The following is a 53,852-nucleotide window of genomic DNA, read 5'->3' as shown; positions in this document are numbered from 1 at the left end:
TACGACGTGCACACAGTCCGCAAACCAGACACCGCGAAACAGCGAACGAAGAAGTCAACAACCCCACGACCCCGCCGCACAGGTTAAAGATCAAGTTAGTACTCCGGTGGGGCGTCCCCATTCCCGCTGGCCGCTCTTGCGGGCTGTCTCCACCAACAGCACGGCCCCGGCCTGCGGGACCGCTCCACGACCGTCGCCCTCGACACGACCACACGGGTAGGACCCGATACGCCTGGTCGCCCGAGAAGTGCTTCTTTCCTCGCAGCTGGCAGGGCTCTCGGCAAGCCCTATCGTTGCACCCATGAGGGCCGGGGTTGTCAAGGCGCGTGTGCTCCCGTCCCGGTGAGGTTGTGGCCCTGTTCGCCGGGCTGTTGTGTGACTGGTGGGCGGGGATGTCCAGGCCGTGGTCCCCTGGCATGCGGTCCTGCGGAGGGAAGCTGTCGGCGTACACCCGTATCTGGCTCTGGCAAGGCCCACACGCATTCGTTCGTCATCGGCGTCGACACCCACGCCAAAACGCATACCTACGCCGTGCTCGCCGCCAACGGTGAGCACCTGGGCACCCAGGCATTCCCCAACACTCACGCCGGCAGGGCCCGAGCCATCAACTGGGCCGGACGTCGCACCGGTGGGGATCTCGGTGTTCTGTGGGTGATCGAGGGTGCAGGCCGAAGCAGGGCGGCAGTTGGCGCCAGGCGCAGCCGCTGACCAGGACGTAGACGATGGCCGCGAACAACGTCTCATCAGGTGTGTCCTGCGTTCCGCCGCCCTGTGGCCGCACTCTCGATGGCGGGATCAGTGGCTTCGCGATCTCCCACAGCCCGTCAGGAACACTGTGAAAATACCTCAAGATATCTTCTGATCTACGGAAACACATGGACCGTGGAACCCGCGTGCACACCAGCCGGGCACCCGTGGACCTCAGCGGTGGGAGAGCGCACCTCCGTGATCACTGTTCCTGGCCCTTCCACGACCTCGTAACGGGGAGTACGCCGCGCCGCGGTGGGCCGCCCGGGCAACGCCTCTTCGATGCGCCAGCACAACGTACAGCGGACGACGAGGACAAAGTCACGTATTTTCACGGCGCAGCCTCCGCTCGGCCGCAGGTACTGGTCTCGCCGTTTCGGTCGGGGTGACGGGGCGTCGCCAGGGTCCTCGTCCCGGTCGGAGTGCACAAGCACCTTGGTCGTCGGCGACCACGACGCGTACTTGCCGTGCGCCGGGTTCGTCACCGTGATCGACAACCTCGCTCCGGTCCGGCATGAGGGCTCACCTCGGTGTCTGGGGTCTCACAAGTCCGCATTGGTAGGCCATGGCGACCAGTTGGGCCCGGTCACGGGCGTCGGTCTTCGTCAGGATGCGTTGGACGTGGCTGCGTACGGTCAGCGGGCTCACGCACAACTTGGCGGCGATCTCGTTGTTCGAGAGGCCGACCGCGATCTCTGCCACGACCTCGCGTTCCCGGGGCGTCAGCGCGGCCAGGGCAGCCGGCGTGGCGAGCGGGCCGGGTTCGGGGTGCGCGAGGAAGCGGGCGATGAGGGTGCGGGCCGCGGTCGGGGACAGCAGTGCCTCGCCGGCGTTGATCGTACGGATGGCCGCAAGGAACTCCTCGGGGCCGACGCCCTTGCCGAGGAATCCACTTGCCCCCGCTCGGAGCGCCTGTGCGACGTACTCGTCGGTTTCGAAGGTGGTGAGCACCAGGACGCGCGTGTCCCGGAGACTGTCGTCCGCGCAGATTTCGACCGTTGCCGCCACGCCGTCGAGACCGGGCATGCGGATGTCCATCACGATCACGTCCGGTCGCGTGGCACGGGCGGTGTCCACCGCCTCCCGGCCGTCGGCCGCGACGCCGACGACCTCCATGTCCTCGGCCAGGTCGATCAGCACTTTGAACGTGCCCACCAGCAAGGCCTGGTCGTCGGCCAACACAACTCGGATGGTCATGAACTCGTACGCTCCATGTCGTGCTCATGGGACTTCAACGGTAGTTCGGCAGTGACCAGGAAGCCGCCCTTCGGTGTGTGCCCGGCGGTCAGACTGCCGCCGACGGACAGGGCTCGCTCCCGCATGCCGATCAGGCCGAAGCCCGCGGCGCCGGGCTTCGGTGGTGACGGTGTTCCGTCATCGACGACGGAGACCGTCAGTTGTGCGTGTCCGAAGCGCAGGTGTACGAACGCGGTGGTGGTGTTGGCGTGCTTGGTGACGTTGGTGAGGGCTTCCTGGATGATCCGGTACGCCGTGAGTTCCACGACCGGTGACACGGGTTGCCGCGCGCCCTCGACGGCAACGGACGCGTTGAGCCCGGCGGTTTCGAAACTGGTGAACAGGGCGGGAAGCTGGGCGAGGCCCGGTGTCGGTTCCAAGGGAGAGTCCGAGTCTTCCCCCTGGCGCAGCAGGCCCACGGCAGCCTTCAGTTCCTGCAGCGCGGATGCCGTCGTTCCGCAGAGGTGTTCCATCATGTTCAGTGCGTACTCGGGTTGGGTGCGCATCAGGTAAGTGGCGGTGCGCGCCTGCGTACTGGCGAGAGCGATGTGGTGCGCGACGACGTCGTGCAGTTCGCGGGCGATGCGGATGCGTTCCTCCTCCACACGGCGCAGGGCTTCTTCTTCCCGGCTGCGCTCGGCCAGTTCGGCACGTGCCTCGACCTCGGCCACGTAGGCGCGTCGGCTGCGGATGGATTCGCCCGCGGCTGTGGGCAGCAGTGACCAGGCGATCAGTCCGACACTGTCGGTGTGCCGGAGCGTGCCGTGCACGAAGAGGACCGAGATCGTCAGAAGGACGAGAATCGCTCCACCCGTGTAGGCACGGGCCGCACGGCGGTCGGCGTGCACAGCCAGGGAACACAACGCGACGATGAGGGGGCACAGGAACGCGGGATTGAGAACGTTCACCTGTGCGCCTATCGCTGCGCAGCACGCCAGGACCGTCGCTGTCACCGCCTTCGGCCGGTCGCGGTGCCACAGCAGGGCCGCACAGGGCACCACGCCGCCCAGCAGGACGAAGGACGGCGCCGAGGCGATCCGGTTCGCCGTCCCCCAGTCATTGCTGCCGAGGAGCAACGCAACGTACGAGGTCACGGCCAGAAGGACATCCACCGTCCGTGGGTGGTGTCTGACGCGCTCTCGCCAGTCGCTCATCATTTGTCCCTTGTCAGGCGCTTCGTTGCGGGCTCCGTCGGTTTCACATGCGGCTGGGCTCAGGTTCCGTGTCGACGCTCTCGCCGACAGACGGAGTACGGGTGAGACGCTCGCCCTCGATATCGACCTCCGGCAGGATCTTCGCCAGCCGACGGGGCAGAGACCACGCTTTCTCATCCAGCAGGGCGAGGACGGCCGGGACGATGGTCATCCGTACGACGAACGCGTCGAAGAAGACCGCGGAGGCCAGGCCGAGTCCCATCATCTTGACCATCGGTTCGCTCATGCCGATGAACCCGGAGAACACCGCGATCATGATGATCGCCGCGGCCACGACAACACCGGCGCTGTGCCCGAACCCGGTCACGATGGCCTGCTTCGGGCGCTCCCCACGCACGTACGCCTCGCGTATACGCGTGACGAGGAAGACCTCGTAGTCCATGGCGAGGCCGAACACCACACCGATCAGGAAGATCGGCGTCATGCTCATGATCGGGCCCGTCGTCTCGACACCGAGGACGTCCACGAGCCAACCCCACTGGAACACCGCGACGATCACGCCCAAGGACGCGGCGACGGACAGGAGGAAGCCGAGGGCGGCCTTGAGCGGCACAAGGACCGAGCGGAACACGAGCATGAGGAGCAGGAAGGCCAATCCGACCACGAGCGCCAGATACGGGAACAGCGCGTCGTTGACCTTCTGCGAGGTGTCGATGTTCACCGCGGTGGTACCGGTGACGAGCATCGAGGCCCCGGTCTCGGACGTGAGCCGGTCGCCCTCGTCACGGATGGTGTGCACGAGATCCTCGGTCGTCGTGCTGGTAGGGGCTGTGCTCGGGGTCACGGTGATGATCGCCGTGTCGTCGGCCTCATTGAAGACGCCGGGGGTCACCGAAGCGACGCCGCTGGTCTCCCGCAGCGCCGTCGCGGCCTGAGTCACGGCCTCCCTGGGGTTGTCGGCGCTCTTCGCGTCGACGACGACGGTGAGCGGGCCGTTGAAGCCGGGGCCAAAAGCTTCGGCCAACTCGTCGTAGGCGCGGCGCTGGGTGGTGGATGTGGGCTTCGACTCGTCGCCCTGCAAGCCGAGTTGAAGATCGAGGGCGGGCACCGCGATGAAGCCGAGGCCGACCACACCGAGCAGCAGCACGGGCAGCGGGCGACGCGTTACGAAGCGGGCCCAGCGCATGCCCAGCGCCCCCTTTCCCGCGGTCGAGTGGGTACCCTGCGCCTTCTTCTTCCGCGCACCTCGCGGCAGCACCGCCCGGTGAAAGGAACCGAGCAGGGCCGGGACCAGGGTGACTGCGATCAACACCGCGATGACAACCGTGCCCGCGGAGGCCAACCCCATCTTCGCGAGGCTCGGAATGCCGACGACGGACAGGCCCGCAAGCGCGATGATCACAGTGAGACCGGCGAAGACCACGGCGCTGCCGGACGTGCCGACAGCGCGCCCCACGGCCTCCTCGGGGGCATGCCCCTCGGCTCGCTCGGTCCGATAGCGCGAGACGATGAACATGGCGTAGTCGATACCGACGGCGAGCCCGATCATCATGGCGAGCGTACTGACCATGGAGGAAAGACCGAAGGTGCTGCTCAAGGCGGCGATCGAGGCGATACCGACACCCACCCCGACCAGCGCGGTGACCAGGGGAAGCCCGGCCGCCACAAGGGAACCGAACGTGAGAAGCAGGACCAGCGCCGCCACCGCCACACCAATGAGCTCAGTCGTGGCCTCGATCTCGGGCGAAGCATTAAGGGCCGAACCGCCGATCTCCACGGTCAGTCCCGCATCGCGCCCGCCCTGGGCGGCATCGGTCAGCGCCACGGTCGTGGCATCGCTCAGGTCGTCGGCCTTCGCCTCGTACATCACCGTCGTGTAGGCCGTGGAACCGTCCTTGCTGACAGCCTGCGTCCGGAACGGGTCGGGGACACTCTTGACCTGTGAGCCGCCGGCCAGTTCGCCGACGACCTGCTCGACGGCCGCCTTGTTGTCACTCGCGGTGATCTTCTGCCCGTCCGGCGCGACGAACACGAGGCGGGCCTGGGCTCCGTCGGCACTTCCCTCCCCCGGGAATCGCTCGTCCATCAGGTCGAACGCCTTCTGCGATTCCGTACCCGGAACCACGAAGGCGTCATCCGGCGCGGCCGGCGCCTTGACCGCGGCGAAAACGCAGGCCAAGAGCACCACAAGCCAGCCGAGTACGAACAGTTTTCGTTTCCGGAAAGCGAGACGGCCCAGTCGATAAAGATAGGAAGCCATGCTTGAGACACTCCAAGTTGAGGGGGGGTATCGCCTCAATCCTTCGTCCGCGCACCTGCCGGCGTCATCGTCGAACGTCACGCATTGGGTCGTACTGCGAAACGAGTAGACGCGTACGGTCCTACGGCCGCGAGGATGACTTCGGGTGAGCGGTCACGACGTATCCACACACCTGACGCCAGCCCCTGCCGGGGTGGAGCGGAGAACTTCGGACCCGGCCAGGAAGTGGACGCCCGGCCATAAGGGTTGGAGGCCGGTGTCTTCGTCATCGGGGAGGCCCCTCGTCGACATGCGTCTTCGCGGCAGGCCGCACCGGGTTCGTCCGGGCACGCAGGTCCGGCCGTCGACGGCCGCTTCGCCCGGGAGTCGCACCGGCGGCGTCCAGGAGCGCGGCGGGAGGATCGACCGTCCACCGGTACGTGTGCTCACCGGCGTCCGCGATCTCGACACAGCCGGAGCCGAGGTGCACCTCGGCTGTCGTCCCGCGGGGCACGCACACCCGGAGCGTGACGACACCGTCCTCGAGCACCCAGGAGCTCACCGCCCGCCCGTAGGGGGTGTCGACGGCGGCGCGGGCCGAGGTGATCCCACCGCCGATCGCCGGAACGACACGGATGCGGCGGTACGCGGGCGCGGCGGGGGCGAGGCCGGCCAGCCCGTCGACCAGCCAGGCGGCCACGGCGCCGGGGGCGAAGTGGTTGTGGGAGTCCTTCCCCCGGCCGTCCTCGTCATAGCCCTCCCAGCTCTCCCAGGTCGTCGTGGCGCCGCGGGAGATCTGGTGCAGCCAGGACGGGACGGTGTCGCGGAGCAGCAGCTCGACCGCCACGTCCGTCCGGCCGTGGCAGGCGAGGGTGGGCAGCAGCATCGCCGTGCTGAGGAAGCCGGTGCCCAGGTGCGTGTCCGCGGCGCGGATCAGCTCGACCAGGCGATCCAGCGCCGCCGGGCGCTGGGCGGGGTCGAGGAGGTCGAACGCCAGCGCGCGCACGTAGTCGTCCTGGCGGTCCGCGCCGATCCGAGCGCCGCCCTTGCGCACGAACGCCGCCCGCCACGCCGCCCCGACGCGGTCCGCGAGCGCGTGGTACCGCCGGGCGTCCGCGTCCCGGCCGAGCACCTGCGCGATGCGCCCGAGGGTACGGGCGGAGTGGGCGAAGTAGGCGGTCGCGACGGCGGCGGGCGGGCACACGAGCGTCCTCAGCACGGAGGGCACGGCGTTCTCACCGGGGCGGAGCCACTCGCCGAAGTGGAAGCCGCCGCCCAGGATGTACCGGTCGTGCTCGCCGAGCCGCCTGGCGAACCAGCGGGCCCGGCCCCGCCCGGCCGCCGCCGTGCGTTCGAGCAGGCCGACCCACCGCCGCATCGTCGGCCACTGCTCCTGGAGCACGCCCACGTCGCCGTAGGCCTCGTGCAGCGCCCACGGGATGAGGACGCACGCGTCACCCCAGCCGGCGACGGTCCAGCCGTGCCGCTGGAAGAAGCCCGTGACGCCGCCGCGGTCGTCATCGCGCGGATCGTCGTCGGGGACGAAGACCGGGATGCGGCCGTCGGGTCGTTGTTCCGCGGCGAGCACGCGCAGGTAGCGGCGGTAGAAGGCCTGCACGTCCATCAGCCGGGTCGCGGTCGGGGCGAAGACCTGGGCGTCACCTGTCCATCCCGACCGTTCCCGGGTGGGGCAGTCCATCGGCACTTCGAGGAAGTTTCCACGCATGCTCCACACGACGTTGCGGTACAGCTGCTCGACGCAGGGATCGGAGCAGGCGAACTCACCGGTCGTGCGCATGTCGCTGGAGATGACCACGGCCTCGACATCGGCCGGGCCGAGCCGGTGGGGGAGCCCGTCGACCTCGGCGTACCGGAACCCCCGGAAGGCGAACCGCGGCTGGTGCCAGTGCTCGTCGCCGTCCAAGGTCACCACGTCACGCTGATGGAGCCGCGTCCCCATCAGCGCGAGGTTGCCGTCGTCGAGCTCGCCGTCCGGTCCGAGCAGCTCGGCGTGGGTGATCCGGACGACCGTGCCGGCGGGGCCGCGCAGTCTCAGCCGGAGGTGGCCGGTGATGTTCTGCCCGACGTCGAGGAGCTGCCTGCCGGACGGGGCGACGGACACGGTGGCACCCAGGCGAATGACGTCGCGGACCCGGTCGGCCTGCTCGGCGACGAGCACGCGGTTGGTGGGCAGCGGCTCGGCGGAGGAGAACCGCTGCGGCCGCAGGCCGGTCAGCCAGTCCTCGTCCGGGATGCGCAGGTCGACCACCTCGCCGGTCTTGTGGTCGGCGGCGAGGATGCTGCCGGGGCCCGCTGCCCACGAGGTGTCGGTGCCGACGGTGACCGTGCTGCCGTCGGCGAGCCGCAGCTCGAACTGGGCGAGCGCGGCGAGCCGGCCGCCGAAATGGTTGCGTGTGCCCCGCACCCCGAGCCGGCCGCGGTACCGCCCGTCGCCGACGGCGATCGCGATCGCGTTGTGGCCGGACGTGAACGCCGCGGTGAGGTCGTAGACCTGGTACTCGACGAATTCAGCAGGCGGCGACCACCGTGGCACGATCGTGTCCGCCGTGAGGTGGATGCCGTTGACGAACAGGTGGTACCAGCCGAGCGAGGTCACGTAGGCGCGGGCGCGCGTCACCGCGTCGGGGAGCGTGACGACCCGGTTGAGATAGAGCACGGAGGAGTCGTCGGGGCCGGCCGGTGCGGAGCCGGTGATCCAGCGAGCGATCCAGTCCGCCGGATCGAGGAGCCCGGTCTCGAACCAGGCCGGGTCGCTCCACGCACTCGCCGAGCCGTCGGCCAGCCAGACGCGGGCCCGCCACGTATACCGGGTGCGCGAGCGCAGACCGGCCTGGGGCCAGGGCACGCCGAACGGCTGCGCGCCCTCGACCCGGCCGCTGTCCCACACAGCCGTCGCATCGTCGAGGTCGGCATCGGCGAAGACCTGGACCTGGTGGTGGCTCTGCGCTGCGGTCGTCGCCGCCTCGATGCTCCAGCTGAAGCGGGGGAGCGGGTCGTCGAATCCGAGTGGTTCGGTGCGGCCGTTCACGCGCAGGTCGTGGACGACGACGGGAGGGACGGCCACCTTACGAGCCGGACGTGTCGGGCGACGTGTCGGACGACGGATCTTCCGCGGGGTAGGGCAGCAGGCCCGCGGCGATCCGCTCCCAGGAGGCGACGAGATCGGCCATCAGCTCCGGTTCGTGCCGCGACCGGTCGGCGCATTCCGCCGGGTCGGTGCTCAGGTCGTAGAGCAGGTCCCCATCGGTGTGCAGCGGGGACTCGGCGTTCAGGCGGTCCATGAGCCGGTTCGACGGCCCGTCGGTGCGGTAGTACTTCCATTTTCCGCGCCGCAGCGCCCGCTCGTGCCGGGATCGCCAGAACAGGTCGCGCGCGGGCGCCGGTTCACCGCGCAGCAGGTAGCCCGCGAGACCCGTTCCGTCGAGCGGGACGGCGGGATCGGCTGTCACCTCGCCCACCTCGAGCATGGTGGCGGTCCAGTCGGGTGTCATCACCGGGAGGTCGCTGACCTGCCCGGGGTCGAGCCGGGCGGGCCAGCGCGCGATCGTCGGGACCCGGATCCCGCCCTCGAGCAGCGTGTGCTTCGCGCCGGTGAACGGCCAGGAGTAGGAGAAGCGCTCGCCGCCGTTGTCACTGCTGAAGATCACCAGCGTGTTCTCGGTGCCACCCGACCGGCGGAGGGCGGCCATGACCTTGCCGATCGACCGGTCCAGGTCCTCCACCATCTGCCGGTACTTCTCAGTGGACCCGCCGTCCAAGTGGATCAGCATCATCGAGCCCTCCTCGGGAGGGAGTTCCCGGATGCCCCGCTCCAACCGGGCGGCCTCCTTGATGTCGCCGTCCGCGATCCACGGCGAGTGCGGCGTCGTGAAGTTGAGGTTGAGCAGCCAGGGGCCCTCGTGGTCGCGTTCGACGAACTCCACGGCCCGCTCGGTGATGATCCGCGTGTAATAGCGGAGGTCCTGGTACGGCGTCTCGCCCTCGTACAGGTCGTAGCGGCCGAACGGGTCCAGCTTCGAGTAGTACTCGAGGACACCCTCGAAGCTGCCGAAGAACTCGGTCCACCCGGACCGGGTCGGGGAGAACCGGGGCAGCCTGCCGCAGTGCCACTTGCCGATCATCGAGGTGGTGTAGCCACCCGAGCGCAGCAGCGATGCCGGCGTGGGGTGTGACGGGTCGAGCCCGACGTCCGCCGCCGTCAACGGCTCGTGGAGGCCCGCCTCGATCCGTCCGGGATAGCGGCCGGTGTAGAGGCTGATGCGGGTGGGCGAGCAGGTCGACGAGCCGGAGTAGGCTTCGGTGAACCGGATTCCCTGCGCCGCCAGCCGGTCGAGGTTCGGGGTCGAGATGTGCGGCGACCCGTAGCAGGACAGGTCGGCCCAGCCCAGATCGTCGGCGAAGACGAACAGGATATTCGGCCGGTCGGACTGCCGGTCGGTGGCCGCCCGGAACGGACGGGCCTGCGCCGTCCACGGGGCCGCGGCGCTCAGGCCGGTCGCGACGGCGCCTGCTCCCAGGAGCCCGCCGAAGTCACGGCGGGACCAGGTGGGGCGAGAGGGGGGCATAAGGTCTCCTCGTTCTCTCGTTCGCTCGTTGTCCGCGGTCAGCGTGTGACCGGCGGGGCCGAACTCCCGGGCGCGGCGGCCTCGCAGACGACTGCTTCCACGGCAGGCGCGGTCGGCCCCGAGTCGGTGAACTCCGCCCAGCGGGTGTAGACGGCCCGGGGGTCCGACGAGAAGCGCCCTCCGTCGGCGGTCTCGACGTCCACGACTCCCGCCTCCGTCACCAGCATCAGGTGCCCGGCCGGGTTCGCGACCCTCATCCCACCTTCCGAGCAAAATAACCATGATGAATATGATGTATCTTGAGCTGGCAGTATGGCGGTGTCAAGCGATTCGTCATGACCGTCGTACTGGACCGGTGACATCCGAGGGGGAGCCCAGATGGCCACTGACACGAGCGCGACCACCCGAGCGGCGCGGGTCGCCGAGGTGATCGCCGACCTCGTCCGCGACGCAGGACCCGGCGCGCGGCTGGGCACCAAGAAGGAGCTGCAGTCGCGGTGCGGGGTCTCGGTCGGGACCTTCAACGAGGGGCTGCGCCTGGCCCAGTCGCGTGGGCTCGTCCGGGTGCGGCCGGGCCCCGGCGGCGGGCTCTTCGCGGGCGAGGAGTCGCCGATGGTCCGGCTCGGGCATGCGATGCTCGCGCTCGACTCCGACGAGACCTCGGTCGCGGACGCGATCCGGATTCGCGACGCGCTCGATCCGCTGCTGTTCCACGACGCCGCGTGGCACTCCTCGCCTCATGAGATCGCCAGGTACCACGAGCAGCTCACCGCCATGGACGCGGCGCGCGCCGACGGCGACGTGCGGGCCTTCATGGCCGCGAACTGGCAGCTGCACGAACTCCTGGCCCAGGTCAACCCGAGCCCCATGCTGCGGACGCTCTACCTGTCGCTGCTCGACGTGATCCGCGGGCGGACCGTCGACGTCCACGGCGCCGGGAACGGGACGCCGGACGAGGCCATGCGCGAGCGGCACCGCATCCACGTCGACCTCGTGGAGGCCATCGCCGCCCAGGACGCCGCGGCAATCTCACGGGCGACCCGGGACCATGCGCTCACGCCTGTGCGGCGCGGTTCCTGATGTCGGGTCACGGCGGCGCACGGCTCGGCAGCAGCGGCGCCCGAATGGCGTACCGGAGGTCCGTGGGCGGCGTCCGCTTCGGCCTGGCGGACCCGGCCCCGCAGGGCTTCGCTTCCTTGTCTGATGGATGTTCGTAGTGCGTTGAGCGTTTCAAGGACCAGGTCGGACAGCGTTTGATCATCTTCGCGGTCGAGCCAATGGTCGACTGCCGTGTGGAGCACGGTGATGCCGGTCTCGGCCAGTAGACGTGCAGGCAGCGCGTCGATGCCTCGCTGGATGAATCCCTTCCGGATCGCTTCGCACAGTGCGGCGCGTTTGCGGAGGTCGCGCTCGCGGAGGGCCACACGACGGCAGTTCCCCTGGGTGCCTGACCCGCGAGATCTTCACGCGGGTCGGCGACAGGTGGAGCCTGTACGTCATCGTCAGCCTCGGCCCGGGGACACGGCGCTTCGGGGAACTGCACCGAGTGGTGGACGGCATCAGCGAGCGGATGCTCGCCGTGACGCCGCGTTCCCTGGAGCGCGACGGGCTTGTTCGCCGCGAATCGCACCCGGAGGTTCCGCCCCGCGTCGAGTACTCGCTCACGGCGACGGGCCGGTCCTTGCTTGGTGTGCTCACCCCGCTGTTCGGATGGTGCCGGGACAACTCGGCGCATATCAAGACGTCGCGATCCGCCTACGACGCACGAACCCAGTGAATGCTCAGTGAATGCCGGGGCAGCCGTGATGTCCAGGGAAGTTGTGCGAGTCGATGACGTCTCCACGGCGGCAAGGGCTACGCCTACGACCGCCTGGACCACGACCACCTGCGCCGGTGGTTACGACAGCGCAGGATCGCCCACCGCGTCGCTCGCGAAGGCATCGAGTCCTCCGAACCGCCCGCTCCCACCGGCTCCCGGCGACGGCCGCACCCGTACCGTCGAGGCAACCGCGGACCGAGCCCGTCGCCGCTTCGGCTCAAAAGCCGTGCTTCCCGCTGCTTTTGGCAAACGTCCGGCCGCCAGGAGCCAGTGAGGTTCTGGGAACTTTCTGAGAAGCAGTGCCATGCGTGGGTGGCGCCCGGCTCGTGACCTGCGGCGCCCGGTCGTCGGCTCTCAGGAATCTCCCAGAACCTCTCCGGAACGTGGTACCCGAGACCGCCAGTCTGTGCGGGTCCCCGTGGCACGCGGCGTCATTCCTCCCCCGAACGGCGCCGCGTGCTTCCCCGCAAGCGAAGCGGAGAGTTCCCGACATGGCTGTCACCACGCCCCGTCTCCAGACCCGGCCAGGGTCCAGTCCGCGGCCCGGTGCCGGGCCGCGGCCCCAACACCGCCCCGTGCCCGTGCAGTTGATCGGCCCGTGGCAGAACGCTCTGGAAGGGGCGGCGGCCGCGCTGTGCGCGGTGCTCGCCATGGCGGCCGTGTCCGTGCTGGCGCTGGCACTGCTGGACGCGGGGTCGGTCGGATCGCTGTGGTCGCTGACGATGGCCCTGACGGCCATGGCCGTCGGCGGCTCGGTGAGCGCGGGTTCGGACGTGTCGGGAGACACGGGGTCGATGGGCGGACTGGCCGGTCTGTTCGGCGGTGGTGGTGGCATGGGCCCGTCGATGAGCGGAGCGGCCGATGCGGTACCGCTCGGCGTGACGCTGGTCGGCACCGTCGTCCTGTGGGTCGCGTTCTCCCGGCGGCTGAGGTCGGGACAGCGGCAGCGGCGGTTCACCGCCGGTGAACTGGCCGTGCGGGCGGCCGGAGCGGGGACTGCGGCATGGGCCGCACTCATGGTGGTGGCCGGCCTCGGGCAGGGATCGGCCACCTTGCCCGAGTCGGCCATGGCAGCGATGGGCGGCACCGGTGGCGGGTCTGCCGGGGGTTTCGGCGGCGGTGGCGACAATCCGATGGGCGAGTTGTTCGGTGGCGGCGGCAGTGGCGGTATGTCGGCCCCGATGGCGATGACGTACCAGGTGGGTGTGGGATCGGCCGGCTTCGGCGCGGTGCTGTGGGTGGCCGTCGTCCTTGGCGTGGGATGTCTGATCAGCCGGCGGGTGCGGTTGCCGCTGAGCGGTGCGCTGGACCGGTTGCGGCCCACCTGGGCCCCGAGCCTCTCGGCCGTCGTCCGTACGATCCTCGTCCTGGCGGCCGTCATGCTGGTGCCGTTGGTGTTCGTCGGGGCGGCGGTGGGCGGCCGGGCCGGGACGCTGGCGGGCAGTGCCCTGTTGTTGGCCCCGAACGCGCTGGCGGTCTTCCTGACACTGGGCGTCGGTTCCTCATGGACGCTCGGAGCGCACCCGGTGCGGAGCGACAGCAGCAGCAACCCGCTTGCCGGGCTGATGGGAGGAATGGGCGGGACGGGCGGCATGCCCGGCATGAGTGGCGGATCTCAGACCGACCGCACCGAACACCTCAGGTCCCTGTCGGCAGGCGGATGGCCGCTGTGGCTCGGGGCCCTCGCGGTGACCGGCATCATCCTGCTCGGCTGCGCCTACCGGGCGGCCCGCACCACGAATCCGGCGCACCTGCGTCCTCTGCACCCCTACCGCGGTCCGCTGGCCCGGCACCTCGGCATGGCCGAGCGGTTCGGTGTCGTCACGGCCGTTGTCCTGGGCGGCGCGGCCTGGCTGGCCGGGGCTTCCGGGAACATCGGCATCAGCATGTTCGGCAGCGAGATGGGGGGAATGCGGGCCGAGCTCAGCGGCAGTGTGCCGTGGACGGTCGTACTCGCTCTGCTCGTCGGGGCCCTGGCTGGGTTCACCGGAAGTCTGTTGTCCACGGCGCGCGGTGACCACGGGTCACGGTGAGCCCGTGGTCACGGTGGCCACGGGCTTTACGCATGAACACAGCTCGCTTTCGTATCCTGCCGAGCAGGATCCCGGCCGCAGTGGGCGGCGCGCCTTCCGATGCCTCCCTGTGTCCGGCGGAGCCGGGAGCGGATTCCCGGTCGCCTGGAGGCCCCTTTGACTGCCCTTGAGCGCTCTGCCCTGCGCGGCGCCGCCGCAGGAAACGATCCCGGTGCGGCGGCCACCACGGGCGTGAACCTGCTGGTCGTGGACGACGAGCCCACCGTGCGGGAGCTGCTGTGCGCGGCGCTCAGGCACTCCGGGTTCACCGTCGCCGCGGCCGGCACCGGGCAGGAAGCCCTGGACCAGGCAGGAGAGACCTCGCCAGATCTCGTCCTACTGGACGTCATGCTTCCCGACCTGGACGGCTTCGAGGTGATCCGGCGACTGCGCGAGCAGCACCGGCCCGCCGCGGCGCCCCATGCCGGACACATCCCCGTCGTGTTCCTCACCGCCCGTGACGCCACCCAGGACAAGATCGAGGGCCTGGTCCTGGGCGGCGACGACTACGTGACCAAGCCGTTCGACCTCCAGGAGCTGATCGCCCGCATCCGTGCCGTGCTGCGCCGCACCAGCGGCGACCCCACCGCACTGCTGCGCGTGGCCGACCTGGAACTCGATCCCGACGGCGTCCAGGCGGCCCGCGCCGGCGAGCCGATACGCCTGTCACCCACCGAGTTCCGGCTGCTGCACTACCTGATGGCCAACGCCGGGCGCACGGTGTCGAAAGCGCAGATCCTCCAGCGAGTGTGGGACTACGACTTCAACGGTGACACCGGCATCGTCGACACGTACATCAGCTACCTGCGGCGCAAGATCGACAACGGCGGCCCGAAGCTCATACACACCGTGCACGGTGTCGGCTACGTACTGCGCGGACCCAAGTCATGACCGCGCCCCGCATGCGTGCCGTGTGGGCGCGGGCGTCACTGCGCAGCCGTGTGCTGCTGTTGGCCGTCGCTCTCCTGACGGCCGGTTTCACGGCGTTCAGCGTGGTCACCGGCAACGCCCTGCGCGGCTACATGGAAGACCGCGTGGATGCCCAACTCCGCGCCACCGCCCAGGTGTTCACCCTGCTGCCGCCCACGGTGGCCGAGAACGGAGCCGACCGGCAGCCGCCGGCGGGCCTCGCCGACTTCAGTACCGACGTCCTGGGCAACCCCGTCATCACGTACGTCACCGAGGACGGCACGGTCGAGAGCAGCATCGACTCCCTCGCCGCGGCGAACCGGACGGGGGACGCACGGGGCCCGGCCCTTCCCCGGTTCGACACGGCCGCGGTGGCCGCCCGCGAGGCGCGCCCGTTCACCGTCGGCAGCACGAAGGGCGACACGCGCTGGCGGGTGATCGCCGTGCCCAGGACCACCCGAGCCCGGCTGCCGGGGATCACGGTGGCGAGGACGCCGGCCGTCTCCGGCAGCGTGATCGTGGCGACGCAGATGACTCAGGTGGACGACACGGTGGGCCGCATGTGGCGGAACTACCAGAGCACCGGACTCGGTCTGCTCGCGTTCCTTGCCGTGGCCGGTTGGTTCGCGGTCCGGTCCGGGCTGCGCCCCCTGTCCCGCATCGAGCAGACCGCCGCCGAGATCGCGGGCGGCGACCTTTCCCGCCGGGTTCCCGAACTAGCCGGCCCTAACACAGAGTTGGGACGTCTTGCCGCAGCGCTGAACGGCATGCTCGGCCAGGTGGAGACCGCCTTCGCCGCGCGCTCCGAGTCCGAGGCGAGGATGAGCCGGTTCGTCGCCGACGCCAGCCACGAGTTGCGTACTCCGCTCGCCGGCATCAAGGGACTGACCGACCTGCACCGCATGGGTGCCCTCGCGGACCGCGAGGACATCGACGCCACGATGTCCCGCATCGCCCGCGAGTCCGACCGCCTCACCCGGCTCGTGGGCGACATGCTTCTGCTGGCCCGCCTCGACGAACACTCGCTGAAGGCCACGGGAGGGCCCGCCGGTCACCGTGCGCCGGACTCCCCACCTGGCCTCGACCTCGCCCCGACCGACCTGCGCACACTCGCCGCGGACGCCCTTCACGACGTACGCGCCCTGGATCCGGCCAGGGCCGTCACCCTCACCGGCCCGGCCGGCGACGGCCCACCCGCCTCCGCGCCGGCCCTCGCCGATGAGGCCCGCCTGCGTCAGGTCGTCACCAACCTGGTCGGCAACGCCGTCACCCACACACCAGCCGGTACGCCCATCCGCATCGGCGTCGGCACGGTCGGCGACCACGCCGTTCTGGAGGTCGCCGACCAGGGCCCGGGACTCGGCCCGGAGCAGACCAGCCGCATCTTCGAACGCTTCTACCGTGCCGACACCTCCCGCAACCGCGCCACCGGCGGCGCCGGCCTCGGTCTCGCCATCGTCCGCTCCCTCGTCACCGCCCACGCGGGACGCGTCGAGGTCGACTCGGCCCCGAGCCGGGGCACGGCCTTCCGGGTTCTCCTCCCTCGGCTGAGCCTGAAGAGTTCAGCCTGACCACGGACGGCCCACGCCGTCACCTGGCTCGTGGCCGCGGCGCCCCCGCAAGGCCGGAAACGCCGACCGGAATACGCGGAGGGAACATGGAGCGGAACGGGACAGGTGCGCCAGGTGTGGCGAGGGTGGCGCCGGGCTCCTGACGAAGAGCGGGGACGGTCCGGGGGTCACTGCCGGGGTTTTCCGACGCCTATCTGCATGAGGTCCTCGCCGATGCGAAAGCGTCCGGAAAAGCCCCTTCTCGCGCCGAGCCAGCGTTCTCGCGGATTGTTGGCGGGGCCGAAGTGGGACAGTACGAGTGCCTTGGCCGCAGCACGTTCGCACAAGTCGTCGGTGTCGAAGCGGAACGCGAAGGACGGGAATACCTGTCCGTGATCGACCAGTGCCGCGGTGACCTTGACCCGATCGTCTTGGTACACCTCGATGGGATGAGCGAGCCGGGGTGCGGGGACCTGGTTGGGATCGGCACCGGCTCCGGGCGGCAGCGCGATGTCGTGGGCGGTGAGGCCGGCGCGGATATCGGATGCGGCCATGTCCCGGATCCGGTCGTTGAAGTCGGTGGCGAACGCCTGCAAGATCAGGTCCGTCATGTCCTCGGTGCCGGGCCACGGGTTGCCAGGGCTCACCGGTTCCGCCACGGAACGTCCCGGTGGGTAGACCTCCGGAAGCACGCCGCGGCGTCCCGGGCCGAATACCCGCACCGGCCGATCCTCGGTACCGAGTCCGTTTCCCGGAAAGCCGAAGAGCGTCAGCGCGGGGTAGCCGGCAACGTGGTCGGAGTGCAGGTGCGTGAGAAAGACGGCGCGCAGCTTCGTGAAGTCGGTCGCCGTCGATTGCCCGGCGAACAGTCCGGCCTGTCGGTAGCGCTGCCCCATGCCGTCACCGCAGTCGACCAGGTAGACGGCGTCACCGACTACGACGGCGGAGGAGATGCCGACCTGATAGCTGCTGCCGGACCACCAGTTGGGACCGCCGGCCGTGCCGAGCAGTATCAGACGGGTGTGGTAGCGGTGCGCGTCGCTTGTTCCCCGGGTGGCGGCGGCAACCGCGGTCGAAGCGGTCGCCGGGGCGGCGACCACCGCGCCGGCTGTGGCACCGGCCGCGGCCGCGGCGCCTCTGAGCAGGTTTCGCCGTGACATCGACTCGACCCTGCCGAACAGTTCGCACATGTTCGTATTCCCTTCCGGGGCGTCGGCACCGGCGCCTCCGGAACAGTTCTAGGGCCCCGGGGTGATGTGGGTCCAATACCGAGATCGCGAAACACCTATAGACATTCTCTATCGGCAAGCTATTGTGCGATCATGGAATTGCATCAGCTGCGCGGTGTGGTCGCAGTGGCGGATCACGGCAGTTTCACCCGTGCTGCCGAGGTTTTGCACATTTCCCAGCCGTCGCTGTCATATTCGATCTCTCGCCTGGAGACCGAGCTGCGGACAAAACTGTTCGAGCGGCTGCCAAGGCAAGTCGTTTCGACCGCGGCCGGTCAGGCTTTCCTGGCTCATGCGCGTGCGGTCCTGGAGCAGGCCGATCGCGCACGGGCCGCGGTCAGAGATGCCGAGCACCCGGTGAGTGGTCGTGTTCACCTGGCCCACATCCGCACGGCCGCAGCGGAAGTGGCACGGATGGTCCGGGATTTCCGCGAGCAGCATCCCCGTGCGATATGCGTGATCCACGATCCCGTCGACGACGCGCAGATCGTTCGCGACCTGCGTTCGGGAGCACGCGATGTGGGGATCATGAGATCGTCCTACGTGCCACGGGATCTGCTGGCCGTCGATGCCGGCACGGAGCGTTGGGTCGCCGCGTTCGCCGACGGACAGGCCCCGGGGCAGGCCACGATCGGTCTGGAGGATCTCGCGGAGCACCCGCTCGTCGCGCCTATCGCCGGCACCGGTATGCGGGCGCGGTTCGACGAGTTGTTCGCAAGCGCCCGGCTCGTTCCCGAGGTGGTGGCCGAGTGTATGGACATCCACATGTCTCTCGGTCTGGCGGCCTGTGGGGTCGGTGCCGCCCTTGTCCCTGACTCACTGGCCCGCACACGGCCAGAGGTCAACTGCGTGACGGTGACGCCGCGGGTCAAACACGAGCTGTCGGTCGTACGCAAAGCCGGTGCGACGACATCGTCGATCGGCTCGTTCTGGGCTGTGTCCGCCACGCCGGAACGATCACGCCGACGTGGTCCATCGGATTCATGGCACTCCCCTCCCTGATCAGGTCGCGGCCTCCAGATCCGCGAGGGGCTTCGAGGTCGGCGAGGCGCCGGTCCTGGAAGCGGAGGTCGGAGCGGGCGGCCGTGAGCCGCTCGGCGAGGGCGGCGAATGCGGCCTCGTCACGGACCCGTCCCGGGTGGGACCAGGCGACCAGGACGGTGGCGGCGGTGACAGGGCCGATCCCTGTTTCCTCGGGGAGGCCGGCCGCAGGGCTGGCGTCGACGAGCTCGCCCATCCGGTTCATGTTGTCTGCGATTTCGGTGTCAAGGGCGAGGATCCTCTTGGCCAGACGGACGGCCTCGGTGCGGGCTGTCGTGGCGGCGAGGTGATCCTCCCGGGGGCGCCAGCGGGCGATTTCGCCGATCTGCCTGGCGCCGGGGGGACGACGGGCGTCTATGCCGAGGTCGGCGGTGCGCACGAGGGCAGTCAAGGCGTTCACGGCCCTGGTCCGTTCGCTGGTGAGCTCGTCCCGGGAGGTGAGGAGGATCTGTGCTGCCGCCCGCACCCCCTTGTCCATCTGCGGAGTGCGCAGCTGTTCTTCGGGGAGCGGAAGCACGGCAGCGGCTATCCGCCGGGCGTCGATCGGGTCGGATTTGCCGATGCCGCGGCGGCCGGCGCGGCCCATTCTGGCGGCTTCAACCACCTGATAGCCGGCACGTGCCGTCTGGCGTGCGATCTGGGCTCCGTAGCTGCCTGCACCCTCGATCACCCACAGACCGGTTTTTGACCATGGTGCGCACGGTCAGGTCCTCGATCACGAGCGTTTGGTTTTCGCGCACGAGCCGGGTGGTCAGTTTGTGCAGGCCGTCCCGTCTGCGGTCGGCGATCCGGGCATGGATCCTGGCGACCTTGAGCCGGGCCTTGTTCCGGTTCGCCGAACCCCTGGTCTTTTTTGCGGGGTTGCGCTGAGCCTTCGCCAGGCGAACGCGGTCCTTGCGCTCGTGGCGCGGGTTGGTGACCTTCTCCCCGGTGGACAGGGTCAGCAGGTGGTCCAGGCCCACGTCGATACCGACCGCGTTGCCGCTGGCCCGCTGCGGCTTGACGGACGGGTCGTCACACAGCATCGAGACGAACCAGCGGCCCCCTGCGTCCTGCGACACCGTCACCGTCGAGGGCTTCGCCTGCTCGGGCAGGGGCCGGGGCCACACGATGTCCAGCGGTTCAGGCATCTTCGCCAGTGTCAGTTTCCCGTCTCGGAACCGGAAGCCGGACGTGGTGTACTCCGCCGACTTCCGGGACTTCCGCCTGGACTTGAAGTGCGGGTACCTGGCCCGCTTGCCGAAGAAGTTGGTGAACGCCGTCTGCAAGTGCCGCAGCGTCTGCTGCAACGGCACCGACGACACGTCGTTGAGGTAGGCCAGTTTTTCGGTCCTCTTTCACACCGTCAGCATCGCGGAGGTAGCGTTGTAGTTGACCCGTTCCTGACGCGTCCACGCCTCGGTACGGGCGGCGAGCGCCAGGTTGTAGACCTTGCGAACGCATCCGAAGGTGCGCGACAGCTCGGCTGCCTGCGCATCACTCGGACAGAAGCGGTACTTGAACGCCCGCTTCACGTTGCGCGTGGCCACTCTCACAAACTAGCGGGTCCACACGAAAGAACGAAACTGCCGGTCAGGGCACTGCGATCCGCCCTGGCGGCGAATCCCAGCTCATTGCCCTGCTCCGCAGGAGTCCGTTTCCTCTCCACCCTGAAGGCGGAGTATCCACGGAGGAACCGATGAAGGCCGCGGACGGGGCCGCAGCGCTACCCATGGCGATGGCCGACACCTCTTGTCGATCGCCGAACCACCCGGCGTCGGGGAGATGCCCGTAGGGGGAGCACCTGGCGAGATTCGGGCATCCCGCGGGGCCTTCCGTGCCTGGGACAGCGGTGAACGGCCCTGTCGCCGTCCTGCATGCTCGACGCCCGATGGTCAGGCATTCAACTTCGGCCCAGACTGGACTGTTTGAGCCATCGAAAGATCAATAACCTGTCCCTCGACGGCACGCATCTACTTACGAGGAGTACCGTGTCCACTGCACAGCAGGTGCCCGACATCCTCTCGCCCGAGTTCGCTGCGGATCCCTATCCCGCGTACGTGGCGATGCGGGAGAAAAAACCCCTGATCTGGCACGAGGCCACCCAGAGTTACATCATCTCCCGCTACGACGACGTCGAGCGGGTCTTCAAGGACAAGAAGTCCGAGTTCACGACCGACAACTACAACTGGCAGCTGGAGCCGGTCCACGGCAAGACAATTCTCCAGCTCAGCGGTCGGGAGCACGCGGTGCGGCGCGCACTCGTCGCCCCCGCGTTCCGCGGCAGCGATCTGCAGGAGAGATTCCTGCCGGTCATCGAGCGCAACTCGCGCGAACTCATCGACGCCTTCCGGCACTCCGGCTCGGCTGACATCGTCAGCGACTACGCGACCCGGTTCCCGGTCAACGTCATCGCGGACATGCTGGGCCTGGACAGAGCCGACCACGCCCGCTTCCACGGTTGGTACACCGCCGTCATCGCATTCCTCGGCAACCTCTCCGGTGATCCCGAGGTGACCGCCGCCGGCGAGCGCACCCGTGTGGAGTTCGCCGAGTACATGATTCCGATCATCCGCGAGCGGCGCGACCACCTCGGCGACGACCTGCTGTCCACGCTCTGTGCCGCCGAGGTCGACGGTGTCCGGATGAGCGACGAGGACATCAAGGCGTTCTGCAGCCTGCTGCTCGCTGCCGGCGGGGAGACCACTGACAAGGCGATCGCCAGCATCCTCGCCAACCTGCTCCTGCACCCCGAGCAGTTGGCGGCGGTCCGCGAGGAACGGAGTCTGATCTCCGCGGCCTTCGCCGAGACGCTGCGCTACACCCCTCCGGTCCACATGATCATGCGACAGTCGGCCACCGAGGTCGAGGTCTCCGGCGGCACTATCCCGCAGGGAGCCACGGTGACGTGTCTCATCGGAGCTGCCAACCGGGACGAGCGCCGCTACCGCGACCCCGACCGGTTCGACATCTTCCGAGACGACCTCGCCACGACCTCTGCGTTCTCGGCTGCTGCCGACCATCTCGCTTTCGCGCTGGGCCGACACTTCTGCGTCGGCGCGCTGCTCGCCAAGGCAGAGGTCGAAGTGGGTGTGAACCAACTGCTCGACGCGATGCCCGATGTGCGTTTCGCCGACGGCTACGAGCCCGTCGAGCAGGGCGTTTTCACCCGCGGCCCGCAGTCACTGCCGGTGCGCTTCACCCCGGTCACCACCTGAGCGATGGCCCGGTGGCGATCCACGTTCTCCGCGTGCCAGGGGCCCCCGCGGGTCCCTGCCCGGCCCGCGGAGGACGTGGACGTGGCTACTGCGCCGCCGGAGTGAACTGCACCGGCAGGGACGTCAGTCCGCGCATCCAGATGGACGGACGCCAGGTCAGCTCCGCCATTTCGATGCCCAGCACCAGGTCGGGCAGCCGCTCCAGAAGAGTCTCCACCGCCGTGCGTGCCATCACGTCGGCGAGCAGCGGCGCCGGATAGGGGCAGCAGTGCTCGCCGTTGCTGAAGGACAGGTGCGCGGAGTTCTCGGCGCCGACATGTGCGTCGGGCCAGATCTGAGGGTCCGTGTTGGCCGCCGCGAGGCCGAGGACGAGGCAGTCGCCCTCGCGGATGAGCCGCCCGCCGAGCTGTGTGTCGCGCACGGCCCAGCGGCCGATGAAGTTCTGGGTCGGCGTGTCCAGCCACAGCACTTCGTTCAGCGCGTCGCCGACACTGACCCGGCCGCCGGAGACGTTGATCGCGAAGCGCTCATCGGTCAGCAGCAGACGCAGGGTGTTGCAGATCCAGTTGGCGGTCGGCTGCTGTGCCGCGGCGATGACGGAGATCAGGTCCTGCACGATCTCCTCGTCGCTGAGGCCTGCCGGATCCAGCAGCATCCGGGAGGTGACGTCGGGACCGGGGCGCTCCCGCTTCTCCTTCACCAGCTGCATGATGCGTTCCCCGACGCGCATGTACGCTGCCACCGGATCGTCGCCCTCACCGGCGTCCAGCGAGATCCGCAGATCGTCGACGAGCTGCTCTGTATCCGCGCTGCCCTGCGGCATCCCGCACATCCACAGCACCGCATGGGCCGGCAGGGCATGCGCGTACGCGCTCATCAGCTCGGCCTGACCGCTGCCGGCGAACGAGGTGATCAGTTGCTCGGCGATCGACTGGCATTCGCGGGCCAGTTCGAACTGGTCGACCCCCTCCAGCGCCTGGGTGATGACGCCCGCCCGGCGCTGATGCTCCTGGCCCTCGGTGAACAGCACGGACGGCTGATAGCCGACGAACGGCAGCAGGGGCCAGTCCTCCGGGATGTTCGGCCACTGGTTCCACCGCCGGGAGTCCCGCGCGAACAGCTCGTCATGGCTGGTCACAAAGCTGACCTCGGGATAGCCGAGCACGAGCCAGGCCGGGATGTCGCCGTCGAGCAGGACCGGCGCCACCGCCCCGTGTTCCCGGCGCATGGTGCGGTACAGGTGCGAGGGCGTCTGCTGGTACTCCAGACCGCCCAGGGGTACGGCGGAGGCATGTGCCGGGCAGCCCGGCGGAGGCGTGCCCGTGGACGGGGAGCCGGTGGAGTCGCTCACGAGGTCCCCTCCTGGGACAGTGCCAATGCGTGGAGATGGTCCACGAGAGTGATCAGGACCTCTTTGCCCGACGACCTGACCCGTGCATCACAGTCGACCATGGGTACGTGTTCGCCCAGTGCGAGTGCCTGTCGGATCTCGTCGAGCGAGAGCCGGCGCTTGTCGTCGTCGAAACGATTGACGGCCACCACGAACGGCGTCTCGTGGTGTTCGAGCCTGTCGATCGCGTACCAGGAGTCCTCCATACGCCGGGTGTCGACAAGGACGATCGCGCCCAGAGTGCCGGAGAACAGACGGTCCCACAGGAACCAGAAGCGTTCCTGACCCGGTGCGCCGAACAGGTAGAGCACCATGCGCCGGCTGAGGCTGATACGTCCGAAGTCGAAAGCGACGGTCGTCGTGGTCTTTCGCTCCACACCCGTCGTCTCGTCGACGCCCTGCCCCGCCTGCGTCATCACCTCTTCGGTGTTCAGCGGCCGGATCTCGCTGACCGAGCGGACCAGGGTGGTCTTGCCGACACCGAAACCGCCCACGACGACGATCTTCAGGCCGGTTTCGGCGGCATCGGCCAGCGGTGTGCGCTGGGCGGGCAGCTCAGAGGTTGCGGAGCCCATGGAGCACCTCCTGCAGCAGGGCGGTTTCGGGGAGGGTCGCGACGGACTCGGCCGCGCGGGGGTGACGGGCGCTCACCTTGCCCATGGCATGGAGGTCGCCGAGGAGGATCCGTACGACGGTGATGGGCAGCTTGAGCTCGGCCGAGATCTCGACCAGTGCCGTCGGGTGCCGGCACATCCCAAGGATCCGGGTGTGTTCGGACTGCATCCCGGCGGTGGGCTCGCACTCACTGACGATCAGTGTGACCAGGTCGAAGGCGTCGTCGGCTTCACTGCGTCCACCCGTGACCATGTAGAGCCGGTCGGGGTCGCCGACGTCCACGGGTTTGTGGATCACGCCGAGGCACCCCCGGTGACGGAGGCGCGGGGCTCGGCCCGCAGATGGTCACCGATCTGCTCCACCAGCTCGGTCATCTGATGGCCGACGACACCCGGGTCGGCGCTCTCCTCGGCGACGACCGCGAGATGCGCGCCCTGTCCGGCGTCCACGATGAACAGGAGACCTCCGTGGAACTCGGTCATGGAGTGCCGCACGCCGCCCGTTCCGTCGCCGAACTCCACGGACGCGCCCTGCGCGAGAGCCTGGATGCCGGAGCAGATCGCCGCCAGCTGATCGGCCTGGTCGAGGGTGAGGTGGTCCGTCCAGCACAGCTTCAGGCCGTCCCGTGACAGGACGAGTGCGTGGCGGGTGCCCGGGGTGCGCTCCATGAGGTTCATCAAGAGCCAGGTGAGGCTGTTGTCAGTGGTCTCCATGATGGGCGGGACGGGTCATGACCTCTTGGTGGTCACCCGGCCCGTTCCTCCAATCCAACGGGATGCGGCGAATCAATGCGGAGGGGGCTTGCGGTGCCCCTGAGGTGTGCGAAGAACCCGGGGATCTAGTCGTCCGCCTCGGGCCCGGTCTCGTGCCCGGCGTCATCGCCGGGACCGGCGAGGGAGTCGGCGGAGGGCCCTCCGGCCTGTCGGCCGCGGTGGAAGGCACCGAACTGGCTTCCGGCGTCGCGCGCCGGACCGGTTCCGCTGGGCTCCGCCCAGGATGGCTCGGCCGTCGTCTTCGGCCGTCCTCGTTCTGCCTCGGCCATGGTGCGGCCGGGGGCCCGGACCGGCAGCCCGTTGGGAGTGGCCGCGGTGGGCCTGCCGGGAACGTCGGCTCGGGGCGCCTCACCCGCGGGCGCGACCGCCTGAGGTCGCAGCGGGAGTGCTTCCTCGACCGCGGGAGCCGACGCGGCGGTCGGAACTTCCGCGCCACGACGCGGAGGCTCGGGAGCGACCGGCTCGCGCTGCTGCGCCACGAGTTGGGGCGGCAGCAGTACGACGACGCCGGTGCCGCCGCGCGAGGAGGGACGGTAGTTGACGCTGATGCCGTGCTTGGCGGCGAGCCGCCCCACCACGCTCAGACCGAGCCGGGTGCCCTGCAGCGAGGCGAGGTCGGTGACCTGGCCCGACACCGACTCCGCCGCCCGGCGCATGGAGGCGTCGGACATCTTCAGGCCGCTGTCCTCGATGGTGATGACGAGACCGGCGCTGCGCTCTTCCACGTATACGTGGACCTCGTCGATCGGCGGCGAGAAGTTGGCGGCGTTGTCCATGAGTTCGGCCAGCAGGTGCATCACACCCTCTGCCGCGAAGCCCGCGATGGCGACCTTGCTGGAGTTGTGCAGACGGACGCGCCGGTACGCGGCGATCCGGCCGACGGAGCCGCGCAGAATGCTCTCCATGACGATCGGCTTGTTCCAGACGCGGCTGGAGCGGCCGCCCATCAGCAGGGCGAGCCGGTCGGTCATGAGGCCCAGCTGGGAGGTGCTGTGATCCAGGCGCAGCAGATCGCCGAAGATCTCCCCGGCGTGGCGGTCCTGCATGTCCCGCAGGTCGGCGAGCATGCCCACGGTCTTGGCCTGGACCCGGCTCAGCGCCTTCGCGGAGGCGGCCTGGGCGGCGGCGGAACGGCGCTCTGCGTACGCGAGTTCACGGATGAACGACTCCGCGGGGGAGCGCAACAGGGGGATGCTCGGCCAGTCCAGCTTGGCGAGTACGGTGTCGGCCGAGCTGCCCTCGCGCAGCAGGGCCACCGCGGCCGGCAGGGTGTCGTTGGTGAGGCGTTCGAGTTCCTCTGTCCCCCGGGCCAGTTCACGACGCATCATGTCGAGGTCCGACTGAGCCTCGGCGGTTCGCCGGACCGACGCGGCGACCTCGGTGGTGAAGACGTGCAGCATCCGGCGCAGGTACGGGTCGGAGGGGGTGGGCAGCCCGGCCAGGACCTCGTCGGTGCCGATGCCCTCGTTGAGCTGCTTGGCTATCGTCGGCAGGGTCACATTGACCAGCTGATCCGTCTCGGCGCCGTGCTGCATCCAGTTGTTCTTGGTCATCTCCAGCTCACCGGTGCGTGACACCGTCTCACGGTGGGCCTGACGCAACCGGGCGGAGGCGAAGGCGACGACGGCCGCGATGCAGCCCCAGGCTGCGATCGCAGTGCCCGCCACCCACGGGCGGGCTCCCTCGGGGGCGAGGCCGACGGCCGCTCCGGCTCCCGCGGCCGTGACGACCAGGAGTGCGGAGAACACGGCTGGGGAGGAACCCGTCGTCTGCGCGGATCGGCGCTGGCGGGGGCGAGCAGGCACTGGCATTCCGCGGTCCCTCGGTCCGTGTGAGCAGGGGGTGCGCCCATGGCTGAAACATCGCCGAGTATCCGGAAGACGGTAGGGCATCTTCCGGATCAAGCACGTCGCTCATGCTAGTCACCACACCAGGCACACGGGCCCCGGCGAAGGGCCGACTTCACTTCGTCGAAAAATGGCTACCGCGGCACAACTGTGTGGTATCCGAACTGACTTGCCACCACTGATCCATGGCATGCGGCATGCGGCATCTGGCGTTTTCCGGCGATTTACCGTCCCCTCGCCGCGTTCGATATTTCGTGACACTCGGCTTGGAGTGCGTATTTTCAGCCAATTGAGCACCGGTGATGGCCGATGAATCAGACAGTCATGAACAAGGATGGCGCGGACATTGTGAGGATCCACCGATGGCCGGTGGCCTGCGAGTTGCGGCGGGGGTCGGCGGCGGACGGGCTTGGTATGCCTGCATCGTTGAGCGCGCGGGTGATGCGGGCGATGCTGTGCCGTCCTCCTGGCCGACAGTCTGCGGGGCGACGATTCCGCCCAGTTCGGCACGCACATCTCATCCCCGTAGTGCTCGCAGAGCGGGGCCATGGTGGCGAACTGATCGTGTGGGTCAATGAGCGGGTGCGTTGCCCCGGCCTCGCTGCCCGGGGGTGTACGAGGCGGGAGTGAGGGCCGTCAGTTGTGTCCGGCCCGGCGGCAGGGACTCCTCACTCATCGCTCGTACGCACGGGCTGCCCGCTTGCTGCTCCAGCTCCTCCACGGTCGCCGGCGCGAGAACGGCGCACACCCGGTCGTACGCACCTTCACCGAGGGCCCGCTCGAACACGGCCGTCGTGTCGCGTACATCGTCCCGTCGTTCCGCCACCGTTCCGCGCCCGCTGACGCCGCAGGCATCCAGGAGAACGGCAACAGCCACCCCGCACGCTCGCCTGGCTCCGGCGGATCTTTCCGGGCCCGGCGTTCCTGGCACGGCTGCGTTACTGGGCTGCACCAAGGTTGGCCGGACAGTCACGCGAGCGATGGCCACCGATCGGCGGCCCACTCCAGCCATCCTGACCGCCCAGGAGGCGGACCTCCAATCTCATGTCCATCGAGTTCCGTGGCGTCGGGCTCCTCGAACAGCGTCCTCCAGTGCACGAGGTCCGTCTCGCTCATCGCGAAGGTCTGATCAGGGGTGGTCGACTGACGACGGGCGATCCGAGCACGTTGGGTCTCATGGTCCACCGGCACGTACACAAGGTGACAGGACGCGCCCACAGACATCACCAACCAGCGGATCGCGGACCTCTCGTCACGAGACCAGCATCCGAAATCCAGGACCACGTTCGTGTGAGGTCTCATCGATGTTGCGGTAGCCGGACGGCTGTGACCTGCGGTCCCGCAGATGTGCTGAGACAGCCTTGAGGGGCGGTTCGGGGGAGGGGAGCACGCCTGAACTGCGATCCTGCAAGTCGATTGAGACTGCCGCAGATGTTGTGGAGAACGCCTATGGGCCTCCACGGATGGCCGTCGAGATGGGAACCAGGTGGCACTGAAGCAGGTGGTCTTGCCGTCGTTGGGATCGAATGCGGTCCGGCCGGTGCTGTTCGGCGCGGGGTGCAGGGGCTCAAGGGTCTGGGATCGGGGAAAACGGGCCGGGGCGCCCCAGCAGTCCAGCACCTGCAGTGTGGTTCTCCTTGATGTGGGGCTGTCCCGGTCTACGGTGTCCCACGGGTCTGGCCATGGCGCAGCGTGGCCAGACCACACGACGTCTTCCGGGCGACCGTGGACCTACGGGTGTCTGGTGCGAGACAGGTGCAGCAAACCGGCGTTCGCTGTACCGCCACGATGTACTCCACCTTGCCGCCTCGGCAGACGAGCTGCCGCCGGTGTCAACGGCTCGTCCGGCAGTGTCTTCAGGAGGGGCTGTTCGACCAATGCCCCATCGCAGAGCGGAACATGTCCACGCCCCCTACTGCAAGCCCGGTGGTGCTGTGTTGGCGAACGCACCGACACCCGTATGCCTCAACGTTCCGCTCTCTGCAACTTCATGTTGAATCGGCTGTGGCCTGACGCCATGGGGGGCGAACACACCACACACGTCGAGCCAGAGCGACAAAACCATGCCGTGCTGATGCGGCGGGTTGGCAGTCAGATTTCCGACAGGAAGTTGTCGTCGGTCAGCCGCCATGTCACGCCGGACGCGTCGGTGAAGACGGTGGTGACGGCGATCTCCTCGACGCGGTCCATCGAGGAGTCCTTGGAGGCGAACTGGTAGGCCTGCCGCGGGCCGATGCCACACGGTGCATCGACGATTCGGTGATCCGGTACACGGGTCGCCTGAACCTGATCCGTAGTGAGATCACCGAACTCGACGTCGACATCGGTGATGGGGCGGTCGCTGCTGTTGCTCACGATGGCCTGGAGATAGCAGCCGTCGGCTGCGTCCGGCCCGTCGGGGCCGATCACCAGCCGGGTGCGCAGCGTGACCTGGCGGGCCTGAGCGGAGCGCCGGTCTTGTGCCGCAACTACGAGCGCATTACGCTCCGCCTGCAGATTCACCAACTGATCGCCGATGAAAACGCGCTGCTCGTCCAGCTGTTGGCGCTGGCTGCGCAGTGTGATGAAGGTGAAGGCCGCCGCGGCTGCAGCGAATATGGCGCCGGCCCAGGTGGGCGCGTCACCCCAGTTGATCGATTCCAAGCTCATGGAAGGGGACTGTAGAGGCGGCGATCACGCGGTGTCTGCGCGTCCGGGTGCTTCCTCAGCCAGCCTGGTCGCGGTGGAGCCGTCGGTGAGCTGGTTCAGTATGTCGGCCAGGGTCGGCAGGACTTCGTCGTAGAGGGTTTCATGCTCGCAGCCGTCGCCGCCGTTGCGGGCGATCTCGGCGGCCAGGTCGCGCAAGGAGGGCGGACCGCTGACGGCGAGCCGGTGGGCGAGCTTGAGGTTCTCCTCCTGCTTTCCAGGTTTCTGGCGGTACTTCGTACCGTCCTTGTACAGGCTGACGTCCATACCGACAGGGGTGATGGTGCGGCCGATGCGTTCGGTGAGGTTGGCGATGATCTGGATGCCGTGGGCGTCCAAGTCCTGCCAGGCGGCCACCGGCAGCGGTGCCATGGCCTTGAGGAACGCGGCCAGCCCGTGCGTGGCGTAGCCGGCACCCCACATGCACAGCCACCGGTCGGCGATCTTCGGATGCTTGCACACCTCAGTGAAGGTGTCCTCGTTCTCGATGAGGAGCACACCCACAGCTGAGCAGTCGATCAGGCCGAGACTGAGCAAGCCGCGGGCGGGCAGGCCCAGCCAGGGGTGGCATGCCGCGGCGTCGGCGATGACGGTGTCGACCCGCCAGCGCAGTGGGCCGCGCATCCGCAGCTCGGTCTCGCTCTCTTCCACGGCTTGGTCGAAGGGCATACCGACGAGGTTGGCGAACGCCTGTCGACGTGGCGGGGTCCAGGGGACCTTGGTGTCACGCATGCTCTTGCCGACCAGGGCTTTGGCAGTCAGTTGCCGAGATCTGGGCTGGGCGGACCACCACACCGCGGCGGATCTGACTGCCACCTCGTACACCCGCCAGTCCTCGGTGCCGGTGGCGCTGCCTGCCGGGACTTTGACGGTACGGCCCGGGGGAGTGGCGGCCAACAGGGCTTGTTCATTGGCGAGTTGGGGGACTCCTGTCATGGCGTGCAGCAGCTCGGCATGCAACTGCAGCGGGTCCGGGTGCCCCCGTAATTGCGTGAGCTTGTCCTCACGCAAGTGGGCCCAGGACTGTGTCAGTCGCCAGGAGTCGGGGACGAATCCGGTGGTCTGCACGACCTTGCAGCGCAGGACGACAGCCCCGCTCCGGATCAGGGACACTGTGGTGCGCCATGCCTCCTGCGGACCGAACTCGGCCTCGATGGTCGCCCACCGCTTGTAGGTCCGGGTCGACAGGACCTTGATCAATTCGCCGCTCGACATGCCGGGCGGTGGGTCGTAGGCTTGGACAGGGTCGGAGGCGATGAGGTCAACGATGGTGGGTTTGACGCGTCGTTTGCGGTCGAGGGGCACGCGCAGGAGTACCTCGTCGCCGTGCTTGCTGGTGCGGGGCACGGTGACCGCGACAACCCCGGCCGGAAGGCCGGTGAGCGGCACCTCTCGTCGGCCGTAGGCTTCGCCGATCAGCAACGGAGGACGGGGGAGGGGCGCGGGGGTGTCAGGCATGGGAGCGTCCTGCGGTGATCCAATCGGCGGTCAGTTCCACGCGCTGGGCGTTCGGGTCGTATCCCCAGGCGCGGGTGGGCTGGTTGTAGGCGTCGGAGGAGGCGGCGTGGGTGAACCACAGCAGCTCGTCGCAGACGTCCGCGGCATCCACCAGAACGCTGTCCTGGCAGGTGCCCAGAATGGTCAGTTGCTGTCGGCGGGCCACGTCGCGCAGGGCGGCGAGCATGTCCTTGCGGTTGACCTCGCCCAGGCTGTTGCCGAGCTCGTCCAGGATCAGGACGCGGCCGCGGGTCTCGGCGTCGGCGAGGAGGGCAGCCAGGACCAGCTGGATGGCATACACCTTCACCTGGGCGCCGTTTGCGTTCTCCCGGTAATGCACGTAGCCGCCGCGAGCTGAGCGTTTCCAGTGGGGGGTGACCTCCCAGCGCCAGGGCATGGCGCCCTCGGGCCGCACGCTCGCCTTCTCCAAGCGGGCCCCATCGCCGCCGCGCTGGCGGTCCAGGGCGTCGAAGGCGTCGTTGATCTGGGTGAGCAGCCCGTCGATATGCCGCTCGATCATGTCCTGCAGCGTCTCAAGGGTGCGGGCACTGTTCTCCGCCCCCTCGGTGAGCTCGGCCAGGGCCTGCTCGCCCAGGGCACGGTCGGCGGCGATCTGGGCGGCCACGACGGTATCCCGTTCGGCGTATCCGTCCAGCCGGATCTGCAAAGGCAAGGCCATGTTGTCAAAGCTGGTTCCTGGCAGCGCCGACGTGTCCTCTTCGGCGAAACGGGCCCGCGCCTGCCCTGCGAGACGCAAGTCGCCCTCGGCGGCAGCCAGCGCACCGTCCGGCAGACCGTAGTGTCCGTAGGCGATGCGCAGTTAGTCCTCGACCTCGCGCCGCAGCCGGCCGGGCCGGGGTACCGGCGTGCCGACGTCACCCATCCCCAGCAGCTCAGCAGCCTCCTCGACTGAGGCCCCCCACAACTGCAGCCACGCCGGACAGGCGATCTCGGCCCGGGTCTTCTCCAGCGCGTCGTTCTCCCTGAGCCGCTCTTTGTGAGCCTTGACGGCCGTATCCAGAGTCAGCTGCGCGGCCAATACTCTCTCCTGGTGGGCTGACAGGGCGGCCTGGGCCCGTTCCCACGCCTCTTGCAGTTTCTCCTCAGTGCCACGGACGGCGGTGACATCCACGTCCGCAGCCGCCACCGCGGCGGTCAGTTCAGCGTCCTGCACCTGCAGGGCGGCCAGCCGCTCTGCTGCCACAGCAGCGTCGTACTCGATCTGAGCGATCTCCAGCTGCGCCTCGGCGGTCTCCACGCCCGCGTCCGCCGTACCCGCCTTGCTCCTGCACTGCTCCAGGTGCGCCCTGGCCTGGACGAGCCGGGCAGCCCGACCTGCGACCGGGACGTCGAATCCTCCCAGGACCGTCAGGGACAGGCCGGGATCGCACACGGCCAGCGGCTCGTCGACCGTGCTCATGCGCTCCTGGAGCGTATTCAGGAACCCGGTGAGCGGCATCCGGCTGCGCACTCCCTGGGGCCACACCCCCACCGCGTCGTCAGCATCCGCGGCGATGACCTGTGCACCGGGCAGGCTGCGCAGCGTCTCCCGCGCGCGTTCGGCCCGCTCGCGCGGCACCACCACGGCATCGCGCCAGGCCCACAGACGCGGCTCCCACGCCGCACGGGCCGACTCTTCCAGCTGCAGCTGGTCCATTAACCCGAGAGCGGTGATGCGTTCTGCGGCGAGATCTCAAGCGCCTGGCCAGCTGCGCCGCTGCGCCCTTGCTCCACCGCCGTCATCAGCTCACGGGCCTCTCCGACGGCGCGGTGTGCATCCTCCGCCTGCCGCTGTGCGCCGTACAGGCCGCCACGGGCCTCCTCCAGGCCGGCACGCGCGTCGGCGGCGCTCGCCCCCCCCGCCACAGGGAGGCCTGCGGCCTCAGACTGGCCATCTCCTGGCGCACCAGGCCTTGCCTGGTAGCCGCCGAGGTCCGTACCGCACTGGCCTCCTCGGTGATCTGTTTGGCGTCCGACCACGCCTGGCGGGCTGTGTCGGCGAGGCCGGCCAGATCGGTGGCTGCCCGCAGCTCGTCGAAGCGGCTGCGGGCCTGCTCGACCAGATCCTGCGCCTGGCGCACCTGTTCGTTCTTGTCGTCCAGCTCCGCCCCCAGTTTCTGGTCGGCCTGGACGGACTGGAGACAGGAGGATGCCACGAAGCGCTGCCATGCGCGGCGCCCCTCTTCGAGAGCGGCACGTGCCAGGGCCCGGGCCCGCACACCCTCCAGCACGGACTCGCCTTCCGCCATGGTCTGTGCGTGATCGGCCTGAACCTTCTCCAGCTCCCGGGCATGCTCCAGAGCCTTGCCGCGGCGGGCCGCCTCCTGCTCCAGCAGATGGGTCATGCCGGACAGGGCGATCAGGGCCTCCCCGATCTCGTGCGGTTCCATCGCGGTCAGCTGCTGGCTCAGCAGCGAGGGCACTGCTGGCCGCAGCGAGGTGTCGAGGTAGGTCAGGCATCGCGGCGCGTTGCCGTAGAGCTCTTCGGCCATCCGGCGCACCGACAGGATGCGGGCGGTGCCCAGCTCCTGCCACCGGTCGTCCGCCAGCACCGCACGCTCGGCATCGGTTGAGGCGTCGGCCACATGGATGCCCTCAGTCCAGTTGGCCTGGACGTAGGGGGCGGACGCGGCGAGGCGTACCCACACCGTCAGCGCATCCGCGGCAGGATCGCTTTCAGCGCCGGTGAAAACACCTACCACGTAGCCGTGGGTGGCCGCCGGCATCTGCTGGGCCCGGTCCACCCCTGCCGCATCCGGCTTGAACAGGATGCCGCTGGCGTACAACCCGTGGTTGGACTCGAACCGCCACTGAGGATCGGCCAGCAGCAGGGAGACCGCGATGAGGAACGAGGTCTTGCCGGAACCGTTGGAGTCTTCCTTGGGGCCCATCCCGGATACGGCGGCCATGGCGGGCCAGCTGCCGGGGCTCGGCGCCGCTGGGGCGACCATCCTCGGCCTGCACCAGCTCATGGCGTAGCGCTGGCCGTCGGAGGGCGCTCACGGCGCGCCCTCCGACGGGACCGGCCGGGGTGTCGGGCAGCTCGGACAAGTCCGAGGTGGACGTCAAATGACTGTCTGCATTCGGTCGTGGTCGGCCCACGGCACAGGTCATCGGGCCGGGCAGGTGCCGCTCGCTCCGGCTCTGCTTCATGGTCGTGGTGTTCAGCGCGGGGCTCGCTGATCGTAGTCGCGCTGGCGTGCTTGGATCTCGGAGGCGTTCGCGACGGTCCAGTCGTAGAGGTGAGCGAACGGCTCGCGCAGGGATTCGCCGAGGGAGGTCAGCGAGTATTCGACGCCGACCGGCGAGGTCGGCAGCACGCGGCGCTCGACCATCCCGTTGCGTTCGAGTCGGCGCAAGGTCTGTGTGAGGACGCGTTGCGTGACGCCGCCGAGGCGGCGCTTGATCTCGTTGAACCGGCGTGGTTCGACCAAGACCGCCATCACCATCATCGACCACTTGTCGGCGATCTGATCGAGGATCGGCCGGCTCGGACAGTCGGATCCAAACACCACGTCGTGCTCGGCGATGGCCCGGTAGACGGCCTCAGAAGTGGCCATGGCGGTATCCTCCACGATCCCTAGGATGCCTGAAGTGCGTTATTGACGCAGGTCAAGGACGGTTTCACCCTAGGTATACAACAGGAACCAGAGTCCTGTCAGATACCTAGGAGAAAAGTCATGGGCCACGACGCCTACCGGACCTTGCGGGTCAGCCAGAAGGACGGAGCCGCGTACGTCACGATCGACAACCCGCCGGTCAACGTCCTCAGCGTCGCGGTCATGACCGATGTGCGGCGCCTGCTCACCACGCTGGCTGGCGACGACACCGTACGCGTGATCGTGTTCGATAGCGCGGACCCGGACTTCTTCCTCGCCCACGTCGACATGACCGCCACCCCGGACGCCCTCGCCGGACTCATGGCCGACCTGCCGGACGGCGTCAACGTCTTCCAGGCCGTCGGGGAGCAGCTGCGCCGCCAGCCTCAGGTGACCATCGTCAAGCTCGCAGGCAAGGCGCGCGGCGGCGGAGCCGAGTTCGTCGTGGCCGCGGACATGGCGTTCGCGGCGATCGGCAAGGCCGGGCTCGGTCAGGTCGAAGCCCTCATGGGCATCGTCCCCGGCGGCGGCGCCACGCAGTACCTCACCGAGCGCGTCGGCCGTAACCGTGCCTTGGAGATCGTGCTCGGCGCCGACCTGATGGACGCCGAGACCGCCGAGCGGTACGGCTGGGTCAACCGAGCCGTACCCGCCGACCAGCTCGACGAGTTCGTCGACCGCCTCGCCGGTAACATCGCCGCGTTGCCCGGCGGCGTCATCGCGGCAGCCAAGCGCGCCATCGACCTCCGCGATCATTCTGATGGCCTGGCGCGGGAGAACGACGCCTGGGCCGGGCTCGTATTCCGCCGCGCCACAGCACAGCTCATGGGTGCCGGGCTGGCCAACGGCGCCCAGACCCGGGACGGCGAACAGGACCTCGAGGATCTGTTCCGCAGTCTCGCCGGGTAGCTGAATGAGCGCCTGTGACTAAGGACTTGCAGATCATTAACACGTCGTCTTGATCTTGTTGTGGGGCTCGCCGGTTTGGGCGAGGATCCGAGCGTGAAGGGCTGCGAGGAGGAGGGGTGGCGTCGGCGCGGGTGGGATGACGACGCTGTGTGACTCGAGCAGCTTCCTGTTCTTCAGAAGGGTGCGGTGCATCGCGGTCCGGCTGCTGCCGAACAGTACGGCGAGGGGTTCCGCGGCCAGGGCGACCCGCAGATGGAGCACAGTGGCCAGGACCTGTTCGGGGAAGGCGAGCCTGGGCGGACGACCGCGCCGGACCTCGCCGTCGAGGGCCAAAGTCTCTGTGAGCGCGTCAAGTTTTTGCCGGGGCATCCCGGTCAGGGCGGGGTCGAACAGCAGGGCCTGGTCCCACTGCGGCGCCGGGGCCTGCGGAACCCGGGCCGTCGGAGCGCAGGACGCCATCTGCCGTCATCGGGCCCCCGGCATGAATTCGACGCGTATGTCGTCGGTTTCCCGGATTACATAAGTCGAGTCAGTGTCATGCTGCCAGCCCACAGCGACGGCGTGATAGCGCCCGCCGCGCTCGATGATGAGCCTCAGCCCGGTGTACCGATAGCGGTAGTGGACCTGCTCTCCGAGATCTTTCACCTGCAGTCCACGGCCGGTCATGCTCAGTCGGTCGGTACTGAAGATGACGATCGCCGTCCTACCGACCAGATGATCTGCGCTGCGCTCAGCGTTGCGCAGACCCGACTGCTGCGCCGCCAGCGCGACAGCCCAGAGCAGGCACAGGCATGCTGCCGTGAGCGGTGCGCCCCTTGCACGAATGCCGCTTGGGCAGCGGCTGTTGTTCGCAGCGGACGACTGCCCCAAAGGATGCCGATGGCCAAGAGAACGGGCACCAGCCATTGGTACGGCTGAATTCGGCCCCAGCTGAACAACATGATGACGGCCACGCACAGCACGAGCAGATGGAAGCGGGCCGCCCGCCGCACGACTCGTCGGCACTGGCCAATCACGGTGGGTGGCAGGAGAGGCAGGACTGACCGGCTGAGCAATTGCGGGTCACGCAGCACAACCACAGCCACCACAGCGGTCAACACCACGGGAGCAGTCACCAGCCGCAGGCTGCGCATGACGAACTCCGGGAAGCTCAGGCCCAGAGCCAGCACGTCGATGTGGAAGTACTCGAAGAACGCCCGGGTATGCACAGCGCCGGCATAGAACAACAGCGCCGCAGCGAGCGACAAGAGCGTCGCCAAATCGGCGGTGTAACCGGTCGCCGGATGCTGGGCATTGGGGGATTCTGCGCGACGAGGGCCGGAATCGCGCCGCAAGATCCGCCTGCGACGTCGCCGGGCACCGGCACGCCGCGGACGCCGTTCGCCCTCCGGCGTGGACGCTCGGGCGCGGGGAACGGGAAGGGAGCGAGCGTTGTTCATGATGTCGGCGTCGGCTCTGTCTCGGGTGGTGCCGTGGATGTGGAGCTGCACGGATGCGGGCGGCTGCTGGATGAAGGGCCGGGGGACGCGGATGCGTTGGAGGATGGATCGCCGGAACAGCCATCGGTGGAACACGGCTTGGTTTGACAGTTGGATTCCGGGCCCGGCATCGACCCTGATGGCGTTGGGCCTGGGTCTGGGTCTGGCACCAGCACGGGGGTGGGTTCCGGGTCCGGAACCCACGTGGGCTCCGGTACGGGGTCAACGGGGTCTCCGCCGAGAGGCGGTGGCGTGCTCGACTCACCTGTCGGCTTCGAAGGAGTGCCCGCCGGAGCGGCGCTGTTCAGGGGCGTGCTCGACGCGCTGTTCCTGCCGTGCCTGGCACGTCCGCCCGGCGGGGCATTGGGATCCGTGGTGGGTGAGTCAGCCGACGGTGCACCCAGAGGAGCACGCTGCGCGTCCGGACGTTCATGACCGAGTATGGAAGAGCAGCCGACAGAGGAGCCGACCGAGGCAGCCACCACAAACACAAGACACTGCAGCCTCAGATGCCGAGCACGCATGCGCCCCATCTACCGTTGCACCGGCCCTCTCAGACGTTACTTGTGGGCCCGCCACTACGGAACGTGGCCAAACCCAGGTTCCAGGAGCCTGCCGCAGACACTGACACCCGCAAAGACATCGATCGTTAATGGCGATCTCTGGCACTGACTGTTCTTGCGCGAGCGATCCAGGGCAAGTTCCCTGTACGCCTGGTTCAGTCCACCCAGCTTGCGGACCGGTTGCCGACCCGATCGGCCCCTGCTGTTGACGCTTGCCGGAGGAACCGCAGGTGCGGCAGGGCAGCAGATCTGTGAGTCCCTGCGTGATCTGCGAACCGACGATGATCCGGTCACGTCCCGTGAAGCGGTGTAGTCACTGGCCGAGCTGATTCGGTTCCGGTGGGGGAAGCTGGCGGTCGTCGCCAGTCGGTTGGGTGGTGAAGAGTTCGGCCATGGAGCCTTCGGAGAGGTAGCGGCGGTCGAAGACCTGCCACTCGTCGTGGAGTTCGGCCAGGACCGCGGCTGCGAGGCGGTCCAGGGCCGCGGGGTTGCGAAAGACCTGCACGACGTCGGCCCTTCGTTTGATCTCCCGGTTACGCTCCAGCAGGTTCGTGGACCAGATCTTCTTCCAGTGCGCCGATGGGAAGTCCGCGAACGCGGTGATGTCCGTCGCGGCCTCCAGCAGCAATCGCGCGCAGCCATCTGCTGACCGTCCGGATACCCTCTGCGCCTTAACCCCCATTAGGGGGAAAGTGCCTCCACATCCCCTCGGAGACGACCTCGACGGTGCCGTCGATCACCTTGATGGCGGTGTCATCGTCGATCGCGTATGCCGGACCCGGGATGCCTGCCGCCCATCTTTCCGCGTCGGCCGTGGTGTTCTCCGGCAGCAGTTCGTGGTCCAGGTGCGGGAAGATCGAGAAGTCGACGATGCCCAGCGTGCTGTCGCCGCCGGTGGGCGGCTTCCACTCGACGAAGTCCTCCCCGATACGGGGGGTCATCACCATGCTCCCGGCGCTCAGGCCTGCCCAGACCGTCTCGTGCAGCGACGGCAGGAGGTCCGCCAGCCCGGACTGCCGCATCCAGTGGCACAGGTACAGGGCGTCGCCGCCATTCACCAGCAGGACGTCCGCCTCCCGGACCCAGGGGATCCAGCGTTCTTCGTCGATGCTGGGCAGCGCGGTGAGCTCCAGTACTCCCAGGGACTTCCACCCCAGCTCACACATGGATATGGAGGGGGACTGTCCGCTGATGAAACGCCATGCCCCGGCAGGAGTGACCTGGGGGTGTCCGTATGCCGCGGTAGGGATGCACAGGGCGTTGGAGGCGGCGATCGGTTTGCCCAGCAGGTCGACCAGCGCGTCGTGGATGCTCGGGTTCTTGATGCCCGCGGACGTGAGAAGCAGCTTCAAGATGCCTCCTGATTCGAGTGCGATGGAGCGGTCTGACGTGTAGACCTGGGACCACCGCGAGACTCATCGCTGCTGAACGGGGCAAGAGTTCCTGCACCAGGCCGCTCGCCCGGTAGATCAGGATCGAGCGCACTGGGCACTGAAGCGTCCTTGGTTGGGTCCGTGCCGGTTCCGTCCGGCACGGGCCCATGGCGAACGTACCCGGCCGCCGATCGAGGCATCCCCTCGGGTCATGGGCCGGTGTCACGCGTGTGGGTGATGACAGCCACCCGGTTCGGCGGGACGCTCGGCAGAAAGCCGATGGAGCCCGGCCGTGTGAGCGCGGCCGGGCTCGCGCCGTCAGGCGGGCATTGCGCGGGCTGCTCCGCACTCGCGAACTGGCGAGTGCGGGGCAGCCGTCAGTGTGGGGTGAAGGCGTCGACTGTCAGGGTGCCGTTGTCGTTCATGCGGACTCGGTCGGCGAGTTGGGCGAGGACCTGCTCTGGGCTCAGGCCGGTGCGGGTGGCGATCGCGTGCAGCCGGCGGCTGGCGTCGGCAGACAGCCACAGCTGCGCCTTCAGCTCATCGCGTGCGTCCTGCCGTTCCATCTGCCATGAGGCACGACGGGCGAGGGCGCCTTCCCACTGCGCGTCGCGTTCCCGTGCCCATGTACTGCCCTGCACGTCCCGCTCCGGACTATAGACGGGCCAGCCCTGAGCGTCCATCAGGGCGGTGATGCGGCGCCATTCGGTATGCCGCGCCACCCACTGCTCGGCGAGGTCCTCCGGGTCCCATTCGTACGGGCCACGATCACCGGGGGAGTCCAGCTGCTGCCGGGTCTCCCGCTCACGCCGCTCCGCTTCCGCGACCTTGTCCGCGACCTGCGCCACGCTCAAGCCTGCGCCCTGCCGCCGGACCGCAGCCCGGGCCACATCCTCAGCACTCCACATCACGCACTCCAGTTCATGAGTGATGGCAGCCGGCGGGTTCAGCGAGAGGCCCGGCGGGGTCCTGGTGGATGGTTGTGGAGGCGGTCAGTGCGCGCGCGGCAGAGCGCAGGGCCCATTCCAGAACGTCGGGAACGTGGAGGGCACCGGTCCCGTCGGGCGGGATGATCCATTCCAGATGGCCGGTCTCCCGGTAGGGCGGCGGAGCGGGAATCCAGCTTCCCTTCCCGACGTGGCGGACCCCCGCTCCGACCCACTGCGCGACGGGGCCCGGGGGCAGGAGGAAACCCACGCGGTGGGCCTTGCTGTGCCGCAGAGTGGGCCCGGGGACGCGTAACGGATCATGCCAGAGCATGTCGAGGGCAGACAGGCCGAGTTCTTCCGGGACGCTGAGGACATTCCAGTAGCGTCCTGCCTCCAGCAGAACGAACCCGGTACCGTGTTCCCACTGCCGTTTGCACGCCCGGGGGTCGGCGGCTGCTGCGGCGAGCCACTCGACACTGCGCATCCATGCTGGATTCCACATGTCCTGTCCTGAGCCTCGTTGGCTGCTGCTGACCGGGCCTGGCCAGCGCAACGGCTGAGCTGGGCGGCATACGCACAGGTCAGCTCGTTCTGATCATGCTGGTTGATGTTCGAAGCCACCAGGAAGGGTGGCGCACCCTGGCGCTTTACCTTCAACAGCGATCAACAGCAAGACAGGACTGCAGGCCGTGGCGTCCTGGGCAGCGCGGAGTGCAGCGTGAGCGGCCGGTGCGCTGACCCTGGGAGCAGTCGCGGGGCAGGACGCAGGGTGTCAGGGGCGGGAGTCCAGGACTGCCGACACGGTCGCAGCGATGATTGTGGCCGCGGCCACAACGACCAGCACCGTTCTCACCGCCCTCACCCGTCGGCCTGTCCAGGACGCGGGGGCCGGCCCCGGCAAGACTCTCCAGGGCACGGGCGAACGCTTTCCCTCTGCCGGCATCCGACGGGCTTGGGCGTCCGTCTCCCGCAGCTGCACGCACCACGCGCAGGTGTCCTGCGCATGGCCGGCACGCCGGGCGCCGGGACGCGGATCGGAACAGTCACCGAAGGCTCCCACGGCTGCTCAACGACCGACTCCCGGCAAACGACCGAAACCTCACCCGTTTGCCCCAGCCTCCCTGTTCAGCCGGACTGATCGCAGGAGCCTGACACGTCGTCGCCTCCCTGAAAGAAAGCACGTCCACCCGAGAACGAGGTGGTGTCGCCTGCCGTCTGCTGGTCACACGAGGTGATCAGCCGCCGATGGGGCCGTCAGCGTGACGTACGGCCGCCACCGCAACCGAAGCGGGCCTCGCGGGGCTCTGGACCGGTAGTCCGTACAACACCCGCTGGGTTGGGAGACAGAGATGACCCCCTGGAGCAACGAGAACCTCAGTTCCTGCGCCTACGCCGACCCCTACGCCGCTCCGGAGCCCCGTGACGACACCTGGCCGACGCCCGTCCACGTCCGTGACGACCTGGACTACTTCCTGCCGCCGCCCAACCCCGCCGAACGCCTCAGCCGCATCCTCGCCCCACGCGATGAGCGGCGCCTTGCCCTGAACGTGGCCCTCACCGCCGCCGGTATCCCCCCGATGCCGGAAGACCGCGCGGTCATCGACCAGCTCAGCGCAATGCCGGCAGACGTCAACATCGTCCTCCAGCGCTGGCTGCACCACGCCCTGTGAACCCGGGGGAGCCGCACCCTTCAAGCGACCGCGGCCCCTCGATGATCACGGTAGGGCTACCAGCGCATGCCGAGGGCGTCGAGGTCGGCGCGTCGTTCCGCGCTCACTTCCGCGGGCCTGCGGCGGCTGTTGTCCACGAACGACCCGAGCCTGATCTGCTCGCCGTCGACGGGCACCTACCAGTGGCGGCATGTACGGGGTGGGCGAGGAGCGGGACGGCTATTACGACTACGCGGACGCGATCCCCGTCCTGTTCACCACGCTCGACCACCTGTTGGTCGGGGTCCCGTACGGGCCGTCAGACGGGTGCGGAGGGGCCATCACGGAGCAGGTCGGTCAGTGGGGCCGCGAGGACGGTGACGTCGTGCAGGAAGCTGAACGGCGCCAGGTCCCTGGCGGCCGTGTGTAGGGCACGGATGCGTGTCTTGGCACCGCTGGGGCCGGTGCCGTCCAGGACGAACAGCAGCCGTGGGAACAGGGGGTAGCGCCGTCGCCAGTCTTCCGGTGCCGGTTTGTGGATGGTCGGCCGGCGCCCCGGGACTGTGGGCACGTAGCGGTGGAGGCGGGCGTACGGGGTCAGCTTGGCGGCGAGGCGTTCGGGGCCCTTGATGGCCCGGTCGACTTCCACGAACGCCCGCAGCATCGACCAGTTGTCGTCGGCCAGACCACGCCGGTAGTACAGGAGGGCGTCGGGGATGACCGTCTCGCCGCTGCCTATCGGATGGTGGACCTCAGGGATCCAGTCCTGTGGCCGGCGCAGGTCGCCGTGGCGGCGGGCGTCCTGGAGGAAGGCGAGCGCGGTCTCGGTCAGCGCGTGGCCGACCTTCAGCCGTACGGCGGTCGGATCGGACACCGTCCTGAGGGCCGACGGCCGCATATCTCGGGCCACTCACAGGCGAGTTGCACGTCGTACCGGGTGGGAAACCACACTCGCATCCGTCTGGCCCGCGGCAGGGTGATCCGGTCGACCAGCCCCGCCTCCCGCAGTCGGGCCGGCCGCCGCTTCGTCTGCTCGATGCGCACTCCGGGGGCGATCACCCAGTGAGAGATGGTGAGGCGTCATGCCCACCGCGACGATCGGCCACATAACCCGCGAGCGCTACGAGCAGATCATTGCCGGCGACACCTGCGGCGGATACATACATGAGACGACCGGCAGCAACCTCCGGCCATCAGAACTCCGGCCGTGGGGGCCGGCGCCTTGGCGCTACCGGGTGAGGCGGGCGCTTACGGTCTTGCCGCCGGGCGTCCGGCGGGCCACCGCGGTGGCGTGGGCGAGGCGGTTGAACATGGGCCAGCCGGAGCCTCCGGTGCCATCGTTCAGGTCGGGGGTACGCATGCGCGGCGCCTGCGGGCTGCGGTCGTGCACGGCCACCTCGATGCTGTCCGGGTGCGCGGTCAGGTCCAGAGTGCAGGTGCCGCCGCCGTGGCGCAGGGCGTTGGTGACGAGCTCCGAGACGACCAGGACCACGGTGTCGGCAGTCTCGGCTGCGATTGGATGGTGGAGACTGACGAGGAAATCCCGCGTGCTCTCGCGTGCGCCGGCGACGGACGTCGCGGAGCGGACGGTTGCGACGTTGACGCTCATCGTGTCCATCAGGTCACCCCTGGTCTCTGATCGTCCATTCCCGGTCTCGTCTGCGGGGTGCTTGTGCCCCGGCCGGCGGCCCGTTAACCGGCCGTGACGGCTTCGCACCCGCCCGCGTCGCTGTTCGAGGTCGATTACCTTCCCGTCGAGCTGACCAAGCTCGACGGCACCGGCGACGTGTTCATCGCGGCGGGTGTCTACGGCTACGAGTTCGCGAACGCCGCCGAGTTGATGCGCGGTTACACCGGCTTCGACCTCGCCCAGTTCCAGAAGATGATGCTCAACGTCTTCTACCCGAAGAACCACGACTTCCTCGTCAACCACAACGGCGCCTTCGTCACCAACTACTGGGGCAGCTGGGACCTGCTGACGGTCGCCTCCGTGCTGGCCATCGGCATCCTGTGCGACGACAAGGCCAAGGTCGACGAGGCCGTCGCCTACTTCAAGTCCGGAGCAGGCAACGGCTCCATCAAGAACGCCATCAACGTCATCCACTCCGGCGGCCTCGGCCAGGTCGTGGAGGTCGGCCGTGACCAGGGCCATGCCCTGTTGAGCATCGGCCTGATGGCCAGCATCTGCGAGATGGCCTGGAACCAGGGCATCGACCTGTACGGCTACGACGACAACCGCTTCCTCAAGGGTGCCGAGTACACGGCCAAGTGGAACCTCGGCCAGGACGTCCCCTACACGCCCTACACCTGGAAGTACGGTGCTCCCGGCGTCTGGGCGGGCCAGGAGACCCTCACCGCCGCCTCCGAGAACAGCCGGGGTCAGGCGCGCCCGATCTGGGAGGGCATCTACAACCACTACGTGAACCGTCGCGGCCTCGACGCCCCGTTCGTCACCGCCATCGCCGCCAAGGCCCGCCCCGAGGGCGGCGGCGGTGACTACGGCAGCGGCGGTGGCTTCGACCACCTGGGCTTCGGCACCCTGACCTTCACCCGGGAGGCGGGGGACACGACGACGGCGACGAAGGCGCCGTCGTCCACGGCCACGGGGGCGGCCTCCTCCGCCTCTTCGTCCGGTGCCGCCGCGTCCGCGTCCCCCTCGGCGGCCGACGGCGGAGTCCAGGCACAGGGCGGCAGCGGCGACCTGGCCGTCACCGGCGCCGGGGACGTCGCGGCCATCGCGGGCACCGGTGTCCTGGCCATCGTGGGCGGCCTCATCGCCCTGCGCCGCCGTGCCGGCACACGGCAGCAGCCGTAACGTCGACCGGGCGGGGTGGCGAGAGCGGGCTCTCGCCACCTGCGCACGTGACCGGCGTGGCCCACAAGGCCCTCACCTGTTCAAGCACCGAGCACGCCCGTCACCAACGTGCCGGGAGTGCGACACGAGGTCGCAGTAGTGAAGTGAGGACAGCCGGTGAAGCAGAGAGAGAACGGCTGGCCTTTCGAGGCGGTATCCAGGCTCGTCCCCACGCTCACATGCGTCGCTGGTAACGGCGGGGTGTGAAGCTGAGCGTTCAAGCCCAAGGGTGCCTCGGCCATCGAGCTGAACTGCTGGGACAGGCACCTGCACCACCTGCCTCCGCCGCCTGCCCGCATCCGCCACCAGCCAGAACCCAAGAGCCGGAGCAACCTGACGGAGTCCTACTGGACGGTGCTCTCGCTCTCGGAGACCAGCCGCTTCACCACGTGGCGGCGCACCAGTTTGCCGGTGAGCGTCCGCGGCAGCTCCTCCCATACAGCGATACGGTCCGGGGTCTTGCTGCCGCGCAGCGTCCCGCGTACGAACGCGCGCACCTCCTCAGCATCCAGCACGGCGCCCGGGCGGACCACCACCGCCGCCTCGATCCGCTGGCCCCACTCATCGTCCGGCACGCCGACCACCACGGCGTCCAGGATCGCCGGATGCCGCAACAGCACGTCCTCGATCTCGGCAGGAGCGATGTTCTCCGCCCCGCGGATGATCGTGTCGTCCGCGCGCCCGCCGATGAACAGGTAACCGTCCTCGTCGAGATAGCCCTGGTCGCGGGTGTCGAAGTACCCGTCTTCGTCCGTGAGCCGGCCGATGCCGGCATACTCGGCCGACACCTGATCGCCGCGCACGCAGATCCTGCCGGTCACGCCGGGACCGACCGGACTGCCCTCCGGGTCGCGGATCTGCACCTCCACCGTCGGCAGCACGCGGCCGACCGAGCCGAGCCGGGCTCGTACCGCGGGGGCGTCGCTCTCCAGCGCCGTCCGGTGGTCCTCGGAGCTGAGGACGGCGACGGTGGAGCTGGTCTCGGTCAGGCCGTAGGCGTTGACGAATCCGATGTGCGGCCAGATCCGCAACGCCCGCTCGATGACAGGCCCCGGCATCGGTGCGCCGCCGTAGGCGAGAGAACGCAGAGTCGGCAGCTCCTTGTCGCAGTGCGCCTCGACGACCCGCGCGAGCATGGTCGGCACCACCATGGCGTTGGTGATCCGCTGCTGTCGGACGAGGTCGAGCCATTCCTGCGGGGTGAACCGCTCCAGGACGACCGAGCGGCGCCCGGCGTAGAGATTGGTGAGCACGTTCGCGACCGCCGCGATGTGGTACGGCGGGACGCTGACCAGCGCGGCATCATCCGGGTCGGCAACGGCGAACTCCACCGATCCGAGCACGTAGGACACCAGGTTGTGGTGGCGCAGCAGCACGCCCTTGGGCGCCGAGGTGGTGCCACTGGTGTAGATGACGACGGCGGGGGCCTGCGGGTCGCCCGCCGGAGCGGCGTTCGCGGTGTCGCCGTCGGCTGTGGTCCGGAGCCACTCCTCGGAGGTCCGGGCATGTACGCCCGCCCGCCGCAGAATGTCGAACTGTTCGGGTGCGGCGATGCCCAGCGCCTTCGGGTGGTTGGCGAGAAGCGCGTCCAACTGCTCCTCGCCGAGGCGGTAGTTCACCGGGACGAGTGGGACCCCTGCGACGGCGGCGGCGAACAGCGCCACCGGGAAGGCGGGTCCGTTGATGTCGAGGTAGACGACGGCATCGGCGCCCGCATCCCGGATGACGGCCGCTCCCGCGACGGCGCTCGCCCGTAGCTGGGCGGCGGTGAGGCCGTCCTCCCGGCGTCCGATCAGCACACGGTCGCCGAAGCCGTCGACCGCCATGTCGAGCAACATCGTGACGTTCAAGGGGGTGACTCCTGTCGGGCGGCTAAGTCAGTTGGAAGCGGGCATTGGCTTGGCGCCTTGACCGGGGAGGCATCGGGCGTCACGGCGAAAGTGCCCCGTCCCGCCTCGGTGCACAACGATTCCCGGACTCCTTCCTCACGCTGTAGCGCGAGGTCGTACTCGATGCCGTCGGCGACGGTGAGCGTCTTGGCTTCGTCGGAGGTCACGGTCCAAGGTGGATGCCACGAGTGCCTCCTGGAGGGCGGCGGGCAAAAGCCGTCCGGTACACGCGGTGGAAGGCGCTGTGTACGTCCCCAAACATGTGCAATACGATGATCCGACACACAATTGTATCTGAGTGAGATGTGGACAGTAAGATTCCAGGATCTCCGTGCGAAATGAGCCGCCGGTTGTCGGCACCCTGGCACACTCGGTGTCGGCCGTGACCTCCCGGCCGCCGAGGCCGGAAGAGCTCTCGAATCAGCGGTAGGCCGGGTGACCAGTGAGGGCGTTCCCCAGCACCAGCGAGTGGACCTCCTCGGTGCCTTCGTAGGTGAGCACGCTCTCCAGGTTCATCATGTGCCGGATCGGCGGGTACTCGAGGCTGATGCCGTTCGCGCCGAGGATCGCCCGCGTCTCCCGAGCGGTGTCCACCGCCACTCGTACATTGTGCCGCTTGCCCATGGACACCAGCTCGGGAGGCAGCTCGCCGGCGTCCTTGAGAGCGCCGAGCCGGTACGCGAGCAACCCCGCGGTGGCGATGCCCGTGGCCAGGTCGGCGAACTTGGCCTGCGTGAGCTGGAACGCCGACAGCGGCCGGCCGAAGACCTCGCGGCTGCCGCTGTAGTCGAGCGCCGCCTGCAAGCAGGCCACCGCAGCGCCAACGCCGCCCCAGACGATGCCGTAGCGGGCCTCGTTGAGACAGGAGAGGGGCGAGCGCAGCCCACGCGCGCTGGGCAGCCGCGCGGAGTCCGGTACGCGGCAGTCATCGAGCAGGATCTCGCCGGTGGTCGACGCCCGCAGAGACATCTTGTGCTGGATCTCACGGGCTTCGAAGCCGGGTGTACCCCGCTCGACGAGGAACCCGAGGATGCCTTCCTCGGCGCGAGCCCATATGATCGCCAGGTGCGCGATCGGCGCGTTGGTGATCCAGCGCTTCGTACCGTTGAGCACCCACGAGTCGCCGTCGCGCACCGCGCGCGTGAGCATGCCCGCGGGATCCGAGCCGAAGTCGGGCTCGGTCAGTCCGAAGCACCCGATCACGTCGCCGGTGGCCATCCTCGGCAGCCACTGCTGCTTCTGTTCCTCGCTGCCGAACGCACTGATCGGGAACATGCACAGCGAGCCCTGTACCGAGACGAAGCTGCGCAGCCCGGAGTCGCCGCGTTCGAGTTCACGGCAGGCCACGCCGTACGCCATGGCGCTCATGCCTGCGCAGCCATAGCCCTGCAGGTGCATGCCCAACAGGCCCATCTCGCCCAACGCCGGGATCAGATCCATCGGGAAGGTTCCGGCCTCGAAATGATCCGTGACAACGGGCAGGAACTTCTCGTCCACCAGCCGACGGACGGAGTCGCGCACGAGCAGTACGTCTGGATCGAGGAGGTCGTCGAGTGACAGCGGGTCCCGACCGTCGAGAAGCATTCATCCTCCATTGACGACATGATTGAGCATACGACTGCCCACTATAGGCGACCACATTTAGGGATTGTAAGTGCATCCATACAGCTTCATGCTGACGCCTGTCGCGCACGATTCGAGGAAGATGACTGGCGGTCGCCCATGAGTGACGCGTGCGTGACACCGAGGTACTCAAGACGCTCTGCGGGTCGGCCGAGCCGCAGACACGTCGACGCTTGGGCTGCGGCGGTCACTGAGGGTCTCTTGTTTCTGCTCCGCAGTCCGCAGTCCGCAGTCCGCAGTCCGCAGTCCGCAGTCCGCAGCCCGGACCCGTGGCCACGGGCGTGCGTCCGCGCCGGGGCCCGCGGCGGCACCAAGATCATTCTTGCTTCGCACCGGAAGCCTCGGCAGTATCAGGGTGGCCGGCGTTTGCTCCCGGCCGAGTGATCAGGCTTCGGACGGGTTGCCATTGCGAGGTGTGGTGTGGTCTATTATCGTCGCATGGATGATCGCATTCGCAGGGAGCTTCGACTCGACACAAGAGAGCAGATCGAGGTAGCAGTTCCCAGCTCGTCACGGGTCTTCCGCCGGATCTACGAGATCTATTTCGTCCGCCGGTTGGGACTGACTCTCACTCAGGCGCTCGTCATCGGCCAACTCGACCTGGAGACCAGCCACCGTCTGAACCAGACCGAGCTGGCCGAACGGGTCGGATTGCGCAAGACAGTGATCGGAGCGGCGCTCGACGCGCTGGTTGTACGGGGCTACGTCGACCGCATCAGCGACCCCGGGGACGGCCGGGCCAAACTGCTCAAGCTCACCGAGGCCGGTGCTGAACTGGCTCGGGCGGTCGACAACGCCTTTGGGGAACTGGCGGCCGTGTCGCGTAGTAACACGACGCGTGACCAGCGGATTCAACTCGTCGAGACGCTGGACGTGATGCGTAGCAATCTGGAGGCGCTTGAGCAGGAGCTCCTTCAGGAGCCCGCCGAGCAGGTCGCCCGCCGCTGACGAAGGGCTCAGCAGGATCACCGGATGGAGCCCGACCGGGATGGCGGCTCCGACTCGGGGATGGCAGCCGGGCCACGCACGGTGGTGCGGCTCTGTATGGTGCCCGCTCAACGGCGATGTGGTCATACACGTCACGGCTCATCGAGTGCTCTCCGGATCTTGCCCTCCGACACGCCCGCACGAGGGCGGGGATCCGTGTCGGCGGGCCCATGCATCCATGAATGTCCAGCCTCGGGTATACACCAAATTTCAGCACACCACATGGCTCAATACGTGCTCACGGAAGATGTGTGTCGTCCGTGTAGTGGCGATCTTGAGGGCCAAACGAACCACGGGCCGCCCTGGTGTGGACGGTGCACCCGATGTCCGTTTGGCCCTCAAGCGCCACGACGTTTTTGCGGTGCGGTGCAAAGGCCGACAGCTACCGGCTCTTCCAGATGGGCGGACGCCGTTCCTTGAACGCCGTCGCTCCCTCGCGTGCGTCCTCGGAGTCGAATACGTGTGCGGAGATCGCGCGCTGCCGGTCGAACGCCTCGTCCGGCGCCCACTGCGCCGACTCGACGACGATCCGCTTGGACGCGGCCACGGCGAGCGGAGCGTTGCGCCCGATCTCGTCGGCGAGCCGCAGCGCCTCGTCGAGTACGTCGCCGTCCGGCACGACGCGGTTGACGAGGCCGAGCTGCGCGGCACGGGCGGCGCCGAGTGTTCCGCCGGTGAGGATGACCTCCAGCGCGACCGCCTCGGGAATGCGCCGTGGCAGCCGCAGCAGTCCGCCGGCGCGCGCTACGAGGCCCCGCTTGACCTCGGGCAGTCCGAACTTGGCGCTCTCGCCGGCGACGACGAGGTCACAGGCGAGAGCGAGCTCGAACCCGCCCGCGAGCGCGTACCCCTCGACTGCTGCGATGAGCGGTTTGGCCGGCGGTTTCTCGGTGAAACCGCCGAACCCGCGCCCGGGGATTGTCGCCACCTCGCCGGCCAGAAACCGTGCGAGATCCATGCCGGCGCAGAAGGCGCCGCCAGCGCCGGTGAGCACTGCCACCGTAAGGTCGGACCGGCGGTCGAGTTCGTCGAGCGCCGCGGCGATGCTCTCACCGACAGTGCGGGTCATCGCGTTGCGTTGGTCGGGCCGGTTCATCGTGATCACCAGTACCGGTCCGCGCTCCTCGACGAGCAGCTCGTCGGTGCTGCTCGCTGTGGCGGTCATCGGGGCGCCATTCGCAGGGCGCCGTCCAGACGCACGGTCTCGCCGTTGACATAGTTGTTCTCGACGAGGGACACCGCGAGATGAGCGTAGTCGTCCCCCTCGCCGAGGCGCTTGGGGTGGGGCACCGATGCCGCGAGCTGCGCGCGGACGTCGTCGCGCACACTGCCGAGCATGGCGGTGTCGATCACGCCCGGCGCGATCGTGTTGACCCGGATCCGGGAGCTCGCGAGGTCCCTGGCCGCCACGATGGTGAGGCCGGCGACGCCGGCCTTCGAGGCGGCGTAGGAGGCCTGCCCGATCTGTCCCTCGAAGGCGGCTGCCGAGGCGGTCATGACGATCGCGCCGCGGTCGCCGTCGAGAAGATCGTTGGTGCTCATGGATGCAGCGGTCAGACGCAGCACGTTGTACGTGCCGACGAGATTGACCCGCACGACCTCGGTGAAGCTGTCGAGCGGTCCGGGGTTGTGTTCCTTGCTGACGATGCGCGCCCGGTCGCCGCCCCGCCCGGCACAGTGCACGACCGCACGCAACGGGCCGAACCGCCCGCTCGCCTCGATCGCCGCCTGCACGGCGTCGGTATCGGTGATGTCGGCGGGGGCGAAGACAGCGGCCTCGCCGAGACCCTTGGCCACGCTCTCGCCGTCGGAGTGCGGCAGGTCGACGAGCACGACGCGCGCGCCTTTCGCGACGAACCGCTTCGCCGTGGCGAGCCCCAGGCCGGACGCCCCTCCGGTGACGAGTGCCGTGAGTCCTTCGATGCGCATATGTCCTCTTGGGTGTCGATCGGATCGGGTGTCGATCGGGAACGAATATCCCGGGGCTTCAGAGCCCCAGCGACTTGCTGATGATGGTCTTCATGACCTCGCTCGTGCCGCCGTAGATCCGGCTGACGCGGGCGTCGGCGTAGAGCCGCGCGATGTGGTACTCGTTGATGTAGCCGTAGCCGCCGAACAACTGGAGGCAACGGTCTATCGCCCGGCCTTGGAACTCGGTGCAGAACAGCTTGACCTTGGCCGCGTCGACGGGTGTGAGTTCGCGGGCCACGTGCGCCATGAGAGCGCGGTCGACCATCGCCTGGGCGGCTTCGAGTTCGGCGGCGACCGCGGCCAGCTCGAACTTGGTGTTCTGGAAGCTGCTGACCGTCTTCCCGAACACCGTGCGCTCGGTGACGTAGTCGATCGTCAGTCGCATGGCAGCCTGGACCTGCGCCACCGAACCGACGGCGATGGCGAGCCGCTCCTGGGCGAGATTACGCCCGAGGTATCCGAACGCCTCGCCCTCTTCGCCCAGCCGGTTGGTCACCGGGACCCGCACCTCGTCGAAGGCGAGCTCCACGGTGTCACCCACGCGCAGCCCGAGCTTGTCGAGCTTGCGCCCCTTGGTGAAGCCGGGCATCCCGTCCTCGACGACGATGAGGGTGAGTCCCTTGCGGCGGTTCGTCTCGTCGGTGCCGGTGCGGGCCAGGGTCACGACCAGGTCGGCGTGCAGGCCGCCGGTGATGAAGGTCTTCGCCCCGTTGATGATGTAGACGTCACCGTCGCGTACCGCGGTCGTCCGCACGCCGGCCAGGTCGGAGCCGGTGCCCGGCTCGGTCATCGCGATCGCGCTGAAGAGGTCACCGCCGGCGAGGCCGGGGAACCAGCGCACCCGCTGCTCCTCGGTGGCGAAATGCAGGAAGTACGGGATGACGATGTCCAGATGGGTGCGCAGCGTGCCGAGCGTGACGTTCGCGGCCGCGGCCTCCTCCTGGACGATCGCGTTGTAGCGGTAGTCGGTCTGCCCGGCGCCTCCGTACTCCTCCGGCAGGCTGATGCCCATCACACCGAGGTCGCCGAGGCGCCTGTACAGCTCGCGCGGCACCAGCTCAGCGGCCTCCCACTCGCGATAGTGAGGCACCACCTCGGCGGTGAGGAAGTCGCGCATCACCTTGCGGAAGGCCTCGTGATCGTCGTCGAAGATGTCACGGCGCATCGCTACACCAGCTCCACGAGCGTGGCGTTGGCCGTTCCGCCGCCCTCGCACATCGTCTGCAGGCCGTACCTGATGCCGCGCTCACGCATGTGATGTACGAGCCGGGTCATCAGTACCGCTCCGGAGCCGCCCAGCGGATGGCCGACCGCGATCGCGCCGCCGCACGGGTTGAGCCGCTCGGCGTCCGCGCCGAGCTCGGCCAGCCACGCCAGGGGCACCGGTGCGAACGCCTCGTTGACCTCGTACGCGCCGATGTCCTCGATGGCGAGCCCGGCCTTCTTGAGCAACTGCTGGGTGGCGGGAATCGGCCCGGTCAGCATGAGCACCGGGTCGGCGCCGGTGACCACGCTGCTGTGGTAGCGCACGAGGGGTGTCAGCCCGAGGTCACGGGCCCGTTCCGGCGTCGTCACCAGGAGGGCCGCCGCACCGTCGGAGATCTGTGAGGAGTTGCCGGCATGGATGACGCCGTCCTCCCGGAACGCCGGCTTGAGGCCGGCGAGGGTGTCGACGCTCGTGCCTCGGCGGATGCCCTCGTCGACGGCGAACTCCGCACCGCCCGCGACCGGTACGGCAACCGTCTGTCCGATGAAGGCGCCCGCGTCCACCGCGGCAGCCGCGCGCTCGTGCGATCGCGCGGAGAACTGGTCGAGCGCGGTGCGCGAGAGCCCCCACTTCTCGGCGATCATCTCTGCGCTTTCGCCCTGATTGAAGGAGAAGCCGTCGAAGCGATCCAGAACGGTCTGCCCGTACGGGAAGCCGCTGTCCCGCGCCGAGCCCATCGGCACTCGGCTCATCGACTCGACGCCGCCGGCGACCACGACATCCTGCTGACCGCTCATCACAGCGTGCGCGGCGAAGTCGAGCGCCTGCTGGCTGGACCCGCACGCGCGATTGATCGTCGTGCCCGGCACCGTGACGGGCCAGCCCGCGGCCAGGGCGGCGAACCGCGCGATGTTGGCCGATTGGTCGCCCATCTGGGTCACGCAGCCCCAGATCACGTCCTCGACCAGAGCCGGATCGATCCCGCTCCGTTCCACGAGCGCGGTGAGCACACGCGCCGAGAGGTCGACAGGGTGCACGTCCGCCAGACTGCCGCGCCGCTTGCCGATCGGTGTGCGGACCGCCTCGACGATGACCGCGTCACGCATAGGTTCCAACCTTCTCTCGTGTCGGCGCGATCCCGTCGGTCACAATAAACCGGATGGGACATGCCAAAATGACTTGCGACAATCACCGCGAATCTCGGCGGCTTCAATGGTGCCCCTCGGTCGAATCTCACACAAGCACAGGGAGGTGTGAATGACTGAAGTCACAACGGTCAAAAGGCTTGCCGCGATCAAGGTCATCAGACATCTCAAGGCTCAGTACTTCGGGTATGCCGACCAGCAGGACCGGGCCGGATGGCCGAGGCAACTTCGCCGACGACGGGCCGGCTCCGGACGAGGCCCACCGGCGGGTGGACGCGCCATGACGTCGTCGACCCGGCGCAGTCCACGGGCGGTCACCCCGTTCTACGGCTTTCGCCGGGCGGCGGGAGCGCTACGACCGCCGCGACGGCAGGTGGTTGATCGCCGAAGCGCGCATCGAGCAGCTGCGCAAGGCCGCCCAGTCGGCCCTGCCATCCTGGCCAGGCCCCGTTCGCCGACTCCTGCTCAGACACCCGGCCCGGCGCTCGGGCGGCGACCACTCAGGCGACGACACCGGAGGCGCGCAGCTCCGCGATCCGCGCGGCGCTCAGGCCGAGGTCCTTGAGCACCGCGTCGGTGTCAGCACCCGGTGCCGCCGGCGGGCGTCCGATCGCGCCCGGTGTACGGCTGAACCGCGGCGCGGGCGCGGGCTGGGCGATGCCGTCCACGTCGACGTAGGTGTCCCGCGCCCGCAGGTGTGGATGTTGCTCGGCCTCGGTCCAGTCGAGCACCGGGGTGAGGCAGGCGTCGCTGCCCTCGCAGAGCCGGGCCCACTCGTCCCGGGTGCGCGTGCGCAGCAGCGTCTTCCATAGCCGCCGCCGCTCCGGGTATGTCGCCGGGTCCGCCCGGTCGTCGGACGGGGGGACGTAGCCGGTGAGCCGGCACAACTCGTCGTAGAACTGAGGTTCCAGTGCACCGATCGCGACGAAGCCGCCGTCGCCACACTCGTAGACCTCGTAGTCCGGATAGCCGGTGTCGAGCATGTTCGCGCCCCGCTCGTCGCTCCAGCGGCCCATGGCCCGCAGGGCCGTGAACATGGTGGCCAGCACGCTCACCCCGTCGACCATGGCCGCGTCGACGACCTGGCCGC

At 68.7% G+C, this 53,852-nt stretch carries 44 protein-coding genes and 6 pseudogenes (1 of these 50 cut by a window edge); 12 read left to right on the top strand and 38 right to left on the bottom strand.

All coding sequences use genetic code 11. From position 1 onward, the window contains the following. Positions 1-411 precede the first annotated feature (411 nt). Positions 412-669: pseudogene (locus ACZ5VQ_RS37355) on the top strand (IS110 family transposase); the annotation flags it as partial. Here ACZ5VQ_RS37355 and ACZ5VQ_RS37350 read toward each other — a convergent pair. The 7 genes and pseudogenes from ACZ5VQ_RS37350 to ACZ5VQ_RS37320 all read right to left on the bottom strand — a co-directional run. Then, positions 638-877 (bottom strand): annotated as a pseudogene (locus tag ACZ5VQ_RS37350) (transposase); the annotation flags it as partial. The pseudogenes ACZ5VQ_RS37355 and ACZ5VQ_RS37350 sit on opposite strands and share 32 nt — an antisense overlap. A gap of 392 nt (positions 878-1,269) precedes the next feature. Beyond that, a complete protein-coding gene (locus ACZ5VQ_RS37345; RefSeq protein WP_469108846.1) occupies positions 1,270-1,944 on the bottom strand; it encodes a response regulator transcription factor in 675 nt (224 codons plus the stop codon). After that, positions 1,941-3,137, bottom strand: coding sequence for a sensor histidine kinase (locus tag ACZ5VQ_RS37340; protein WP_469108845.1), 1,197 nt, complete (start codon positions 3,135-3,137; stop codon positions 1,941-1,943). The genes ACZ5VQ_RS37345 and ACZ5VQ_RS37340 overlap by 4 nt, the downstream gene beginning before the upstream one ends. Before the next feature lie 43 nt (positions 3,138-3,180). Then, complete coding sequence (locus tag ACZ5VQ_RS37335; RefSeq protein WP_469108844.1) at positions 3,181-5,397, bottom strand: MMPL family transporter; 2,217 nt, start codon at positions 5,395-5,397, stop codon at positions 3,181-3,183. A 265-nt stretch (positions 5,398-5,662) separates the two neighbouring features. After that, complete coding sequence (locus ACZ5VQ_RS37330; RefSeq protein WP_469108843.1) at positions 5,663-8,461, bottom strand: family 78 glycoside hydrolase catalytic domain; 2,799 nt, start codon at positions 8,459-8,461, stop codon at positions 5,663-5,665. Position 8,462: 1 nt separating this feature from the next. Beyond that, entirely contained in the window at positions 8,463-9,962 is a 1,500-nt protein-coding gene (locus ACZ5VQ_RS37325; RefSeq protein WP_469108842.1) for a sulfatase family protein, read from the bottom strand. Between the two features lie 38 nt (positions 9,963-10,000). After that, on the bottom strand, positions 10,001-10,219 hold the full coding sequence (locus ACZ5VQ_RS37320) for a hypothetical protein (RefSeq protein ID WP_469108841.1): 219 nt from the start codon (positions 10,217-10,219) through the stop codon (positions 10,001-10,003). A gap of 121 nt (positions 10,220-10,340) precedes the next feature. On the opposite strand from ACZ5VQ_RS37320, the gene ACZ5VQ_RS37315 reads away from it, so the two are divergent. The 5 genes from ACZ5VQ_RS37315 (at position 10,341) to ACZ5VQ_RS37295 (ending at position 16,333) form a co-directional block, all read left to right on the top strand. Further along, positions 10,341-11,042 carry a FadR/GntR family transcriptional regulator gene (locus ACZ5VQ_RS37315; RefSeq protein WP_469108840.1) on the top strand — a complete coding sequence of 234 codons (702 nt, stop codon included), beginning with the start codon at positions 10,341-10,343 and terminating at the stop codon, positions 11,040-11,042. A 304-nt stretch (positions 11,043-11,346) separates the two neighbouring features. Then, on the top strand, positions 11,347-11,739 hold the full coding sequence (locus ACZ5VQ_RS37310; protein WP_469108839.1) for a winged helix-turn-helix transcriptional regulator: 393 nt from the start codon (positions 11,347-11,349) through the stop codon (positions 11,737-11,739). Positions 11,740-12,356: 617 nt separating this feature from the next. After that, the gene (locus ACZ5VQ_RS37305; protein WP_469108838.1) at positions 12,357-13,814 is read left to right on the top strand and encodes a streptophobe family protein; all 1,458 of its coding nucleotides are present in this window, start codon (positions 12,357-12,359) and stop codon (positions 13,812-13,814) included. A gap of 156 nt (positions 13,815-13,970) precedes the next feature. Then, complete coding sequence (locus ACZ5VQ_RS37300; protein WP_469108837.1) at positions 13,971-14,744, top strand: response regulator transcription factor; 774 nt, start codon at positions 13,971-13,973, stop codon at positions 14,742-14,744. After that, positions 14,741-16,333 carry a sensor histidine kinase gene (locus tag ACZ5VQ_RS37295; RefSeq protein WP_469108836.1) on the top strand — a complete coding sequence of 531 codons (1,593 nt, stop codon included), beginning with the start codon at positions 14,741-14,743 and terminating at the stop codon, positions 16,331-16,333. Before ACZ5VQ_RS37300 ends, ACZ5VQ_RS37295 begins: the two co-directional genes overlap by 4 nt. Before the next feature lie 167 nt (positions 16,334-16,500). Here the strand turns inward: ACZ5VQ_RS37295 and ACZ5VQ_RS37290 are convergent, their stop codons facing one another. Next, positions 16,501-17,412 (bottom strand): MBL fold metallo-hydrolase, encoded by a 912-nt coding sequence (locus ACZ5VQ_RS37290; protein ID WP_469108835.1) that lies wholly within the window; start codon positions 17,410-17,412, stop codon positions 16,501-16,503. A 222-nt stretch (positions 17,413-17,634) separates the two neighbouring features. On the opposite strand from ACZ5VQ_RS37290, the gene ACZ5VQ_RS37285 reads away from it, so the two are divergent. Beyond that, positions 17,635-18,543, top strand: a complete 909-nt coding sequence (locus tag ACZ5VQ_RS37285; protein ID WP_469108834.1) for a LysR family transcriptional regulator — start codon at positions 17,635-17,637, stop codon at positions 18,541-18,543. 472 nt (positions 18,544-19,015) lie between these two features. Here the strand turns inward: ACZ5VQ_RS37285 and ACZ5VQ_RS37280 are convergent. Next, a pseudogene (locus ACZ5VQ_RS37280) lies at positions 19,016-19,252 on the bottom strand (IS110 family transposase); the annotation flags it as partial. After that, positions 19,224-20,111: pseudogene (locus tag ACZ5VQ_RS37275) on the bottom strand (RNA-guided endonuclease InsQ/TnpB family protein); the annotation flags it as partial. The pseudogenes ACZ5VQ_RS37280 and ACZ5VQ_RS37275, both read right to left, overlap by 29 nt. Before the next feature lie 441 nt (positions 20,112-20,552). Between ACZ5VQ_RS37275 and ACZ5VQ_RS37270 the strand changes: the two are divergent. Continuing rightward, positions 20,553-21,779 carry a cytochrome P450 gene (locus ACZ5VQ_RS37270; protein ID WP_469108833.1) on the top strand — a complete coding sequence of 409 codons (1,227 nt, stop codon included), beginning with the start codon at positions 20,553-20,555 and terminating at the stop codon, positions 21,777-21,779. An 85-nt stretch (positions 21,780-21,864) separates the two neighbouring features. Here ACZ5VQ_RS37270 and ACZ5VQ_RS37265 read toward each other — a convergent pair whose 3' ends face one another. From ACZ5VQ_RS37265 to ACZ5VQ_RS37205, 13 genes are all read right to left on the bottom strand, one after another. Next, a complete protein-coding gene (locus tag ACZ5VQ_RS37265) occupies positions 21,865-23,130 on the bottom strand; it encodes a cytochrome P450 (RefSeq protein WP_469108832.1) in 1,266 nt (421 codons plus the stop codon). Next, a complete protein-coding gene (locus tag ACZ5VQ_RS37260; protein ID WP_469108831.1) occupies positions 23,127-23,744 on the bottom strand; it encodes a GTP-binding protein in 618 nt (205 codons plus the stop codon). The genes ACZ5VQ_RS37265 and ACZ5VQ_RS37260 overlap by 4 nt, the downstream gene beginning before the upstream one ends. Continuing rightward, complete coding sequence (locus ACZ5VQ_RS37255) at positions 23,725-24,081, bottom strand: DUF742 domain-containing protein (protein WP_326757516.1); 357 nt, start codon at positions 24,079-24,081, stop codon at positions 23,725-23,727. The genes ACZ5VQ_RS37260 and ACZ5VQ_RS37255 overlap by 20 nt, the downstream gene beginning before the upstream one ends. Beyond that, positions 24,078-24,497, bottom strand: coding sequence for a roadblock/LC7 domain-containing protein (locus ACZ5VQ_RS37250; RefSeq protein ID WP_450627703.1), 420 nt, complete (start codon positions 24,495-24,497; stop codon positions 24,078-24,080). The genes ACZ5VQ_RS37255 and ACZ5VQ_RS37250 overlap by 4 nt, the downstream gene beginning before the upstream one ends. A 125-nt stretch (positions 24,498-24,622) precedes the next feature. Beyond that, positions 24,623-26,368: a sensor histidine kinase gene (locus ACZ5VQ_RS37245; RefSeq protein WP_469108830.1), complete on the bottom strand. Its 1,746-nt coding sequence runs from the start codon at positions 26,366-26,368 to the stop codon at positions 24,623-24,625. 607 nt (positions 26,369-26,975) lie between these two features. Continuing rightward, positions 26,976-27,281, bottom strand: a complete 306-nt coding sequence (locus tag ACZ5VQ_RS37240) for a hypothetical protein (RefSeq protein WP_469108829.1) — start codon at positions 27,279-27,281, stop codon at positions 26,976-26,978. A gap of 92 nt (positions 27,282-27,373) precedes the next feature. After that, the gene (locus ACZ5VQ_RS37235; RefSeq protein WP_469108851.1) at positions 27,374-27,865 is read right to left on the bottom strand and encodes a P-loop nucleotide/nucleoside kinase family protein; all 492 of its coding nucleotides are present in this window, start codon (positions 27,863-27,865) and stop codon (positions 27,374-27,376) included. A gap of 630 nt (positions 27,866-28,495) precedes the next feature. Then, entirely contained in the window at positions 28,496-29,053 is a 558-nt protein-coding gene (locus ACZ5VQ_RS37230) for a hypothetical protein (protein ID WP_469108828.1), read from the bottom strand. Positions 29,054-29,077: 24 nt separating this feature from the next. Further along, complete coding sequence (locus ACZ5VQ_RS37225; protein ID WP_469108827.1) at positions 29,078-30,547, bottom strand: Wadjet anti-phage system protein JetD domain-containing protein; 1,470 nt, start codon at positions 30,545-30,547, stop codon at positions 29,078-29,080. Next, on the bottom strand, positions 30,540-31,265 hold the full coding sequence (locus ACZ5VQ_RS37220) for a hypothetical protein (protein WP_469108826.1): 726 nt from the start codon (positions 31,263-31,265) through the stop codon (positions 30,540-30,542). Before ACZ5VQ_RS37220 ends, ACZ5VQ_RS37225 begins: the two co-directional genes overlap by 8 nt. 141 nt (positions 31,266-31,406) lie before the next feature. Next, positions 31,407-32,243 (bottom strand): hypothetical protein, encoded by an 837-nt coding sequence (locus tag ACZ5VQ_RS37215; protein ID WP_469108825.1) that lies wholly within the window; start codon positions 32,241-32,243, stop codon positions 31,407-31,409. An 85-nt stretch (positions 32,244-32,328) separates the two neighbouring features. Beyond that, complete coding sequence (locus ACZ5VQ_RS37210) at positions 32,329-33,495, bottom strand: hypothetical protein (protein WP_469108824.1); 1,167 nt, start codon at positions 33,493-33,495, stop codon at positions 32,329-32,331. A gap of 255 nt (positions 33,496-33,750) precedes the next feature. Next, positions 33,751-34,146 carry a winged helix-turn-helix transcriptional regulator gene (locus ACZ5VQ_RS37205; RefSeq protein WP_469108850.1) on the bottom strand — a complete coding sequence of 132 codons (396 nt, stop codon included), beginning with the start codon at positions 34,144-34,146 and terminating at the stop codon, positions 33,751-33,753. Between the two features lie 120 nt (positions 34,147-34,266). Between ACZ5VQ_RS37205 and ACZ5VQ_RS37200 the strand changes: the two genes are divergently transcribed. Next, a complete protein-coding gene (locus ACZ5VQ_RS37200; RefSeq protein WP_469108823.1) occupies positions 34,267-35,094 on the top strand; it encodes an enoyl-CoA hydratase/isomerase family protein in 828 nt (275 codons plus the stop codon). Positions 35,095-35,130: 36 nt separating this feature from the next. On the opposite strand, the pseudogene ACZ5VQ_RS37195 reads toward ACZ5VQ_RS37200, so the two are convergent. The 6 genes and pseudogenes from ACZ5VQ_RS37195 to ACZ5VQ_RS37170 all read right to left on the bottom strand — a co-directional run. Further along, a pseudogene (locus tag ACZ5VQ_RS37195) lies at positions 35,131-35,538 on the bottom strand (ISAzo13 family transposase); the annotation flags it as partial. 224 nt (positions 35,539-35,762) lie between these two features. Then, positions 35,763-36,353 (bottom strand): hypothetical protein, encoded by a 591-nt coding sequence (locus ACZ5VQ_RS37190; protein ID WP_469108822.1) that lies wholly within the window; start codon positions 36,351-36,353, stop codon positions 35,763-35,765. 1,095 nt (positions 36,354-37,448) lie between these two features. Continuing rightward, positions 37,449-37,760: pseudogene (locus ACZ5VQ_RS37185) on the bottom strand (transposase); the annotation flags it as partial. A gap of 46 nt (positions 37,761-37,806) precedes the next feature. Then, positions 37,807-38,487 (bottom strand): Type 1 glutamine amidotransferase-like domain-containing protein, encoded by a 681-nt coding sequence (locus ACZ5VQ_RS37180; protein ID WP_469108821.1) that lies wholly within the window; start codon positions 38,485-38,487, stop codon positions 37,807-37,809. Between the two features lie 398 nt (positions 38,488-38,885). After that, positions 38,886-39,356 (bottom strand): hypothetical protein, encoded by a 471-nt coding sequence (locus ACZ5VQ_RS37175; protein WP_469108849.1) that lies wholly within the window; start codon positions 39,354-39,356, stop codon positions 38,886-38,888. 73 nt (positions 39,357-39,429) lie between these two features. Next, entirely contained in the window at positions 39,430-39,939 is a 510-nt protein-coding gene (locus ACZ5VQ_RS37170) for a hypothetical protein (RefSeq protein ID WP_469108820.1), read from the bottom strand. An 847-nt stretch (positions 39,940-40,786) separates the two neighbouring features. Between ACZ5VQ_RS37170 and ACZ5VQ_RS37165 the strand changes: the two genes are divergently transcribed. Then, on the top strand, positions 40,787-41,107 hold the full coding sequence (locus ACZ5VQ_RS37165; protein WP_469108819.1) for a hypothetical protein: 321 nt from the start codon (positions 40,787-40,789) through the stop codon (positions 41,105-41,107). 298 nt (positions 41,108-41,405) lie between these two features. Here ACZ5VQ_RS37165 and ACZ5VQ_RS37160 read toward each other — a convergent pair whose 3' ends face one another. Continuing rightward, on the bottom strand, positions 41,406-41,960 hold the full coding sequence (locus tag ACZ5VQ_RS37160) for a replication-relaxation family protein (RefSeq protein ID WP_469108818.1): 555 nt from the start codon (positions 41,958-41,960) through the stop codon (positions 41,406-41,408). A gap of 354 nt (positions 41,961-42,314) precedes the next feature. After that, positions 42,315-42,704, bottom strand: a complete 390-nt coding sequence (locus ACZ5VQ_RS37155; protein ID WP_469108817.1) for an ATP-binding protein — start codon at positions 42,702-42,704, stop codon at positions 42,315-42,317. 84 nt (positions 42,705-42,788) lie between these two features. Between ACZ5VQ_RS37155 and ACZ5VQ_RS37150 the strand changes: the two genes are divergently transcribed. After that, on the top strand, positions 42,789-43,901 hold the full coding sequence (locus tag ACZ5VQ_RS37150) for an alginate lyase family protein (RefSeq protein ID WP_469108816.1): 1,113 nt from the start codon (positions 42,789-42,791) through the stop codon (positions 43,899-43,901). 383 nt (positions 43,902-44,284) lie between these two features. On the opposite strand, the gene ACZ5VQ_RS37145 is transcribed toward ACZ5VQ_RS37150, so the two are convergent. Beyond that, positions 44,285-45,790, bottom strand: coding sequence for a class I adenylate-forming enzyme family protein (locus ACZ5VQ_RS37145; RefSeq protein WP_469108815.1), 1,506 nt, complete (start codon positions 45,788-45,790; stop codon positions 44,285-44,287). A gap of 459 nt (positions 45,791-46,249) precedes the next feature. Next, complete coding sequence (locus ACZ5VQ_RS37140; RefSeq protein WP_469108814.1) at positions 46,250-47,413, bottom strand: acyl-CoA dehydrogenase family protein; 1,164 nt, start codon at positions 47,411-47,413, stop codon at positions 46,250-46,252. A 477-nt stretch (positions 47,414-47,890) separates the two neighbouring features. On the opposite strand from ACZ5VQ_RS37140, the gene ACZ5VQ_RS37135 reads away from it, so the two are divergent. Continuing rightward, entirely contained in the window at positions 47,891-48,400 is a 510-nt protein-coding gene (locus ACZ5VQ_RS37135; protein ID WP_469108813.1) for a MarR family winged helix-turn-helix transcriptional regulator, read from the top strand. Positions 48,401-48,821: 421 nt separating this feature from the next. Here ACZ5VQ_RS37135 and ACZ5VQ_RS37130 read toward each other — a convergent pair whose 3' ends face one another. The 5 genes from ACZ5VQ_RS37130 to ACZ5VQ_RS37110 all read right to left on the bottom strand — a co-directional run. Continuing rightward, on the bottom strand, positions 48,822-49,604 hold the full coding sequence (locus tag ACZ5VQ_RS37130) for a crotonase/enoyl-CoA hydratase family protein (protein WP_469108812.1): 783 nt from the start codon (positions 49,602-49,604) through the stop codon (positions 48,822-48,824). Beyond that, positions 49,601-50,368, bottom strand: a complete 768-nt coding sequence (locus tag ACZ5VQ_RS37125) for an SDR family NAD(P)-dependent oxidoreductase (protein WP_469108811.1) — start codon at positions 50,366-50,368, stop codon at positions 49,601-49,603. Before ACZ5VQ_RS37125 ends, ACZ5VQ_RS37130 begins: the two co-directional genes overlap by 4 nt. Positions 50,369-50,426: 58 nt before the next feature. Beyond that, the gene (locus ACZ5VQ_RS37120; RefSeq protein ID WP_469108810.1) at positions 50,427-51,575 is read right to left on the bottom strand and encodes an acyl-CoA dehydrogenase family protein; all 1,149 of its coding nucleotides are present in this window, start codon (positions 51,573-51,575) and stop codon (positions 50,427-50,429) included. 2 nt (positions 51,576-51,577) lie between these two features. Further along, positions 51,578-52,723 carry a thiolase family protein gene (locus ACZ5VQ_RS37115; protein ID WP_469108809.1) on the bottom strand — a complete coding sequence of 382 codons (1,146 nt, stop codon included), beginning with the start codon at positions 52,721-52,723 and terminating at the stop codon, positions 51,578-51,580. A 539-nt stretch (positions 52,724-53,262) separates the two neighbouring features. After that, a protein-coding gene (locus ACZ5VQ_RS37110) for a CaiB/BaiF CoA transferase family protein (RefSeq protein ID WP_469108808.1) crosses the window boundary here: on the bottom strand, positions 53,263-53,852 show its 3' portion. Its footprint extends 556 nt past the window's final position; the window shows 590 of its 1,146 coding nt (coding positions 557-1,146); the start codon falls outside the window, past its right edge — the gene reads right to left on this strand; its stop codon occupies positions 53,263-53,265.

Source organism: Streptomyces sp. NPDC033178 (assembly GCF_055577685.1).
Note: the sequence above shows the minus strand (reverse complement) of the source record. Positions and strands in the feature narration are given on the sequence as shown.

Bases quoted from the DNA above. Each gene is read 5' to 3' on its own strand.
- ACZ5VQ_RS37345 (WP_469108846.1), bottom strand. From the start codon at position 1,944: ATGACCATCCGAGTTGTGTTGGCCGACGACCAGGCCTTGCTGGTGGGC.
- ACZ5VQ_RS37340 (WP_469108845.1), bottom strand. From the start codon at position 3,137: ATGAGCGACTGGCGAGAGCGCGTCAGACACCACCCACGGACGGTGGAT.
- ACZ5VQ_RS37335 (WP_469108844.1), bottom strand. From the start codon at position 5,397: ATGGCTTCCTATCTTTATCGACTGGGCCGTCTCGCTTTCCGGAAACGA.
- ACZ5VQ_RS37325 (WP_469108842.1), bottom strand. From the start codon at position 9,962: ATGCCCCCCTCTCGCCCCACCTGGTCCCGCCGTGACTTCGGCGGGCTC.
- ACZ5VQ_RS37320 (WP_469108841.1), bottom strand. From the start codon at position 10,219: ATGAGGGTCGCGAACCCGGCCGGGCACCTGATGCTGGTGACGGAGGCG.
- ACZ5VQ_RS37315 (WP_469108840.1), top strand. From the start codon at position 10,341: ATGGCCACTGACACGAGCGCGACCACCCGAGCGGCGCGGGTCGCCGAG.
- ACZ5VQ_RS37295 (WP_469108836.1), top strand. From the start codon at position 14,741: ATGACCGCGCCCCGCATGCGTGCCGTGTGGGCGCGGGCGTCACTGCGC.
- ACZ5VQ_RS37285 (WP_469108834.1), top strand. From the start codon at position 17,635: ATGGAATTGCATCAGCTGCGCGGTGTGGTCGCAGTGGCGGATCACGGC.
- ACZ5VQ_RS37260 (WP_469108831.1), bottom strand. From the start codon at position 23,744: ATGGGCTCCGCAACCTCTGAGCTGCCCGCCCAGCGCACACCGCTGGCC.
- ACZ5VQ_RS37250 (WP_450627703.1), bottom strand. From the start codon at position 24,497: ATGGAGACCACTGACAACAGCCTCACCTGGCTCTTGATGAACCTCATG.
- ACZ5VQ_RS37245 (WP_469108830.1), bottom strand. From the start codon at position 26,368: ATGCCAGTGCCTGCTCGCCCCCGCCAGCGCCGATCCGCGCAGACGACG.
- ACZ5VQ_RS37230 (WP_469108828.1), bottom strand. From the start codon at position 29,053: ATGAGCTTGGAATCGATCAACTGGGGTGACGCGCCCACCTGGGCCGGC.
- ACZ5VQ_RS37225 (WP_469108827.1), bottom strand. From the start codon at position 30,547: ATGCCTGACACCCCCGCGCCCCTCCCCCGTCCTCCGTTGCTGATCGGC.
- ACZ5VQ_RS37220 (WP_469108826.1), bottom strand. From the start codon at position 31,265: ATGGCCTTGCCTTTGCAGATCCGGCTGGACGGATACGCCGAACGGGAT.
- ACZ5VQ_RS37215 (WP_469108825.1), bottom strand. From the start codon at position 32,243: ATGGACCAGCTGCAGCTGGAAGAGTCGGCCCGTGCGGCGTGGGAGCCG.
- ACZ5VQ_RS37210 (WP_469108824.1), bottom strand. From the start codon at position 33,495: ATGGCCGCCGTATCCGGGATGGGCCCCAAGGAAGACTCCAACGGTTCC.
- ACZ5VQ_RS37205 (WP_469108850.1), bottom strand. From the start codon at position 34,146: ATGGCCACTTCTGAGGCCGTCTACCGGGCCATCGCCGAGCACGACGTG.
- ACZ5VQ_RS37200 (WP_469108823.1), top strand. From the start codon at position 34,267: ATGGGCCACGACGCCTACCGGACCTTGCGGGTCAGCCAGAAGGACGGA.
- ACZ5VQ_RS37170 (WP_469108820.1), bottom strand. From the start codon at position 39,939: ATGTGGAATCCAGCATGGATGCGCAGTGTCGAGTGGCTCGCCGCAGCA.
- ACZ5VQ_RS37165 (WP_469108819.1), top strand. From the start codon at position 40,787: ATGACCCCCTGGAGCAACGAGAACCTCAGTTCCTGCGCCTACGCCGAC.
- ACZ5VQ_RS37155 (WP_469108817.1), bottom strand. From the start codon at position 42,704: ATGGACACGATGAGCGTCAACGTCGCAACCGTCCGCTCCGCGACGTCC.
- ACZ5VQ_RS37140 (WP_469108814.1), bottom strand. From the start codon at position 47,413: ATGCTTCTCGACGGTCGGGACCCGCTGTCACTCGACGACCTCCTCGAT.
- ACZ5VQ_RS37135 (WP_469108813.1), top strand. From the start codon at position 47,891: ATGGATGATCGCATTCGCAGGGAGCTTCGACTCGACACAAGAGAGCAG.
- ACZ5VQ_RS37130 (WP_469108812.1), bottom strand. From the start codon at position 49,604: ATGACCGCCACAGCGAGCAGCACCGACGAGCTGCTCGTCGAGGAGCGC.
- ACZ5VQ_RS37125 (WP_469108811.1), bottom strand. From the start codon at position 50,368: ATGCGCATCGAAGGACTCACGGCACTCGTCACCGGAGGGGCGTCCGGC.
- ACZ5VQ_RS37120 (WP_469108810.1), bottom strand. From the start codon at position 51,575: ATGCGCCGTGACATCTTCGACGACGATCACGAGGCCTTCCGCAAGGTG.
- ACZ5VQ_RS37115 (WP_469108809.1), bottom strand. From the start codon at position 52,723: ATGCGTGACGCGGTCATCGTCGAGGCGGTCCGCACACCGATCGGCAAG.